Genomic DNA, 55,680 nt, shown 5'->3' with positions numbered 1-55,680 from the left:
TTCTTCCGCGCCCTCCAGTTGTCGGGCCTCCCCTGCCGTCTGGTGCAGGTCCGGCGCGACGGCCGGTTGGCCGGGCTGGCCATCGTCCTGCTTGACCGCCTCTTTCCCGTTCCCCTCATCGGCTGGAAGGCCTTCGCCCCCGCCGGCCTGCTCGCCCTTGACATGGACAGCCGCCGCGAGTTGATGCGCGAGCTGGATCGCCTCCTGCCCCGGCACTGCCTCTATTTCGAGCAGTACGTGGAGGGACGGGAACAGGACGACCTGATGGCCGGCCTCGGCCTGCGCACGGACCGGCACCGCAACTTCCTGGTGGATCTGGAAGCCCCCATGGACATCCTGCGCGGGGCTTACAGCCGCGGCCTCCGGCGCAACATCCGCGCCGGCCGCTCGCACGGCTTCGCCTGGCGGCTGGCCCGCGGGCCGGAGGAGCTGCGCGGTGTCCACGCCCTGCTGCTCGAGACCAGCCGTCGGGTGGCGGCGCCGCCCCTGCCCTGGCCCCTGCTCAAGGCGGTGTATCACGAGCTGGTGCCCGCCGGCATGTGCCGCATCTACCTGGCCGGCCTGCCCGGCGGCCCCCCGGTCAACGCGCGGGTGGAACTCCTCCACGGGGGACGGGCCATCGACTGGTACACGGGAACGGCCGCCGGCTGGGGGGACAGCCAGGTCGGCAGCTGGCTGGTGGACTGCATCCTGGAGGACCTGCGCGAGCGGGGCATCCGCCTCTTCGACTTCGGCGGGGCGGGCCGGGTGGGCGAATCCTACGGGCCGGCCGAGTTCAAGCGCCGCTTCGGCGGGCGCGAGGTCGAGATCAGCCGCCACCTGTGCCTCTACCACCCGCGTCTCACCAAGGTGGCGCGTTTCGCCTGGCGGCTCCACCGTCGCCAGTGAGATCCTGCCCGGGCGCCACTCCGGCCTAGTGGACCGATTCCCGTGATCTGCCGGCTGCTGTTTGCTGCACAATGCATGGGAGACGGAACAATGGAAAGCTCGCAAACCCTACGGGAAGCGCCCAGACCGCCCATCGCCGCGTTGCCGCGCCTTGACGCAGCCCCACTGCGCCGGCGGCGCGGACGCCTTGCGCTGGACGGCCTGTGCCCGTCATCATCCGACATCTCACGAGAATCGGTCCACCAGCTGTCTCAGCGCAGTTCGGGATGCCCCGCGAGTCCGCCCTGCCAAGCGGTCAGGAAGAGGAGGGCGCAGGCGGCCAGACCCAGGATCAGCGCCAGGAGGTGGAGGGCGCGGCCCGGATCCTGCCCCTGGCGCCGCTGGAGCGGTATCTGCAGCAGGGCCAGGGCGGACAGGACGGTGGCGAGCAGGGCGGCCCGCCCGGTCAGTCCATGGGTCTCGGCCAGCGCCTGCGCCTCCCAGCCCGCCTCCCCCGCCGCCGCGCGCAGCCGCTCGAAGGCGGCGCCACCGCTGAGATAGGCGCCGGCCGCCGCCGCGGCGCAGAACAGCCACAACCAGGCTCCGCCGGTCTGCCAGAAGCGCTCGCCCCGCCGGGTGGCCAGGGTCCAGACGCCCAGCGCCAGGGGCAGTCCGATCACGGGCAGGTGGACGAGGACCAGGTGCAGGTGGACGACATCCATCAGTGGTCGCTGGTGCCGATCGCCCGGCGCGGGTCGACGCCCTGCTCCAGTTTTGAGTAATCCAGCTCGCTGCCGCGCATGCTGTGGGGGATGAGGTAGGCGCCGGTCATCACCACGGCGGCCAGCACCACGATGAGGCGGTTGAGGATCTCCCGCGGCCGCGCTCGCAAGCCGATGATGCTGCAGGCCAGGATCCAGGCCAGCCACATGACGAGCATCTTGTTGTCGGTGAGGTCCCGGCCGAGGGGGAAGCCCGTCCAGTAGTGCCCGAAGGCGAACTTCTGCACAAGCGGCCCCAGCACCATGCCGCCCAGGGACATGCCCCCCAGCGCCACCCAGGCCTGCCGCCGCATGCGGCCGGGGTCGGCCAGGGCGGAGAGTCCGGCCCGCATCCCCACCAGCACGGCGAAGAACATGAGCACGACGTGTGGCCACAGGACGTGGCCGGGCACCGGGTCCTTGTAGCGGATGACGATGGCCTCCTCGTGGTCCTCCGGAATGCGGATCAGGCCGTGCGGGGTCGTCAGCTCGATGAAGTACTCCAGCTTGCCGGCGGGGGGCTGCATGGGGAGGAGGGCCACCAGGCGATCGGCCAGCTCCTCCTGCTCGCGGCCGCCCAGCCCGGGCAGGAGGTCCGCCGCCGGGCAGAGATCCACCGGCCGCCAGGGTTCCTCCCGCTTGAAGCGCTTCCAGTAGAGCGTGCCCGAGATTCGCCCGCCGGCCGCCGGCAGCAGCACCCGCGCCTCGCGCGTGGTCTCCTGGCTGCGCACCAGCCGGTAGCGGTGGCTTTCGCCCGCCACCACGATCTCGCCGCGGCGTGGATAGGTGGGGCCGGTGCGGCGCTGGTAGACGATGGCGCTGAACATGATGAGCAGGGCCAGGGCCCAGAGCAGGCCGTTGAAGAAACGGCCCCGAAGGCGGGGCGTGGTGGTGGCGGTCATGGCACTCCCAGGATTTGTGTGACGGCGCAAGTTAGGGGATGGCGTCGCCGGATTGTCGACCAAGCGTCACGGGCGGCGGCGCGTATCCTACCTTGGGGCCAGGCCGGCGATGGCCGGCCGCGCAGACAGAGCGGCGGGGGCATGCGTCAACGATCCCACTCAACGGTCGCGTCATGATGGAGGTCATGCCGGGTGCGGGCGTCCTTCTGCTCTTGTGGCTGGCCGCCCTGCTCGCCGGCTTCGTGGATTCCATCGCCGGCGGCGGCGGCCTGATCACGCTGCCCGCCCTCCTCGCCGCTGGTTTGCCGCCCCACTTCGCCCTGGGCACCAACAAGCTGCAGTCCAGCTTCGGCAGCTTCAGCGCCGCCATCCATTACCGCCACGGCGGCCTCGTGCGCTTTCGCAACCTGCTGCCCGGCGTCGCCTTCACTTTCATTGGAGCCGTCCTGGGCACCACCGCCGTCCAGGCCCTCGATCCGGGTTTCCTGCGCTGGCTCATCCCGCTGCTGCTCGTCCTCATCCTGGGCTGGACCTTCCTCCGGCCCAACCTGGGCGAGGCGGAGGGCCGGCCCCGCCTGCGGCCCCTGCCCTTCTTCATGGCGTCCGGTCTGGGCATCGGTTTCTATGACGGGTTTTTCGGACCCGGGACGGGCACCTTCTGGACCGCGCTGCTGGTGGGCGTGCTGGGCATGAACCTGAAAAGCGCCACGGCCACGACCAAGGTGGTCAACTTCACCTCCAACGTCACGGCGCTGGGCGCTTTCGCCCTGGGCGGCCATGTGCTGCTGGTGCCGGGCCTGGTGATGGGCACCGGTCAGTTCCTGGGCGCCCGCCTGGGCTCCCGCCTGGTCATGCGCCGGCATGTGGGACTGGTGAGGACTGTCTTTCGACTGGTGGTGACGGCCACCCTGCTCAAGCTGGTCTGGGACCTGGTTGGTTGACCAGGGCCGAAATGGCAAACACGACACGGAGGAAACCATGAACGCACAAATCGCCCGACTGCTTACGGTGGCGGTCTGCCTGCTCCTGACGGCGCCGCTGGCGGCCCAGGACGAGGCGCCCCTGGGCGACGCCCGCCTGCGTCCGCTGCTGGCCGAGGCCGGCCTCATCCACGAGCTGGACCCCGACGGGGAGTACCGGCTCCTGCTCGAATTCGAGGATGGCCGCACCCAGCTGGTCTTCATCCGCTCCGGGACAAGCAACCTGGAAGGCCTGGAGGTGAGGGAGATCTATTCGCCGGGCTGCCTGGGCGACACCCTGGCCTCCTCGATGGTCATGACCTTGCTCCTCCACGCCAACCACGACGTGATCATGGGGGCCTGGGAATACCAGGCATCCACCCAGGGCGACGTGGCCCTCTTCTGCGCCAGGATCCCGGCCGATCCGGACGCCGCCGTGCTGCGCCGGCTGGTGGGTCTGGTGGGCCAGGTGGCCGACGACATGGAAGAGTTGCTCACCGGCAAGGACGATCTCTGAGCGGTGGACGCGGCGGGCCAACCGGGCGCCCGTCCATTTGACAGAATGGGCGCGGGTGTTCGGGATCGGGCGGTTGCCAGTCGGATGCTGAACACATGGCGAAGCCCCACCGTGAAGGGGCAAGCTGTTAGAAGGAGTTGAACGCGATTTCGGCGACAGGCACGTGGTTTGCTCCCCTGCCCCTCGGTCCTCCGGGGGCTAGAGGATCGCCTGCAGACACACAGCATCGAACAAATGACCGGCGGCACGAGCGCCGGTCATTTGCATGAGCCCGGGGGCACGCGGCCGTAGTCATCCTCCCGACGCTCGATGTCGTCCTCGCCGAAATAATCCCCGGTCTGCACCTCGATCAGCACCAGATCCACAGCGGCCGGGTTGCGCACCCGGTGCCAGGCGCCCAGGGGAATGTCCAGCGAGTCCCCCGCCGCCACCTGCCGGGCCTGCCCGTCCAGGTCGACCACGCCCTGGCCCGCCGCCACGAACCAGTGCTCGCGCCGCCGGTGGTGGCGCTGGAGGGACAGGCGTTGACCGGGCTGCACGAGGATGCGCTTGACTTTCATGTCAACCGCATCCAGCAGCACCTCGAAATGGCCCCAGGGGCGCTGGCTTGTCTCCGGTCCGCTCGTCATGATCCTCCCCCTTGGTCCAGTCCTGTTGTCACAGCTCGTCTGGTCCGGACCTCCATGGCTCCCCGGCCTGGGTCCCGGCGCGGCAGGAAGGGACGGGCGACCGCCGCCCGGGTGAAGGAAACAAAAGAAGGCGGCCCTCGCGGGCCGCCTTCCAGGTCCCTGCCATCCGTCCGGCGCGGGATCGTGCGTTCCGGACTTCACTTGACGCCACTGGATCGCCTGAAGGCCATCCCCGAGACATCCACTCTGGCGCGCCACGCCTGGGCCGCGTCGGGTGCGGGACAGGCCTGGACGGACCGCCGGGACCAGGTTTGAGCCATGCCATCACCGTCCGCCGAGGCGGGCGATGGATTCTGGAGCTTCGAGTCGCCCGGTGGCGGCATTCCTGGAAATGCAGGTCGGGCAGGTTCAGGGCGACCGGTCTCCAGCAATTAGTGTTCCAGTAGGCAAATGCTTGTTGGCCAAGGGAAAGCTCCTGAAGTGAAGCTGGACTCTTGCCCACCATGTGCAAGATCTGGCACCCGCTGGCGGCGAGGGCGCCTTGCATGGGGCAAGGACCGGCCCTATGTTGGCCGCATGAATTACGACCCTGTCAAGGGCCGGCTGGCGCGTCTCTTCCTGCGCCGGGCCTGGATGAAGCGCCTTCTTTTTTTCCTCTCCCGCCAGTTCTTCCTGCGGGAGCTGGAGGTGCGCCGCGCCCTGCGGACCCTGGCCGGGCAGGGCCTGCGCCCGCGGCGCATCCTGGACGCCGGCACCGGCTTCGGTCAGTACGTGCCCGCCCTGCGCCAGGCCTTTCCCCAGGCGGAGGTGGTGTCCGTCGATCTCAATCCGGCCTGCGTGGAAGCGCTGCGGGACTACTGCCGCGACACCCGCCTGGGCGGCGTACGGGCCGAGGAGGGCGATCTGCTTGCCCTCCGCCTGGAGTCTCCCGTCCAGTTGGTGCTCAACGTGGACGTGGTGGAGCATATCGAGGACGACCGGCGCGTCTTCCGCAATTTCGCCGCCGTATTGGATGAAGGCGGCCTGCTGCTTCTGCACACACCTGCCATGGAGGATGGACTGGACGAGGACGAGGTGCTTCGGCGCACGCCCACGGTCGGGGAGCATGCCCGCATGGGCTACACCAGGGCCATGATGCGGGAGCGGCTGGCCCAGGCCGGGCTGGAGGAGGTCTGGCTGCGCTCCACCTATGGGCGGGCCGGCGGCCTCGCCTGGCTGCTGGGCGTGCGCGCTCCCATGCGTCTGCTGGGTCTTGGCCTCTGGACCCTCCCTTTGGTGCTGCCCTGGGTGCTGCTCGTGCTGCTGCCGGTGCGCCTGCTCAATGAGCTGGACCTGCGCGGGATGCGGCAGGAGGGCGGCTGCCTGCTGGTGCTTGCCCGCAAAGCGGCGGCGCTCGCGTGAAGCCGCTGCGAGCACGCCTGCGGCTGGGCGGAGCCCGGGCTGGCGGCATGATCAAGGGCATCCTGCTGCTGGTGGGCGTGGCCACCGCCATCGTCATCCTCTTCATGGCACGCAGCCTGGTGGAGGACCTGCGGGCGGAGGCGCGGCGCAACCTCACCGTGCGGGTGGAGCACTACGGCCTGTTGGCCACGCATTACCCGGAGGCGGTGCTGGACTTCATCCGCACCATCGATTTCCCACTGGTCTACACGGATGCCCGCGGCAACCCGAAGTTCTGGAAGAACCTGGATTCCGCATTGGACGAGGAGAACGAGGCCAACCGCGAGACGATCCGCCGCCTGGTCCAGCAGATGGACCTGGTCCACGAGCCCATCCCCTTCCAGTACGACACCATCACCGACTATTTCCACTACGGGGACTCCAAGCTGGTCGAGCGCGTCCAGCTCTTTCCGGTCTTCACCCTGGTCGCCTCCCTGCTGGTGGGCTTGCTGGGCTACCTGGGCTTCCACCAGATCCGCCGGGCCGAGGAGAGCGGCGTGTGGGTGGGCATGGCGCGGGAGACGGCCCATCAGCTGGGAACGCCCATCTCCAGCCTGATGGGCTGGATCGAGGTGCTGGAGGCCGATCCGGGGATGGGGGAGGCCCTCGAGCAGATGAAGCTGGACACGGCGCGCCTGGAGAAGATCGCCTCCCGCTTCAACAAGATCGGCTCCGCGGTGGAGCTGGCCGCTGTCGACCTGCCGCGGCTGCTGGAGCGGGTGGTGGACTACTTCGGCAGCCGCCTGCCCCGTGGTGGGCGCGACATCTCCTTCGAGATCGTCGTCGAGCCGGGGCTGCCGCCGGCCCGCCTCAACGCCTTCCTCTTCGAATGGGTGATCGAGAATCTGGTCAAGAACTCCCTGGATTCGCTCAGCCTGGGCGGCGGCCAGATCCGCCTGGAGGCGAGAAGCGCCCGCCAGGGGCAGCGGGTGGTGCTCGACGTCTCCGACACGGGGAAAGGCGTGGATCCCGCCATCAAGGAGGAGATCTTCCGCCCCGGCTTCACGACCAAGAGCCGCGGCTGGGGCCTGGGCCTCTCGCTGGCCCGCCGCATCGTGGAGGAATACCACCGCGGTCGCATCTTTGTCCACGACACCCGGCCGGGACGGGGCATCACCTTCCGCATCATCGTGCCCGCCGCCCGCCGGTCCGCCTGATCCGATGGGAGTGGCCGGCGCCGCGCGGAGACTGAAAGGAGACATCATGCGCTTTGGACATGTGCTGCCCTTCGAGGGAAAGACCCCGCGCCTGGCCGACGACGTGGCGGTCATGCACGGCGCCCTGGTCCTGGGCGACGTGGAGATCGGCGCCGGCAGCAGTGTCTGGTTCAACACGGTGGTGCGGGGCGACGTCAACTACATCCGCATCGGCGAGCGCAGCAATGTGCAGGACGGCTCCGTCCTCCACGTCACCCACGAAACGGCCCCGTTGCGCATCGGGCACGACGTGACGATCGGCCACATGGCCATGCTGCACGGCTGCACGATCGAGGACTGCGTCCTGATCGGCATGCAGGCCACCGTGCTGGACGGCGCCATCGTGGGGACCGAGTCCCTGGTGGCGGCCGGTTCGGTCGTGCTGGAGGGGATGATCATTCCCCCCCGCTCCCTGGTGGCGGGCTGCCCGGCCAAGGTCAAGCGGTCGCTGACGCCCGGGGAGGTGGCCGCCCTGCACCAGAGCGCCGCCCATTACGAGGCCTACGTTGAGCGCTTCCGTGCCAGCAGCTGGAAGTAGGCAAACCCGTCCCCCGCGGTGGCGCCGTGCCCCGGCTGTGGCGGGCTTGCTGCTGCTGGCCTCCCTGCTCGTGCTCGGCGGCTGCTCCGGGTTGCGCGGCCATCCCCGCTTCGGGCCGGAGGGGACGCGGCCGGCGGAGTCGCCCGCCGATTCCGCCCGCCAGGAACGCAAACTCTCCCGGCAGGAAGCGAAGGCCAAGCCGAGGGATGCGCGCAAGGGAGGCGGTCTCCCCTCCTTCCGGCTCCACGCCCAACCCCGCCCGGAGGTGCTGAAGGCGGCCCACAAGTACCTGGGCGTACCCTACCGCTACGGAGGCAACACGCGCCGCGGCATGGATTGCAGCGGCCTCGTCTGGCGGGCCGCCCGCGACGCCTGGGGGCGCGAGCTGCCCCGCTCCTCGGCGGAGATGGCGCGTCTGGGCATGCCCGTCTCGCGCGCCGAGCTGCAGCCGGGGGACCTCGTCTTCTTCCACACTGGCAGCCGGCGCCGCATCTCCCATGTGGGCATCTACGAGGGAGGGGGACTCTTCATCCACAGCAGCACGACCAAGGGGGTGGAGATCGCCGGCCTGGATGAAGGTTACTGGCGGCGTCGCCTGATCAGCGCCCGCCGCGTCAGCCCCGAGACATTGTCCCGTTGAACCAGATAGGGCACTCCACTCGTCGGGATTGCGATATTGCGCCGGGAAGTTGTGAAATGGAAAGAAAGGGTCGCATGACCATCATCAAAAGGATCCTCAAGGTCCTTTCCTCACTGGGTCTGGGCGTGACCCTGCTCTTCCTCATCGCCGTCATCCTGGCCTTCGCCACCAAGCTGGAATCCTCCACCTCCACCCACTTGGTGCAGGCCTACGTCTATCGGACAGGTTGGTTCGACTTCCTGCTGGCCCTCTTCGCCCTCAATCTCAGTCTGGCCACCTGGAAGCTGCGGCCCTGGCGTTTGCGCCACATCGGCGTGATCATGATCCACAGCTCGATCCTCGCCATCCTGCTCGGCGCCTGGATGACCCGCCACTATGGCTTCGAGGGGACCCTGACCATGGACGAGGGGGAGAGCGCGGACTTCATCACCATGCGGGACATGGTGCTCACGGTCTACGATCCCCAGCAGCCGGACCAGGCTCGCCTGATCCACCCCACTTCCCTGAGCAGCAGCCCGCCGCGGGAGTTCATGAACAAGTCCTACGAGGTGCCGGGGGGCGGCACCTTCACGGTGGACCGGTTCTACACCGACGCCCAGCCCCGCATGGAGATCAAGGAGGACGGCCCGGTGGACAACCCGGGCCTGCAGCTCCGCTTCCAGTCGGCCATGTTCCAGGAAGAGCTCTGGCTCTTCCCGCGCCGCCCCGGGGAGAACCGCCGCGACTTCAACGGCCTGCTGCGCTTCGAGGCCTTCGAGTACCCCGACCTCGCCTCCTGGCAGGCCTCGCTGCGCACGGCCAGCACGGGCTCCCTTTCCTTCACCCTGTCCGGCGCCCGGCGCACGGTCCAGTTGCCGTCAGTGGGGGATTCCCTCATCCTGGGGGGCGGGCTCAGCCTCCAGCTGGCCCGTGTCTACCGCAATTTCTCCATGAACGAGCAGGGCGCCCTCCTGGACCTGCCCGGCCCGGCCGCCAATCCGGCCCTCGAGTTCCACCTGCGGCGCGACGGCGCGGGCGACCGCTACCTCTTCTTCCGCAACATGCCGGGCTTCGACGCCCTGCTTGGGGCCACTCCCACCTTGCCCCGGCTGGGCGGGCTGGACTGGGAGCCGGTCTTCTCCGACACCGATCTGGGGGAGAAGCTGGTGCGGCTGGCCTTGACCGGGGACGGCCTCCGCGTCGCCTGGCTGGAGGAAGGTCGGGTGCGGGAACAGCCCGTGGCCGTGGGCGGGGCGCCTCTCGTGCTTCCCTGGATGGGCTTCCAGCTCTCGGTGGACCAGGTGCTGCGCAAGGCCTGGCGTCAGGAGGAGATGGAGAACCTGGGCGTGAAGGGCGAGATGCCCGCCGTCCGGCTGCGCACGGAGAAGGACGGTGTCGTCGAGCAGAGATGGCTGCGCCTGGGTCAGCGCAAGCCCATCCAGGTGGATGGCGCCACCTGGCTGGTCGGGCTCGAGCAGAATCGTGTAGCCCTTGGCTTCAACCTCACCTTGCGTGATTTCGTCGAGGATCGCTACCCCGGCTCCATGATGGCGGCCGGCTACGCCTCCTTCGTCCTGCTGGATGATCCCGAACAGGGCATCCAGGGCCGCGAGATCGAGATCTCCATGAACAACACCCTGGTGCACCGGGGCTACAAGTTCTTCCAATCGAGCTTCCGGCGCAGCCAGCAGCGGGGCGGCGTGGAGACGACCATCCTCTCGGTCAACAACGATCCCGGGCATCTGGTCGTCTACGTCGGTTCGGTCTTTCTGGTCCTGGGCTTGATCGTCGTCTTCTTTCTGAAGCGGAAACTGATCGAGCTGGAGCGGCGCTTCCACAACCCAGGGGCCTGAGGCGGGCCGGGTGGGGAAACCGCGCCCAGTCTGGCCAGCTTCAAATAGGCGATTTTTGCTTTGAGAATTTGTGCAGGAAATCCCTAGTTTGTGACGGCGATCAACAAGGGAGGGCTTATGTCGCACTCTGGCTATTGCATGCGTTGCCGCGCTCATCGTGACATGAAGGATGTGGTCCAATTGGCCATGAAGAACGGCCGCAACGCCGTGAAGGGCAACTGCAGCGCCTGCGGCGCCGGCATGTACAAAATCCTGCCGGCCGAGGAGAAAACGCCCAAGAAGATCTGACCATTCGGGTGTCATCATGACGACCCACGTCGCCGCACCTTTGGACTGCGGCACGAGATAAGTGCGACAAGCCACCCTGAACCCCCAGGGTGGCTTTTTCTTGGCGGCGGATGAATTGGGAGGACTCGCATGAGCGGCTTGCTGGGGATCGATCTGGACCTGATGCTGGCGGACAACCTGCCGGGCGGACGGGGCCTGCAGCGGGAGGAGTTTTCGAAGCTGGCGCCCCGCCTGGAGGACTTCCGCCAGCTCCTGGGACGCATGGTGGACAGCGGCGAGGGCACCTTCGCCAATACCTTCCGACGACCGGAGGCGGCGCAGGGCCGGGCTCTGGCCGAGCGCCTGGCCGGCCGCTTCGAGGATTTCCTGCTCATCGGAATTGGCGGTAGCACCTGGGGCACCATTGCCATCCAGGCCGCTCTCTGTCACGGCTGGTGGAATGATCGACCCGAGCTGCGCGGCGGACGGCCCCGTTTCCATGTCCTGGACAACAGCGACCCCGATACCCTGCGCGAGACCCTGGCCTGCCTGGAACCGGCCAGGACCCTGGTCAACATCGTGAGCAAGTCCGGCACCACGGCGGAGACGGCGGCCAATTTCATGGCGGTCGGCGCCTGGCTGGAGCAGCGGCTGGGCGCCGCCTGGCGCGAGCACCTGGTCGTCACCACCGACGCCGGCCAGGGTCTGCTCCAACGCATCGCCGCCCGGGAGGGGCTGGCCGTGCTCGACATTCCGCCGCGCACGGGCGGACGCTTCTCCCTCCTCACCAATGTCGGCCTCTTTCCCGCCGCCATGCTGGGCCTGGACACGGAGGCCCTCCTCGCCGGCGCCGAGGCCCTCACCCTTGATGTCGTGACGCGGCCCCTGCCGGACAACCGGCTCTTGACCGCCGCCGCCGCCGCCTGGCTCTGGTTCGGCCGCCTGGGCGCCGTGCATGTCATCATGCCCTACTCGCGCCGACTGCGCTACGTGGCCAATTGGTACGTGCAGTTGTGGGGGGAGTCGCTGGGCAAGCGGACGGACCGCCAGGGGCACCTCGTCCATGCCGGCAGCACGCCGCTGGGCGCGCTGGGCGCGGCGGACCAGCACAGCCTCCTCCAGCTTTTCATGGAGGGGCCCGCCGACAAACTGGTGAGCTTCCTGCGCCTGGAGCGGTTCGCCGGCCCCAGCCCCATTCCCGCCGTCTACCCCGGGGACGAGGAGATCGCCTACCTGGGCGGGCACGACCTGGGGGAGCTGATCAACGCGGAGCAGGAAAGCACAGCCGAGGCCCTGCGCGAGGCGGGCCGCGGCAGCCGCACGATCAGCCTGCCCTCGCTGGACGCCTACTGGCTGGGCCAGCTCTTCCAGTTCTTCATGCTGGAGACCTTCGTCAACGGCGAGCTGCTCGACATCAACACCTTCGACCAACCGGGCGTGGAGGCGGGCAAGCTGCTCACCTATGGCCGCATGGGCCGCCCCGGCTTCACGGCCGGCGGTGCCGCGCGCAGCTCACGCCTGGGTTTCCCCGCCGGCTGACGCCGCGGCGGGGGAGTGGAAGGCCAGCACCTCGGCCCAGGCATGCCGGGCATCCGCCTGGCAGTGGCCGTCCAGGCGGAGGGTGGCCGTCCGTGGATCGAGCGCGCACAGCCGGTAGCCTTCCGGCGCCGGCAGAGCTTCGATGCGGGAGATGCCCAGGGGGATGTGCCGCCACAGGGCCTTGACCGCCGCCTCCTTCAGGCAGAAGAGGCGGAGGGCCAGGCCCGGGCCGTCCGCCGCGCGGGCGATCGCCTCTTGCTCCTTCGCCGTGAACCAGCGGCCCAGGAAGGCGGGGTCGCGCGCCAGGACGCCCTCCAGCCGGCTTCGCTCCTCCGTGTCGCACCCGACGCCGATCAAGCGGTCGCGCGGAGGGGGGGGCTCAGGTGTCAAAGGAGCCTCCCGGCCGCAGCCCCTGCTCGCGCAACCATTCCAGCGTGAGACGCAGGCCCTCCTCGAGAGGAACGCGGGCGGTCACGCCCAGCACGCGGCGGGCGGGTTCCGGATCGCAGCAGAGGCGCTCCACCTCGCTGGCCGCCGGACGTTTCCGCTCCGCGCGGCACTCCACCTGCAAAGGCCGTCCCACCAGCTTCTCGGCCAGGCGCACCACGTCCATGATCGACGTCTCCCGGCCACTGCCATAGGTGGTGACACGGCCCAGGGCCGCGGGGCGGAGGCCGGCGGCGAGGAAGGCCTCCACTGTATCGGCCACGTAGTTGAAATCCCGCGTGGAGGCGGTCTCGCCCAGCCGGATGGTGGAACCCGCCAGGGCCTGGCCGAGAATGGCCGGAATGACGGCGCGTCCGCTCTGGCCGGGACCATAGGTGTTGAAGGGACGCAGCACGGCCACGGGCAGCCCGAAGGAGCAGTGGTAGGAGAGGGCCAGCTGGTCGGCGGCGATCTTCGAGGCGGCGTAGGGCGACTGGGCCGCCAGGGGATGGTCCACCGGCATGGGGACGAGGCGGGCGCTGCCGTAGACCTCGCTGGTGGAGGTGATCACCACGCGGCCCGGTCCCGCCTCGCGGGCGGCCTCGAGCAGGGCCAGGGTTCCGCCCGCGTTCACGCGGAAGACCTCGGCCGGACAGGCGTAGGAATGGGGGATGCCCACCAGCGCGGCCAGATGGAAGACGATGTCCGCGCCCTCCATGGCGCGGCGCAGGAGGGCGCGGTCGCTGATGTCGCCGCGGTGGATCTCCGCCTGCTCCAGCAGGTCGGCCGGCAGCTGGCTCGCCACCGGCTGCGAGGTGTAGCGCAGCAGCACGCGCAGACGGGCGCCCTCCTTCACCAGGCGTCGGCAGAGGTGGCGGCCGATGAATCCGCCGGCGCCGGTCACCAACACGGTTCCGCCCTGACAGGTCATCACGGATCCTCCGCTTCCCACATGACGGGCATGGGCGGCGGCGGCGCTCCCGCCTCGTCCCGGCCCACAGCGATCACCCGGTACTGGGCGCGGCCCAGCCGCAGGGCGTGGCGATGGGTCCAGGCGCAGGTCGCGGTGTGGCCCAGCACCTGATGGGGCGTGCGGTCCACCCGCTCGATGCGGTAGTACTCGGCCCCCAGCACGGGATTCCACAGAAGGAGGGCATGACCGCAGAAGGCGTGGATGCGCAGCTCCGGCGCCTGGATCGGGGCGAGCAGATCAACCTCGAGGTCGTCGATGAACCACATGTCCACCGCGTTGGTCCCGCCATAGAGCAGACCCAGATCATGCAGACCCGTGCTGGGGGCGGTCCAGGTGTGCCAGGGCACGGTGAACCACTCCCCTTCCGGACCGAGCCAATCCGGACTGCCCAGATCCGGCTCGGCCAGGACCTGCCACTGCGCGGTGAGGGGATCCCGCCAAGCCAGCGCATGCTGCACCATGGCGCTGCGGTTGCGCTGGTACTGGGCCCAGCGCAGGCGCAACTGGTCGCCCTGCCTCAGGAACAGGCCGCGCAGGTAAAGGATGTCCTGGACGACAAGGCCGCCGGCCGGCATGCTGTGCCCCATGAACGGTTCCGGGCGGCCCAGGCCGCGGTAGAGGCTCCAGTTGCCGGTGGCCGGACCCTCGGCCCCCAGCTGCGCCGTGGCCACGTCCCACTCGTCCCAATCGGCCAGCAGCAGGTCGGCCGTGCTGGAGGCGGCGTTCAAGGTCAGCTGCCGGTTGGCCTCGTTGGCGGCGTTGCTCTGCAGCGTGAGCAGGCTGGTGGAGACGGTGTCCACCTGGGGGGCGTTCCAGGCGAGGCAGAGCAGCAGCGTGTCGGGCGGCATGAGGCTGTCCGGACCCACCAAGCGGCAGGACCAGTCCGGTCCGGCCACACTGGCCTGGTTGACGATGAGCGGACCGGTGCCCTGGTTGATGAGCGGCACCTCCAGCTCCAGGGGGTGTCCCGCCCGGCCGCGACCCAGGTCCAGCTGGGTCCAGGGGAAGTGCAGATGGGCCTGCGTGTTGTCCAGCCACACGTCGGCGCAGTAATGCATGTCGCCGAAGGGCGTGCCCAGCTGATCCCCCCACCACATCACCTGGTTGCTCATGAGGAAGAAGGAGTGTCCGCTGTAGCTGCCCAGGGAGGCCGTGACATAGGCCACCGTGTCCACGGAGGCGGCCGGCTGGAAGGCCAGGCCGAGATAGAACTCCTCGCCCAGGGAGAAGGGGAAGGGTGTGTCCAGCGGCAGGGTGAGGATGGTGTTGCCCACCGTGTCGGCGTCCAGGCTGACCATCTGCTCGAAGGGTCCGGGCAGGCCGCCCACGCGCCGGTGGACGGTCAGGCTGAGGATGCCCACATGGCGGACCGAGCCTGGATAGTTGTTGTAAAGACGAAGTTCGAAGGCGTTCATGTGGCCGGAGGCGCCGGGGGTGACCCGCTGGTAGAGGAGGCCTTGGTTGCCGAAGAGGGGATGGGGCAGCTTGACGAAGTAGGCGGCGTCGGCGTGGTAGCAGAGCAGGGCGTCGTCGCGCTGCCCCGTGCGGTCCGCCAGGTATCCCACGGGAACAGGTTGGCTGGGCGGGGCCGGAACGGGCATGGCGAAAGCGGCTGTGGCCAAGAGGAAGAGCAGCAGCAAGCCGCGATGGACCCCTTGGACCACTCCTGACATCTTGACCGCCATGAGATCCCATATCCTTTTCTGTCGCGCCGCGCCCGTCGGCCGGTCCGTGGCGAGGGCCGGCGTTCCGGCGCCAGTTGAGACCAACGCAAAGATAAGGCCAAGTGTCAATCCGACAATGGCTTTCCCGCAGCCGGCGGGCCAACGCCGCGTTGCTGCCGCTTGACCAAGCACCCCTGCGCCAGCGGGTCAGCGGCTTTGCGATGGCCGGTGTGGTGGCTTCATCACCCGACCTTTCCACGAGATTCTGTCCACTGATTGTCGGGTTTGGACACCTCGTGGTCCTCATCGCCTCAATCGGCCTGGATGCTCCGCAGCTTTCTCGCACATACCACCAGTATGCGCCGCGAAATCTTCGTAAGACCGGTCTCGAGATGTGCGCGAATCCCAGCGAAGGTCCAAGCCTGACAGGCTGCCAGACGCTCTGACAAGAATTCCAGACATGGATCCATGGGGCCGTCGGCGCCTCCGGCGGACGGGCCGTTCACGCATCAGGATCTTGTTCCAGTCAACTGGTTGATAGACATGGGGAATTGCCCGCAGGGGCCTGATGCTTCGCCTGCCGATCTTTCCGACATTGTCCACCGTGTCATCAAGCTGTTCTGGCTTGATTTGTGCTTGCTGGAACGCTTTTGCTCACATGCTCCGCCCCCCATCCCCCCCGCGCCAGGCTGGCGTGGAGACGGCCTGGGCCGGCGGAAGGCGCCAGGGGGATCAAGTCCGGAACGTGTATGACCATCATCGCTTTGCTGCTTTTGTTGATCATCGCATTGGGCATTTTCGAGTATAGGCGGCATCAGCGGCACCTCCGCTCCATTCCCATTCGCATCCACGTCAACGGAACCCGCGGCAAGTCGAGCGTCACGCGGTTGGTCGCCGGCGCCCTGCGGGCGGGGGGCCTGGCCACCATCGCCAAGACCACGGGCAGCGCGCCGCAGGTCATCCTTGAGGACGGCTCCGAGATTCCCATCGTCCGGCCGCGCGGGGCCAACATCATCGAGCAGACCCGCGTCGTCGCCTATGCCGCCCGTCGTGGGCCCCGCGCCCTGGTCATCGAATGCATGGCCGTCCAGCCGGAGTACCAGTGGATCGCCGAGCACCGCATGGTCCGCTCCACCATCGGGGTCATCACCAACGCCCGGCCCGACCACCTGCGGGAGATGGGCCCCACCGTGGAGAACGTGGCGCGCAGCCTCTGCAACACGCTGCCCGTGGGCAAGGTGGCCTTCACCTGCGAGCACAAGCTCTTCGCCCTGATGAAGCGGGAGGCCGCCCAGCGCGGCACCGTCCTCCACGAGGTGGTCGACCACGACGTGAGCGACGAGGACATGCGCCCCTTCAGTTACATCGAGCACAAGGAGAACGTGGCCCTGGCCCTGGCTGTCGCCGCCCAGGTCGGGATCGGGCGGGAGGTGGCGCTGGAGGGCATGTACCGCGCGGCGCCGGACTGCGGCGCCCTCAAGAAGTACTGCCTGGAGCACGAGGGACGCCACGTCACCTTCGTCAACGCGCTGGCCGCCAACGACCCCGAGAGCACGCTGGCCATCTGGCAGCGCGTGACGGGCGTGCAGGACAACCCCGGCGCCACCGTCTTCATCCTCAACACCCGCAAGGACCGCTTCGAGCGCAGCGAGCAGCTGGTGGAGATGGTGCACCAGGACACGGCCTGGGAGCGCCTCATCCTCATCGGCGAGGTGACGGACAAGCTGCTGGGCGTCTGCTACCGCATGGGCCTGCCCCAGGAGAAGGTGGTCAATCTGGGGACGGTCCATCCGGAGCTGACCTTCAACACCGTGATCAACCTGCCCTTCCCCGTCATGACGGTGATGGGGATCGGCAACGTCCACGGCGGCGGTCATGAGGTGGCCCATTACTTCCGCGACAGGAGTGCGGCATGATCGAAATCAGCGTCGGCCTGGGAGTGATCCTCAGCATGATCTTCCAGGAGGTGATCGGCGTCTCGGCCGGCGGCATCGTCGTGCCCGGCTACGTGGCCCTGCAGATGCACGATCCCCTGCGCCTGTTGGGCACCTTCCTTGTCAGCTTCGCCACCTTCGGCATCATCCGGGGCCTCTCCCTGGTGATGTTCATCTACGGCCGGCGCCGCCTCGTCCTCTCCATCCTCATCGGTTTCGTGCTGGGCTACTTCTCCCGGCAGTCCACCTTCTACGACCTTTTTGGCGTGGATTTGCAGATGCAGGCGGTGGGCTTCATCATCCCCGGCCTCATCTCCAACTGGATGGACAAGCAGGGCGTGGTCAAGACCCTGCTCTGCCTGCTGCTGGTGGCCTCCTGCGTGCGGCTGCTGCTCATGCTCGTGACGGGGGGGGAAATCTTCCATGTTTAAGCCCAGTCTCAAGTCGATCTGGACCCTGGTCGTCCTGGCCTTGATGGCCTACGGGCTCTACAACTGGGCCGAGCGCAGCCGTGTCCCCGTCAAGCGGCCCCATCACGAGGAGAAACTGGCCGCCGCCCGCCTGATGGAGAGCTGGATTGGCATCCTGCGGGACGCCAAGGCCCCCGCCGCCGCCTTCGTGGACGAGGTCAACGACCCGGACCGCACGCTGCTCATCGGCCAGAAGCACACGCCCATCACCTCCACGGACGGCAACCACCAGGCCAAATTGGCCACCACCAATCCCAACACCGCCGCCATGATGGTCCAGATCTTCAAGGAGGCGGGCCTCGAGCGCGGCGACAAGGTGGCCCTGGGGGTGACCGGCTCCTTCCCCGGGCTCAACCTGGCCGCCTATGCCGCCTGCCGCGTGTTGGAGCTGGAACCGGTCATCATCACCAGCGTCTCCAGCTCCTGGTACGGCGCCAATGACCCCGACTTCACCTGGCTGGACATGGAGAAGGTGCTGGTCGACAACGGACAAATCACCTTCCGCAGCGTGGCCGCCTCCATCGGCGGCGCCGACGACCGCGGCCGCAGCCTTTCGCCCGAGGGGCGCGCCCTGGTGCGGGCCGCCATCGAGCGCAACGGCGTGGGCTATCTCAATCCGGAATCGCTTGAGCAGGCGGTGGACGGACGCATCCGGGTCTACCGGGAGGCGGTGCGGGAGTCCCTGCGCGGCTACCGGGCCTACATCAACATCGGCGGCGGCGTGGTCAGCCTGGGCCACCCGGACAACGCGCACGTCATCCCGCTGGGTTACACGCGACATCTGCAGGACGACAGTTATCCGGCCAAGGGCGTGGTGCACCACTTCTCGGACAACGGCGTCTCGATCATCAACTTCAAGTACGTGCCGTCGAAGTTCGCCGCCATGCTGAAGAAGCACGGCATTCCCTGGCGGCCCGGGCACGTGCCCCTTCCCGGCGAGGGCAGCATGTTCGCCGAGGAGCGCTATGACCTGCGCGTGGTGGGTCTGGCCGTGGCGATCATGGCGGTGATGGTGCTCCTGGTGATCCGCTTCGATCTGCGCATGCAGCGTCTGGGGGAGATGCCGGCCGGACCCGACGAACACATCTGATGACCAGGGCCGCCCCGGCCGATGAAGACGGGCCGGCCATGAAGGACATGTCCGGACCAGGCGTGGGGCGGGCGCGAGCACGAAGGAGGAGACATGATCAACCGATCGGGTGCCGGAGCGGGACGGCGGCTGGCCGCCCGCCTGCCCTGGGCGCTGCTGGCGCTGCTGCTGGTGGCGGGGATGGCCGGCGCGGCCTGGGTCAACGTCCGCACCGTGAAGGGCGCCAAGCGCGCCATGGTGGATGTGGACGGCAAGGCGCGGGTCTACTGGCAACTGGACAAGGGCGGCGCGATGAAGGCCTCCGTCAACGGGCCGGCCGTGCTCCGCGTGGTGGCACGCGCCCCCTGGCGCAGCAAGCTCAAAGGCAAGGAGAACCTGATCTCCTGGAATCTGGACGGCCAACCGGGCGGCACCCTGCGCCTGCCCATGGTCCGCTCCCGCACGGTCCACCTGCAACCGCCCAAGGAGGCGCCCGAGTTCGCCACCCCCGCCAAGTGGCCGCGTCTTTCCGCCTCGATCACCGAGGAGATCCGCATCCCCTACGGCACGCACGACATCAGTTTCCAGACGGAGGGCCTGCTCTCGGAGAACGTGTTCCTCCGGTTGCAATCCAAGGCCCTGCAGCCCATGCCCAAGGGCGGCACGGTGGACCTGCTGCCCCGGGGCGGCGGTGCCACGCGCAACATCGCCGTCCAGGACAAGCGCGCCACCTACCAGGTGCTGGCCTCCGGCTCCGAGTTGCAGCTGGATGTGACGGGTCCCACCGTCGTCAAGGTGATCAGCCGGCTGGACTGGAACACCACGATGACGGGCCAGCAGAAATACCAGCTCAAAGTTCATGAGGACGGCCTCCTGAAGAACACCTGGGTCCTGCGCGGACGGCGCAGCACCGCGGCCACCTACGTGGGCAAGGACAACACCATGCCGGCCCGCGGCGAGGTCATCTACATCGAGGTGCCGGCCGGCCGCCACCAGTATGCCGTGAAGTTCCAGGACAGCGGGCGCGAGGTGAACCTGCGCTTCCTCATGCCCCGCGAAGCCCTGCGCCACAGCGGGAGCTGAGGTGCGGCGCGTCCTGCATCTCATCGCCCTGCTGGCGATCGCCCTGCCGGCGATGGCCGCCTGGCATGCGCCGGATTGGACGATCAGCCTTGAGGAGCGCCTGGTCGCCGACGACAACATCCTGCGCCTGTCGGACAGCGACCGCAGCCGGTTGAAACGGGACCCCTCCTTCCAGCCGGATGTGGAGGGGGCGGGCGCCCTGCGGGTCGACCACCGCCTGGGCCTCGCTCTCCAGTGGCGCCTGCGCTCCCGCCAGGGGCCCTTCGCCGCCCTGCAGAGATGGGCGGGCGGCCGCCCCGGCCAGGGTCGTCTCAGCCTGAGCTGGGACGGCAAGTGGACACAGTACGAGGGCAGCCCGGCCAACACCTACGCCAGCCACCGGCTGAGCGGCGCCTGGCAGCCCCGCCCTGGCTGGGGCACGGAGCTGAACTGGCGCACCCTGGACAACTACTACATCCGCCGCTTCCTGGACCGCGACACAGGCGCCGAACGGGGCGCCACCTTCGACAGCGACCAGATCGAGCTGGTGCTCAAGGCCCGCGGCCCGGATCGTGGACCCTGGCTGCGCCAGCCGGGCCTCTCGCTCAGCGCGGCCTGGGACCGGGAGTCCTACAATCCCTGGTTCACCGAGTATGACGGGGAGGCGTGGTCCCTGGGTCTGGACCTCGGCTGGCGCATGCCGGCCGGCCTCAGCGCCGGGCTGGGTTGGCGCTTCAGCGACACCCACAATGTGGGCTACACGGGGAGCCAGGGCGTGGGCACGGTGAATCTGGGCGTGGACAGCGAAGGCGGCGACGGCAGCCACCAGGAGGACCAGTACAGCCTCTCATTGGGCTGGAGCGGCCGCTGGGGAACGCGGGCGGCCGGCCTGGACGCCGGGCTGACCCTGCGCGACCGCTGGTACCAGAGCCGCCTGGGCGAGCTGCAGGATCCCTTCCACTACGGCCGCCACGACCGCCGCATCCTGCTCAGCCTGCGCGGACGCCTCGCCCTTGGCGCCTCCCTCACCCTCATCCCGGTGGTGGAGCGCGAGTGGCGGGACAGCGAGGCGGCCTGGGGCGGCATCTCCCGCGTCAAGGATTTCGAGGTGCTGCGTGCCGGCCTGGGACTGCGCTGGCGCCTGGAATCCGACTGAGCCGGCCAGGTCCGACAGGCTGACAGTCTCCAGCCTCAGGCCGTCGGCGCCCCGGGCCTGTGCGTCCGCCGCCGATCCGGTCCGACCGCCCAGGCGATGAAGAGCCCGGCCAGGCCCCAGCCGGCCAGCAGGTCGGCCAAGTTGGTCAGGGTCCAGGCCGGACCGGCGTGCCACCAGTTCCAGTAGGGCAGTTGGTTGACCACCCCGCCCGCCGCCACGGCCAGCATGAGACCGCCCCAGCGTCGCCAGTAGCTCCCGCCCCGCAACTGCCAGGCCAGCAGCGTCAGCAGGATGGCGCCCGCCACATGGATGAGCAGGGTGTTGAGGAAAAAGGCGGGATGGGCCAGGTTCTGGCCCTGGGCCCGCACGGCGAGAAAGGAGACCGGTCCCTGGGCCGCGGCCGCCACCTGGCGGTCCAGGTGGGCGACCAACGAATCAAGCTCGAGCCCGGCGGGTGGATGGTGCGGGTTGGGCAGCAGGTAGACCCCGGAGCGCGGGGCCTGGACCCGCAGGAAGTCCGCCGCCGCCGCCTCGTCGGCCAGGGGGAGGACGGTGGGACGGTGCCAGGCGAGGATGGACCAGGAGAAGGCGGTCCAGAGGAAGGCGAGCAGGCCGCCGATGAAGCCGCCGCGGAAGAGGGCCCTCAACAACATCGTCCGACCTCGCCACGACTCTGATCCACCATGCTCTCCGCCCTTCCCCGTCGACCCGCCGCCCAGGGAGGTCCGGCCCTCAGGACGAGGGCAGCTCGCGATCCGCCGGCCCGGCGTATTCACCGCCCAGGGGGCCCAGCCTGCGCATGGGCTTCTGGGTCGTCCATTCCTCGAAGACATGGGCGACCAGGCCGGGGGTGCGGGCGATGATGAAGAAGCCCTTGCCCAGGCGCCAGTCGAAGCCCATCTCCGAGATGACGGCGGCGATGGCGCCGTCCACGTTGAGGGGCAGCTTCTTGTCCGTGCCGCGCTCCAGCTCCTCCATCAAGGCCGTCGCCAGGCGGATGTGCGGACCGGTGAAACCGCACTGGTCGGCCAGCTCCAGCAGGGCGCTGGAACGCGGGTCGCGGGCGTGGATGCGATGCCCGAAGCCGGGGAGGCGCCGGCCCGCCGCTTTGAAGCGCGCCGCCAGCGTCGGAGCGTCCTCCCCCGCCGCCACCGCCTCCTGGAGGATGCGCGCGCATTGTTCGATGGCGCCCCCGTGGCTGTCCCCGATGGTGAGGATGCCCGCCGCCACGGCGGCGTTGAGGCTGTTGCCGCCGCTCAGCACCGTGCGCGCCGCCAGGTTGGAGGGGGGCGTGATGCCGTGGTCGATGGAGGAGACGAGCAGGCCCTCCATCATGCGGGCCTCCGCCGCCGTGGGCAGCTCCCCCTTCAGGATGAGGAAGACGGTCTGCGCGAAGCTGAGCCGCGCGATCAGGTCGGTGATGGCGTAGCCGCGCACGCGCAGTTCACCGGCGGCCGTCTTGGTGATGGCGGTGGTCCAGGTCGCTTCGCTCATGCCCTCGCTCCTTCAACGTGTCCCAGGCACGGATTCGCATGGATGGACGCGGGGCACGCGGGCGACGGACCAGCCCAAAGCGTTCCAGGTCCCGCACCCATCACCGGGCTCGGGGCCGCCGCCGGCCCTGCCCCGTCCTCCCCATGACCGCCCGAAGTCGACCAGGGGGTCTCAGCCGCCCACCCTGGCCAGGGCGAGGGAGAGGTCCTCGATGAGATCCTCCACGTCCTCCACGCCCACCGACAGGCGCAGCAGGGCGTCGGTCAGGCCGTAGGCCTCGCGCTGCACCCGGGGGACGGAGGCATGGGTCATGCCGGCCGGGTGGTTGACCAGGCTCTCGACGCCGCCCAGGGACTCCGCCAGCTTGAAGAGACGCAGGTGGCGGGCCACCGCGCGGGCGGTCTCGTAGTCCTTCAACTCAAAGGAAAGCATGCCGCCGAAGCCGCGCATCTGGTGGTGGGCCAGATCGTACTGCGGGTGGCTCTCCAGGCCGGGGTAATGGACGGCGCGCACGGCCGGGTTCTCGTCCAGGAAATGCGCGACGCGCAGGGCGTTCTCGAAATGCCGCTCCATGCGCAGGCCCAGGGTCTTGGTCGAGCGCAGCATGAGGAAGCAATCGAAGGGCCCGGGCACGGCCCCCGCGCTCTTCTGCACGAAGGCCAGGGCCTCCTGCAGGTCGTCGCGGCTGTGGAGCAGGGCGCCCATCAGGATGTCGCTGTGTCCGCCCAGGTACTTGGTGCAGGAGTGCAGGACGATGTCGGCGCCCAGCTCAAGGGGCGTCTGGAAGTAGGGTGAGAGGAAGGTGTTGTCCACCACCAGCAGGATCTTGCGTTCCTGACAGAGGCCGGCCAGGGCGCGGATGTCGCTCAGGCGCATCATGGGGTTGGTGGGCGTCTCGACGAAGAGGAGGCGCGTCGCCGGTCGCAGCGCGCCCCGCACCTGGTCCAGGTCCGCCGTATCCACGAAGTCCGAGTGCAGGCCCCAGGGCGCCATCACCTTGGTCAGGAAGCGCCAGGTCCCGCCATAGACGCCGGCCGAGCAAACCAGATGGTCGCCCTGCTTCAGCAGGTGCATGAGGCCCTGCAGCGCGGCCAGGCCGGAGGAGAAGACATGGCCGTGGCGCGCCCCTTCAAGCGAGGCCAGGTTGGCCTCGAGGGCGGCCCGGGTGGGGTTGCCGGCCCGCGTGTAGTCATAGCCGCGGGTGAGGCCGATGTCCTCCTGCACGAAGGTCGTGCTCTGCACGATGGGCATGCCGATGGCGCCGCTGGCGGCGTCCACCTGCTCGCCGGCATGAATGGCGCGGGTGTTGAAGCGCATGGGGGGGACCTCGCTTGTCTGTGGGCTGAGGCGCCGGTCAGCGGCCTGACTGGCCCCTGGCCCGGCCCAGGGCCTGGCCGGACGATTCCGGACGGAGGGTCAGCCCTTCCAGCCGCCGGATCACGTCGGCAAAGGTAACGAAGGGGAGATGGCTTCTCCCTTCGCCCTCCATCTGTGTGGCCAGGGAGGAGCGGGCGAAGACGAGGTCCGCCTCGCGCGCTGGACAGAAGTCCGTGCTGCCGTCGCCGATATAGATGACCGGCCGCCGGGCCGCGGCGGCCTCGCGCAGGTGCCAGGTCTTGCAGTGGTTGCACAACCCGCGCAGGCGGGGCGTGGCGGGAGGCAGGGCCAGCCAGCGGCCCGACTCCAGGCGCAGGTCGTTGGCGTGGATGGCGTGCAGTTCCCGGCGCAAGGGTCCCAGGGCGTGCTCGATGATGGGCAGGAGGCCGCCGCTGAGCACGGTGGGCTGCAGGCCGTGGCGCCCCGCCCAGGCCAGGAAATCCGCGAAGCCGGGACGCAGCCGGCTGGCTCCGTCCAGCCAGGCCAGCGCCTCGTCCAGCCCGACCTCGAGCAGGTCCAGCTCGGCCTGCAGTTTCACCCGCTCGGGCAGGCTGTCGTCGAATTCGATCGCCCGCCAGTCCCGGCCGTCGGGCAGCCGCCGGCCGAAGCGATCCAGCAGGAGGACCAGGGTGTCGTCCACCGTGATGGTGCCATCGAAGTCCAGGAAGACGATCGGATTCCCGGCGCGATCACGCGTGATCGTTCCATCGAAGTCCAGGAGGACGATCGGGCCGCCGTCGTCGTCGGGAGGCGCCGGCCTCATCTGCCCGGCAGGCCCAGGGCGCGCTCATACTCGCCGGACGATGAAGCCAGCAGCGCCATGGCCTGCCGGTAGGCCTCGTCGTGGCGCAGGGCCTCCCGGGCGCGGGCCGTCTGGCCCTCGCGCTGGCTGACCAGCTCCAGATCCAGCATGCGGGAGATGGCCTCCCCATGGGCCTTGAACTGCTGGGCCAGGTTATCCGCCATCACGGCGCGCAAGGCGGCCAGCGCCCGGCGGCCCGCCTCACCTGCCTCATCCTCCGCCAGGATCTTGTCCAGTTCATCCAGCTGGACCGTGCCCCGCGGCTGGAACTGGAACTCCTGCTCGTCGAGATAGGCCTGGAAATCGTCCAGGAGGCGGTCATCGCTGGTGGGCGGGAAGGCGTAACCGGCGGCGGTGCGATCTGCGACATAGTTGACAAAATGGGCGCCCCGCCACAACTCCAGCACGACCCAGGGCTGGCGCTCCGCCTGGACCTCCACGTCCGGGCTGACGCCGCGCCCGCCGATCACCTGGCGGCCGCCCAGCGTCTGGAAGAGGGTGTCGGCCAGGGTGGAGTCGGCCAGGTGGTCCAGCACCTCGTTGTCCTCGAAGTAGTCGATGCGCTGGATGAGGCGGCCGGAGGGCAGGTAATAGCGGGCGGTGGTCAACTTGACCTTGGCCTCGTCGTCCAGGTCCAGCACGCTTTGCACGAGGCCCTTGCCGAAGCTCTGCTCTCCCACGATGACGGCGCGGTCGTGGTCCTGCAGGCTGCCGGCCACGATCTCGCTGGCGCTGGCGCTGCCGCCGTCGATGAGCACGGCCATCTCGCCGCGGAAGACCGGCGCCCGCGTGCTCTGGATTTCCTTGATCACTTCGCGGTTGCGCCCACGGGTGACGACAATGGTCTGGCCCTGCTCAAGGAAGAGCTCGGCAACGGCCGCCGCCTCGCGCAGGAGGCCGCCCGGGTTGCCGCGCAGATCCAGCACCAGGCGGCGCATGCCCTGGGCCTTGAGCTGCTCGAGGGCGGCCGCCAGATCCTCCCCCGCCTGGCCGGAGAAACGCGCCAGCCGGATGTAGCCCGTGCCGGTGGCGGGGTCCGTCATCTCGGCGAACTTGACGTCCTGGATGGCGATCAACTGCCGGGTCAGGGTGTAGTCCTGCACCTCCTTGGCGCCGGCGCGGCGGATGCCGAGGGTGACGCTGGTGCCGACCTCGCCCTTGATGAGGCGGACGGCGTCGGACAGGGCCTTGCCCGTGACCGGCGCGCCGTCCACCGTGACGATCTCGTCGCCCGGCAGGAGGCCGGCCTTCCAGGCGGGCGAGCCCTCGAAGGGGCTGATCACGGTGACGCGCTTGTCGGAGCCGCGCAGGCCCACCTCCATCCCGATGCCGCCGTATTGGCCGCGCGACATGTCGTCCAGATCCTGCGCCGCTTCCTCCAGATAGTAGTCCGAGTAGGGGTCCAGCTCGTCCATCAGGCCGCGGATGGCGGCCGTCATCGCCGCCTCCGGGTTGATCTGGTCCACGTAGCGGAAGGCCAGGTTGCGGTAGACCTCGCCAAAGCGGACCAGGTTGTCGTGGACCTGGCGCATGTAGGTGTCCCGGTCCGGCGCCCGGTTCGCGGCCGGAAGTGGCAAGGTGGCCAGGGCGACCAGCAGGACGAGGATGAGGGTGGGCCGGCGTGTCATGGGAGATCCTTTCTGCCTGTGATCAGGCGGGCGAGGTCGGGCTCGATGCGGGCGAAGACGACGGGGGGAGCGCCGGCGGCGTCCACGCGCCGCACCCGGTCGGGTTCCAGGCCGGCGATGGCGGCGTAGCCCTCCGCCACCCGGGTGAAGAACTCCATGCCGGAGCGTTCCAGGCGGTCCTCGCCGGAACAACGGGCGAGGGCCGTCCGCACGGGCAGGTCCAGCCACCAGGTGCGCCGGGGCCAGGCCAGGCGCCGCACCTGGGCGTTGAGGTCCTCCACCAGATCCAGCGGAAGGCCGCGTCCGTGGCCCTGGTAGGCCGTCGTGCTGTCGGCGAAGCGGTCCAGGAGGACGATGCGACCGGCCGCCAGGTCGGGCAGGACTCGTTCGCGCAGCAGCTGGACGCGCGCCGCCGTGTAGAGGAGCAGCTCTGTCTCGCCGGCCATGGCCGTGTGGGCGGTGTCGAGCAGGATGGCGCGGATGGCTTCCGAGACGGTGGAGCCGCCCGGTTCGCGGTAGACGGCCGGATCCTCGCCACGGGCGCGCAGCCAGTCCGCCGCCAGGCGCAGCTGCGTGCTCTTGCCGCAGCCGTCCAGGCCCTCGAAACTGAGCAGGAGACCCTTCATCGGGGACCCTCTCCGCTTGGCATGGATTGGGCCAGGCGGCGCCACCAGGCGTAGAGCATGGCGCCCATGATGAACATGCCCAGGGTGAGCAACTGGCTGGTGGTGACATCCCAGCCGCCCAGGCGGCCGATGATCATGGCCGCCTCGTGGTCGCGCATGAACTCCACCGTGAAACGCAAGGGGGAGTAGAGCAGCAGGAAGAGGGCGAAGATCCGGCCCGGGAAGGACCGGCGCCGGGCCGCCAGCAGCAGGATCGTCATCAGGGCCAGGTTGCCCACGATGAGATAGAGCTGGGTGGGATGCACCGCTCCCAGGCTGTGCAGGGGGCTGTGCGACGGATAGGTGATGGCCCAGGCGCACTCGCAGGCCTTGCCGTAGCAGCAGCCGTTGAGCAGGCAGCCCACCCGGCCCAGGGCCATGCCCAGGGCCAGGCTGGGGGAGAGCAGGTCGACGACCTCCAGCACATGCTGGCCCCGTCTGCGGGAGTACCAGACGGTGGCGGGGATGGCGGCCAGCACGCCGCCCAGCAGGACCAGTCCGGCGATGCCGAAGTTGCCGTCCTGCTGGAAGGGGTTGATCACGGCCAGCCAGTCGCCCCTGAACTCGTCCAGGTGGGTGGCCACGTAAAGGAGGCGGGCGCCGGCCAGCGACGCGAGCAGGATGACGGCCGACAGGTCCTGGATGAAGGTCTTCTCGATGCCCCGCGCGCGGCCCCGCCGGATGGCCAGGGTGATGCCGGCCAGGAAGGCCACCATCATCATGAAGCCGTAGGTGGAAAGCCGGAAGTGGCCGATCTGGAACAGGGTGGGATACATCAGAGCTCGTCCTCGCTGCTTGCGCCGTCCTGCCGACGCCGCCGGCTCTCGGCCCGGGTCCCCTCCAGCACGAGCACGAACTCGCCCCGGATGCCCGCCGCCGCGAAATGCTCCTGGAGTTCGCGCACCGTTCCGCGCAGGAACTCCTCGTGCAACTTGCTGATCTCCCGCGCCACGCAGAGGCGCCGCGCCGGGATCCGCTCCGCCAGGGCCTCCAGCGTGTCCGCCAAGCGGTGCGGCGCCTCGAGGAAGACCGTCGTCTCGGCGGCCTCGACCAACTCCCCGTAGGCGGTCTGCCGCCCCTTCTTGCGCGGCAGGAAGCCGATGTAGCGGAAGCGGTCGGTGGGCAGGCCGCTTGCCGCCAGGGCGGGCAGGATGCTGCTTGCCCCCGGCAGCGCGCTCACCGCGCAGCCGGCCTCCAGCGCCGCGTTGACCAGGCGGTAGGCCGGGTCCGAGATGCCCGGCATGCCGGCGTCGCTGATGAGGGCCACCGTCTCGCCCGCGCGCAAACGGGCCACCAGCCGTCCACGTTCCCGCTCCGTGGAGAAATCATGGTAGCTGCTCATGGGCGTGGCGACGCCGAAGTGATCCAGCAGGCGGCGCGAGCTGCGCGTGTCCTCCGCCGCGATGTGGTCGGCCGCGCGTAGCACCTCCACCGCCCGCAGCGTCATGTCGCCCAGGTTGCCGATGGGCGTGGGCACAAGGACCAGCCGTCCGGCGCGGCCCGCCGGGGCGCTCACCGCAGGCTGTCCCGCTGGTAGAGCCAATCCGCGCCGATGGCGCGCAGCCCCACCTTGGCGATGACGGGCGGCATGCGCTTGAAATGGTTGCGGGCCACGCGGTCCAGGATGCCGTCCACGTCCTTCCCGGCGAAGCCCTCTGCCAGCAGCGAGGCCCGGTCGCGGCGCTGGTCCACGGCGCGCACCAGGATGCGGTCGATCAGCTCGTAGCTCCAGCCCAGGTCGCCCTCGTCTGTCTGCCCCTCCTCGAGGTCGGCGCTGGGGGCCTTGTCGATGATGGCCGCGGGCAGGCCCAGGTGCCGGGCCAGGGCGAAGACCTGCTGCTTGTAGAGGTCGCCGATGGGATTGACGGCGCTGGCCAGGTCGCCATGCCAGGTGCCGTAGCCCAGCAGCAGCTCGCTCTTGTTGGAGGTGCCCAGGGGGAGGGCCTGCCAGGCCATGGCCGCGTCGAACAGGCAGACCATGCGGCAGCGGGCCATCACGTTGCCCAGCCGGCGGGCGTCGGGCGGGTCGATGGGTGCTCCCGCCCCGGCCAGGGCCGTGCTGAAGGCGTCGACCATGGGCGAGATGTCGATCCGGCGGACTGGCATGCCCAGCTGCTCGGCCAGCTGGCGGGCATCGTCGACGGAGGCGGGCTGGGAGGTGCGCCAGGGGAGGATCAAGCCCAGCACCTGCTCCGCGCCCAGGGCCTCCACGGCCAGGGCGGCGACCAGGGCCGAGTCGATCCCGCCGGAGAGGCCCAGCACGGCGCGGCGGAAGCCGGCGCCGGTGACGGATTCGCGCAGAAAGCGCACCAGATGGCCGTGCACGGCCGGCAGATCCAGGGACAAGTGTTCCATGGCGGAATGTGATAAAAGGAGGGGCGCCTGCCCGCGCCCCTCCCCGCTTCTTGTCAGACTCATGGGCGTGTGGGTCCGCCCAGGACCCACGCGCTGCTGGACCCGCTCAGCCCGCCAGCGCCCCGTCCAGGATCTCCAGGCAGCGGTCGATCTCGTCGGCCGTCACCGCCAGGTGCGGCCGGATGCGGATGCTGCATTCGCCGCAAGGCAGGACCAGCATGCCGCGCTCGTAGCAGCGTTTCTTGATGGCCGGGCGCTGGGCGAGATCCACGTCCAGGGCGCACATGAGGCCTTTGCCACGCGTGTCGCGGACCTGGTCGTGGCGGGCCTCCATCTCATGCAGGCCGGCCAGCAGGCGATCGCCCATGATGCGGGCGTTCTCCACCAGGTTCTCGTCGCGCATGATCTCCAGGATGCGGCGGAAGCGGATCATGTCCACCAGGTTGCCGCCCCAGGTGCTGTTGATGCGGGAGGGCTCGCGGAAGACATTGCGCTCCACCTCGTCCACCCGTGGCCCGGCCAGGATGCCGCAGACCTGCGCCTTCTTGCCGAAAGCGATGACGTCGGGCTTGATGCCGTGGTGCTGGTGGGCCCAGAAGGCGCCCGTCATCCCCATGCCGCTCTGCACCTCGTCGATGATGAAGAAGATCTCCAGCTCGTCGCAGAGCCGGCGCAGAGCCTGGAAGAATTCCGTGCGGAAATGCCGGTCCCCGCCCTCGCCCATGATCCCTTCGATGATGAGGCCGGCGATCTCGTGGGGTCGCTGCGCCGCCGCGGCGCGGATCTGATCCAGGGTGGCCTGCTCGGCGGCCGCCACCCGGGCCGTCTCGGCGGCGTCCACGGGGAAATGCAGGTAGGGCGGATCCACCCGTGGCCAGTCGAAGCGGGGAAAGTACATGTATTTGCGCGGATCGTGGGTGTTGGTCATGGAGAGCGTGTAGCCGGAGCGGCCATGGAAGGCGTGCTTGAAATGAAGGATGGCCAGGCGGTTCTCGTCGATGGTGCGGCCGGCCGCCAAGTTCTTGCGGTGCTTCCAGTCGAAGGCGGTCTTGAGGGCGTTCTCCACCGCCAGGGTGCCGCCCTCGATGAAGAAGAGGAAGGGCAGGTAGGAGGGGATGCCCACTTCGCCGAAGACCTGGACCGTCTCCGCCATCTCGCGGGTGTAGAAATCGCTGTTGGTGACCTTGTTGATGGCCGCCCGGCCGATTTCCGCCATGAAGCCCGGCTCCATCATGGCGGGATGGTTGATTCCCACCGCATTGGAGGCGAAGAAACTGGTCATGTCGAGGATCTCACGGCCGCTGCGCGCGTCATGGATCCAACTGCCGTGGCTGCGCTCGAGGTCGACGACCAGCTCCAGGGCGTCCACCAGCATGTGCCGGCCGATGACGGCATGCACGTTGTTCGGGGTGATGCGGCTCATGTTCTCCTCCTTCCATCTATCTTGAATCCCAAATGGTAAGCCCGTCATGGGGTTAACAGCCAGAGTAGCGTTTCGCCCCCGTCGGGACAAGCCGCCTTGGCTTTGTTATCCTCATAAGGGCGGAAGAGAACCGATTGAGGAACAACACTGGTGAAACATTCACAATCATCATTCATAAATACTGAGGTGGCACACTTGATCCATGCGCAACTAGATGGAAAGTTGAATCATATTCCACACACTGCAACGTTGTCGTCCCGCCGATGATAGACCTCATTTTTCTGGGCACCAGCTCGGCCACGCCCACGCCCCGGCGCAATGTCAGCTCCCTGGTCGTCATGATGGAGAAGGAGAGCCTGCTCTTCGACGCGGGTGAGGGCACGCAGCGGCAAATCCAGGTGAGCGGCTTCCGCCGCGGCCGCATCGACCGCATTTTCATCACCCACCTCCACGGGGACCATTTCTACGGCCTGATCGGCCTGCTCACCAGCTTCCAGCTCAACCGGCGCCAGGAGCCCCTGCATCTGGCCGGACCGCCCGGGCTGGTCCGCTACATCGACTTCATGAAGCGCCTGTCCCAGACTGATTTCTCCTATGATTTGCGGATCGAGGAGTGGGGCGGCCTGCGCGAGCCGACGACGGTGCTGGAGACCGGCGACTACCGCCTCGTGGCCGCGCCCCTCAAGCACCGGCTCTACACCCTGGGCTACCGCATCGAGGAGAAGCCGCGCCCCGGCCGCTTCGACGCCGACCTGGCCGACCGCCTGGGCGTGCCCTTCGGCCCGGAGCGGGGCCGCCTCACCCGCGGCGAGGATCTGGTGCTGGCGGACGGCCGGGTGATCCGGAGCGCGGAGGTGGTGGGTCCGCCCCGTTCCGGCCTCAGCCTCGCCTTATGTTCGGACACGGCGCCTTGCCCGCACGCTGTTGCGTTGGCCCGCGACGTGGATCTGCTCATCCACGAGGCAACTTTCCTGCCCGACGACGCCGACCATGCCCGTCGCACCCAGCACTCCACCACCGACGACGCCGCCGGGGTGGCGCGCAAAGCGGCCGCCCGCCATCTGGCCCTCACCCATTTCAGCACGCGCTACATGGGAGACCTGCGCCCCCTCATCCAGGCCGCCGAGGCGGCCTGGCCGGCCGTCATCTGCGCCCGGGACTTCATGCATCTGCAACTGCGGGTGGGCGAGGTCCCGGTGGTGGGGGATTCCCGCAACATGGTCGCGGCCACCGCGCCGGAAGCTCCTGTCCGCGATGGAGTTTAAACGCATCCGCGGGGGGCGGCTGGCGGAGTGGAGTATATTGCCGACTGACTTCCGGAAGTCGCATCCTTTTATCATGAACGGTCGTTCAAGTGTGGATAAAATGTGCGTTGCGGAAATGTCAAGGGCCCAGGGTGCTTTTCATGAGAATTGTGTTTGACTGTAATTGTTGACACAGAACGAGATCGCTGCCTTGTCCGCACCTTTCGGCCTGTGTGGACAAGATGACGGCGGGAGCTTGGCGATTTGTGCATAAGTGAGGCGGACAGCGTGATGGAAAGCCTCCTCATCTGCTATCTGGTTGACGGACAGGGCATGGAACTCCTCCTGCGTCGCCTGCGACCCAGCCGCCCCGGTCAGGCCTGGGGCGCGTTGGCGGAGCGGCCAGGGGCCGGGGCCGCCCCTGTCGAACTCTGCCTCTTCGGATTGCCTGCCCAGCACCCGGCCTTCCGTCAGTCGGGGCCGGGCCTGCGCCTCGTCCAGGTGCCAGGGCCCCTGAAGGATTTCGCGTCATGGCTGAAGCGGGATGCCCGGCGCCGCGGCGAAGCCTGCCGCTATTGCCTGGTGTCGGCCGATCCCGAGCTGCGCCGCCAGGCCCGCGAACTGGGCATGGCCGAGCTGGATCCGGACCTCCTGCCCCGCCGCCTGGGCCTGGTTGACGCAACCGCCGGCCATGGCGTGATCAAGGCTCCTCCCCGGACATTCCGTGAACCGCGCGTGGTGAAGGGAGGCAAGGAGATGGGGCCGGAGGAGCTGGCCTGGTGGGCACGCCAGCTGGAGCTGCCGTCCGATGAGGCGGAGGACGGCCTGGACACTGCCGCAGCCGCTTCGAGGGAGGATGCCGGCTCGCCGGGAGCGCCGTCCGATGAGGAACACGAGCGCTTCGCCCGCCTGATGGGGGCCCGGCCCGGCGATCCCCGCATCCTGGACCACGTGGATGAGGATTGGCTGAACCGCCAGTTCCCGGATGCCGGAGCCGCCCCGGCGGGTCGCCGCAAGGGGAGAAGCTCCGGCGCTAAGGATCAGGGCCCTTCTTGACGATCATGACGGCATGTCGGCACTCGGGAAACTAGCAGCCTGTCGGGCTTGGGCCTTGGATGGGATTCGCGCCCCAATCGAGGCCGGTTTTTCGGAATTTTCGCAGGGCATACTGGTGGTCTGTTCAAGAAAATTGCGGAAAATCCGGACCGATTGGGGCGATGTAGACCGCCAAGTGGCCAAGTCCGACAGGCTGCTTGGCACTGGATGTACCGGCAAGAGTGAGGGTGCAGGAGGCTTGGCGTGAACCTGATCATCGGTCTGGTGGTGGTTTTCGGTTGCGTCGTCACGGGCTTCGTGCTCGAGGGCGGCCACATCGGCGTGCTCTGGCAGCCGGTGGAGCTGCTCATCCTGGGCGGCGCCGCGTTCGGCGCCATGATCATCGCCAACCCCTTCTCCGTCCTGAAGAGGGTGCTCAGCTCCATACCCTCCCTGCTCAAGGGAGACCTCCACGGCAAGGACGACTACCTCCAGCTCTTCGCCATGATGGGCGACGTCTTCAACAAGATCCGCCGCCAGGGCCTCGTGGCCATCGAGCAGGACATCGGCAATCCCGAGAGCAGCGAGATCTTCTCCAAGTATCCCAAGCTGCTCCAGAACCACCACACCATCGAGTTCATCCAGGACTACCTGCGCCTGGTCGTGAGCGGCAGCATGAACACCTTCCAACTGGAAAACCTGATGGACGTGGAGCTGAGCACGCACCATCACGAGGCCGAGCAGCCGGCCCAGGCGGTGAGCCGCGTGGCCGACGCCCTCCCCGGTTTCGGCATCGTGGCCGCCGTGCTGGGCATCGTCATCACCATGGGCTCCCTGGGCGGCGAGGCCGAGGAGATCGGGCACAAGGTGGCCGTCGCCCTCATCGGCACCTTCATGGGCATCCTCTTCGCCTATGGCGTGTTCGGACCGCTCAGCAACTCCCTGGAGCGGCGGGCCCGGGAGGAGGCGGACTGGTACACGGCGATCAAGACCTGCTTCATGGCCAGCCTCCAGGGCTACGCGCCGCAGATCGCCCTGGAGTTCGGGCGCAAGACCGTGCCCCCGGCCGTCCGCCCCAGCTTCGAGGAGTTGAGCGCCTTCCTGCGCGGCAGCAAGAAGGAATAGGCCATGGCGGACCAGAAACAGGCCGAACAGCCCATCATCATCAAGCGCATCGTCGCCGGTCACGGACATCACGGCGGCTCCTGGAAAGTGGCCTTCGCCGACTTCGCCACCGCCATGATGGCCTTCTTCCTCCTGCTCTGGATCCTCAACCAGGCCACGGACCAGGAGAAGGCGGCCATTTCGGGCTACTTCAACAACCCCTATGCCGTCGACCTGGGAGGCTCCCAGGGCGTCACCGGCACCGAGCCGGGCATCGGCGAGGGGGGGACGGACGAGGAAGGGCTGGGCGGCATGCGGGACCAACAGCGGCTGGAACAGCTGGAGGCGCAGATCAAGGACGCCATCAACACCAGCGAGGCCATGAAACAGTTCAGGGATCGCATCGACGTGGCGATGACCCCCGAGGGAGTGCGCATCCAGGTGATGGACAAGGAGGCGCGCTTCATGTTCGCCCTGGGCAGCTCCACCCTGGAGCCGGGCGCCCAGGAGCTGCTGCGGGAGTTGGCCACGGTCATCTCCACCGTGCCCAACCGCATCAGCATCAGCGGCCACACGGACGCCCTGCCCTATGGCTCACCCACTTACACCAACTGGGAGCTGTCCACCGACCGCGCCAACACGGCGCGGCGGGAGATGCTGCGCGGCGGCCTGGACCCCCGCAAGATCGGGCGTGTGGTGGGTCTCGCCTCCACCGCCCTGCTGCTGCCGGACCGGCCCGAGGATCCCATGAACCGCCGCATCACCATTCTTGTCATGAACCGCCGCACGGAGGAGTCCATCCGCAAGGAGGGCGGGCAGCTGATGGCCGTCGACGAGTGAGGCCGCTCCCCGCCGGCGCCGCATTGCACTCCTAGGCCACCCGCCCTATCTTGGCTGCGCCGGAGCCGTGTCATGACGTGGGCCGGTCGGGGGTGTAGCTCAGTGGCAGAGCAGCGCCCTTTTAAGGCGTAGGTCGATGGTTCGATCCCATCCACCCTCATGGACGGCTCTTGTGGGCTTGAAGTCCATGGTTGTCAACCCCGTTGCGGCCCCGAGAGGCCGCTTTCCCCGTCATGAAAAGGGAAGGAGGGACTGGTGAGCGACGCTCCCGCCCGCCCGCGCAAGCCGGACTGGCTGCGCGTGCGCCTGCCCTCCGGCGAGGGGGTGGCCCGGCTCAACCACCTGCTGCGCGAGAAACAGCTGGTCACGGTCTGCGAGGAGGCCCGTTGTCCCAACATGCACGAGTGCTGGAACCAGGGCACGGCCACCTTCATGATCCTGGGCGACACCTGCACCCGCAGCTGCGGCTTCTGCAACGTGAAGACAGGCCGGCCCGGCACGGTGGACTGGGACGAGGCCGGGCGCGTGGCCGAGGCCGCCGCCCAGATGCAGCTCAAGCATGTGGTGATCACCAGCGTCGACCGCGACGAGCTGCCCGACAAGGGGGCCGGCCTCTTTGCCCTCACCATCCGCCAGGTGCGGCGGCGCCTGCCCCAAGCCACCATCGAGGTGCTCATCCCCGACTTCAAGGGCGACGCCGCCTGTCTGCGCCTGGTGCTGGCGGAGCAGCCCGACGTGCTCAACCACAACGTCGAGACGGTCGCCCGCCTCTACCGCCGGGTGCGCCCCCAGGCCGACTACGCCCAGAGCCTGGAGCTGATCCGCCGCGCGGCGGCGGCCGGCTTCCACACCAAGAGCGGCTTCATGGTGGGCCTGGGCGAGACGGACGACGAGGTGCTGGATCTCATCCGCGACTTGAAGGCCCATGACACGCGTTTCATCACCATCGGCCAGTACCTGCAGCCGACCAAGCGGCATCTGGAGGTGGAGCGCTACGTCCATCCGGACCAGTTCCTGGAGTATGGACGCTTCGCCAAGTCCATCGGCGTGGAGATGATCCAGGCCGGCCCGCTGGTGCGCTCCTCCTACCATGCCGGCGAGGAGCTGGAGGGCGACGGCGCGGTGGCCGTGCGCACGGGGCGCGCCTTCGGTTGACCGCCACCGCCCCGCCCGCCAGGAAGTCTGTTTCGTCATACCATTGCCGGAGGGAATGTGGACCTGCAGGACCGCCTCTGCCGCGAAGGGGACACCCTCTTCCGCCTGCGCAGCTACGTGCCGCTACTGCTCCTCGCCCTCATGATCCTCGCCCTCTGGCTGGCGCCCGGTCCGCGGCCCCTCCCCGCCGCCTGGATCTGGGCCTGCCTGGCCGTCTCGCTGGTTGGCCAGCTCATCCGCGCCGATGTGGTGGGGCACACCCCGGACGGCACCAGCGGCCGCAACACCAGTGTCCAGGTGGCCAAGCGCCTCAACACGGTGGGCTGGTACTCCGTCGTGCGCCATCCGCTCTACGTGGGCAACGGGCTGATGTGGCTGGGCCTCGCCCTGCTCCCCGCCAATTGGTGGCTGGCCCTCCTCATGATGGGCGGCTTCGGCCTCATCTACGAGCGCATCATGCTGTGCGAGGAGCGCTTCATCCAGGGCCAGTACGGCGAGGAGTTCCGGCGCTGGGCGGAGGAGACGCCGGCTTTCCTGCCCCGCTTCAGCCGCTGGCGGCCCTGGGACCTGGCTTTCTCCTGGCGGAACGTGGCGCGGCGGGAGTTCTCCGGCTTCTTCGCCCTCATCGGCCTCTTCGTGCTGCTCCTGGTGCTGCGGGAGGTCTTCGCCGGGCGGCCGGTGGAGCTCAGCCGCGGGCAGAACCTGGCCCTGCTGGCCGGCCTTGCCGCTTACGCCACGCTCTTCGTGCTGCGGCGCTGGACGCGCCTCTTGCACGAAGAGCCGCGCTGACTCACCAGCCCCGCGCCTCGCGCAACCAGGCGACCAGTTTCTCCACGGCCCGTCCGCGGTGGCTGAGGGCGTTCTTCTCCGCCAGGCTCAGCTCGGCGAAAGTGCGGCCCAGCTCGGGCACGAGGAAGACCGGGTCGTAGCCGAAGCCGCCCTCGCCGCGCGGCGCATCGAGGATCAGCCCGTGGCAGGCGCCGCGGAGCAGGGTCTCGCCCCCGTCGGGTTCCACCACGGCCAGCACCGTCTCGAAGCGCGCCTGGCGCCGGTCGGACGGCACCGGCCCGATCTGCCGGCACAGGCGGCGGACATTGTCGGCGTAGCTGCAGCCCGGTCCCGCCCAGCGCGCGCTGTGGACGCCGGGCGCCCCGTCCAGGGCGTCCACCAGCAGGCCCGTGTCGTCGGCGACGCAGAGCCCGCCGCAGTGCGCGTGCAGCGCCCGCGCCTTGATGAGGGCGTTCTCGGCCAGAGTCGCGCCGTCCTCGACGGGCTCCGCCAGCTCCGGGAAGTCGCGCAGCGATTTCAGCTCAACAGGGCCGAAGGCGGCCTCGAGGGCGTGGTGCAGCTCCTCGAGCTTGTGAAGGTTGCCGGTGGCGACGAGGAGGCGGATTTCGCGCGCCCTCATGGCCGGATCCCGTCATCCGGCGATCGCGTCGGCGGAGCCTGCTCCGTTCCGGTCAGCCAATAGTGGCAGGGACGCAGGCGGCGCAGGCTCTGGCCCGGGGCGTGGCGCGCCAGGTAGCGGTCCATCAGCTCGAACTGGGATTCCGGACCGATTAGGAAGAACTGGGTGCCCGGCGCGGGAGTCCAGGCGGGATCGCCCAACCCGGGAAAGACCAGGGCATGCACGGGCAGCTTGCGCGCTTCCAGCTGGTCGGCCAGGGTCGGATCCGCCAGCAGGTCCAGCAGGCCCTGGCGGAAGGCCCGCTGCTCCTCCAGGCGGCTTGGTCCGGCCGCGTGCGGTACGGCGCCCCGGCTGGGATCATGTGCGACCTGAAGCTCCAGGGCGCGCTGCCCGGTGCGCTCCGCATAGGACAGGGCCGCCCGGGATCCACCGAAGGAGGCGACCAGGGCGGTCGCGGCCCGGGCCCGGTCGACGGGCGGGGCCTTGTGCACGCAGTCCTCGACGAAGCCCAGGGTCTGGGCGGCGTCCGGGCAGCGTTCGGCGTAGTAGCGCAGGAGGCCCGTGCGCTCCCGGGGGCGGATGCCATTGGAATAGGCCAGGCCGGCGGCCCAGGTCTGCATGAAGAGGCCCTGGTCGCCGCCGCCGCCCAGCAGGTTGCCTGCCAGATAGTCGACCAGGCCCGCGCGCTCCCAGGCATGTTGGTGGGTGAGCGGCGCGCTGATGATGACCACGCCGCTGGAGGAGCCGGGGTGGACCAGGCCCAGGCAGGGATGGTCGGACGGTCCGTCCCGTTTGATCCCGGCCTTTGCCCGGTCAAGGGGCAGTTGGGGGAAGAGGCCGCCCAGCGCGGCGGCCGGCGGCATCAGGTCCGTCCAGGCCGGGCGGCCGCCCGTGAACCAGGCGCGGACCGGGGCGTGCCGCAGGAGGTCGGAGCGCAGCTGCCGCAGTCCATCCAGCCGCTGATCGGCGGTCGCGGACAGGCCGGTCGTCATGGCCCGGCAGACGACGGGCCAGAGGGGACCGTCCTCGGGCAGCTCGGCGGCCATGGCGGCCAGGTCGCCCAGGGCGAGGTCCAATGTCTGGCAGTCCCTGGCGCCCAGGGTGATGGCGGCGCCGGCATCGTTCCCACCGCCCAGGGTCGGGTGTCCGCCCCAGACCGCGGGCCGGTCCGACGCCGGCACATCCAGCAGACGGGCCAGGGCGGCGCGGCAGGAATCGGCGGCGGCGGGGGCGGTCCAGGAATCCGGCCACCGGGCCACGGCCTCCAACGCGGCGATGACCGCCGGGGAGCCGTCCTCCAGCAGCCAGGCGCAGCGCAGCAGGTCGAACTCCTGCGTGAGAAAGCAGCCCGCCCGCAGCAGGCCCGGGTTGTGGCGCTGGCGCCAGGCCGCCGCTGGCGCCTCCACCCAGCTCTCCTCGGAGCCCTGGCGCGTCTCGCGGATGTTGGCCAGCTCGCGACGCACGATCTCCCGCAGGCGCGGCCGGTTGGCCTCGGACCAATCCGCCTCCTCGAGGAAGCGCTGCAGCCACTGCGCGCCCTTGGCGCATTCCTGCGGCGTGGCGCCGGCGCAGCCCAGCACCAGCTCGCCGCGGCCCGCCTCCAGGTCGGCGTCCAGCCAGGCCCCCGCCCAGGAGACCTCCCGGCGCAGGGCGTCCTCCACCTGTCGGAAGTCCAGTTTGCCTTTGGCCCCATCCACGCCGGCCTGAGTCAGCAGGGCCGGCAGGGCCGCCACCCAGGGATTGTCCGCCCCGATCCCGACCAGGTCCGCCGCCAGGCTGAAACGCGCGCCCTGCATGCCCTCAAAGACACCGTGGCAGAGCGGGATGCCGCCCGCCAGGCGCAGCGTGTCCACGACGATCTCCGGGTCGTTGTCCAGGGGCAGGCGCTCCGGCAGCGCCGGCGTGGGCAGGCCGGCGCGCTCGGCCTCCAACTGGGCCGTCATCTTGTCATAGTCGGCCTGGAAGCGGCGCAAAGCCTCCTGGCGGCCGCGTGTGCCGTAGGCGCGCTCCAGGGAGTCGGCAAAAGCCTCCAGGCGGGCGGCGCGCGAAGACTCCTTCTCCGCCAGCAGCGCCGGATTGCTGCGCGTCCCCACCAGGTGCGGCTCCGCGGCGAGCAGGCCCATCCGCTCCAACCAGGGGGCGAAGGGATTGCCTGGATCCTTCAGCCGCCGCTCCACCTCGGCCAGGTCGCCCTCCTCGTCAAGGCGCAGGTGGAAACCGCCCCGCTCGCGCAACTCGCGCAGGTGGTCGGCCCAGAACGAGCCGGTGCCACGCTGGCCGAAGCCGGGGGGGTGGTCCAGCAGGCTGCGCCCCTGGCGGCGGCGGCTGGTCAGCTGGGCCAGGGCCCGTTCCTTCAGCGCCGCCAGAGCCGGATCACCCTCCCGCCAGCCGGCGATGCGCTCCAGGCTGGTCCGCACGCGCCCGCGCAGCGTGGCCAAGCCTTCCGCCGTGACGCGCGCAGGCGGCACACTGCCCAGGGCCAGCCAGACGGGCTGGCCCGGCTCGCGGCTGATCCAGCCGCTGATCCAGGCGGCGCCCAGCGGATCCGGGCTTGCCACTGGATCAAGCAGATCGCGGTGCAGTTCGGAGCCGTCGCCCTGCGCCACCACCGTGAGCAGGATCTGGGCGGCCAGGACATCCGGTCGATCCAGCTTCCGCGCCGGCGTCCAGGCGGCGAGGACCAGGGCCGGCTCGTCGGCGCGGGCGCCGGGCACCTCCACCACCTCCGTCAGTGGCGGGACGGCCACCGGCGGCGTCGGCAGCATGGCGCGGCCGCGTGGTGGGAGGCCCGGGGCCTGCGGCTCCAGGCGTCCCAGCATGGCGTCCAGGCGGGCCAGCAGATCGTCGCCCACCTCGCCGGGAGGCAGCACCAGCACCAGGCCCATGTTGCCCAGGAAGTGCGAGTCCCGGTGGAAGGCGCGGATGTGGGAGGGCTCCAGCCGCCGGATGGCCTCCGGGATGCCGCCCTGGTTGACGGCCAGCGGGTGGTCGGCGCCGTAGCAGTGGGTCATGAGGCGGTGCTGGGCGCGACTCCAGGGGTGGTCCCAGCTCGACAGCATCTCGGTGTAGACCGTCCCCTTCTCGTCCGCTTCGAGGATGGCACCGCGTGCCTTGGGTCCCACGTGGCAGACCTCGCGGCGGATCTCCTCGTCGCTAAAGTCCGGGTGCAGCAAGGCGTCGAGCCGGTCCTCCAACTCCACCAGGAAGTCGGCCGGGCTGAGAGCCGTGCTGAAGTGGTAGCAGGTTTCGAGCTGACCCGTGAAGGCGCTGGATGAACTCAGGCGGAATTCCTCGGCCTTGGCCACGGCCAGACCACGCCGCCCCTTGCCCAGCAGCAGATGTTCCAGGGTGTGCGGCTCGCCGCGGTCGGTCGTCACCGGGGTGGAGATCCAGACGAAGGCCTGGGGGGCGGTCTCCATGGGCAGCAGGTCGAGGAGCAGGCCCGAGCCGTGCTCCAGGCAGGCTCCGGCCGGCCGATCGCGGCTGTCCAGGTAGAGATGGAGGCAACGGAATCCGTCCGAGCGGGGCTCCGCGCCCAGCTGGTCCAGCCAGGAGACGCTGGTGGAAGCGGCGGCCGGAACGACTGTGGCCGGCAAGAGCAGCGCGGCGACGGCAAGGGAACAGCGGCAATGATCCATGAATCCTCCCGGATGTGGCGACAAAGTAAGGAGGTGGGCTCAGGCGGCCCGGCGCCGGCCGCCTGGATGCGTCCCGGGCGACACGGACCCGGGGGGAGGTCCGCCGGCGACCGGACGGATCGCCGCCGCCGCTCGTCCCCTATATTGGACCATGCTTCGCCTCATCCGCCAGTTCATTCCCTACCTGCGCGGGGTGCGCCTGCACCTGGCCCTGGGTCTGCTCATGATGGTGGTCGCCAGTCTCCTGGCCGGCGTCAACATCAGCCTCATCTACCCCTTTTTCGAAGGCGTGTTCGGCGGCGCCGCCACGGACCCGCCGACAGAGCGCCTGATGGACCTGGCGCCTTCCATCAAGCTCTTGGGGCGTGATCTGTGGCAGGCCGGGCAGGCCGACTCCGGGCTGCGTGATCTGGCCGGACGGGCGCTGGACGACTTCATGGCCCGCCACGCCCGCCACACCGTGCTCTTGCTGCTTTGCGGCACCGTCCTGGCGCTGGCCGTCCTCAAGTTCATCGCGCTCTACCTCTACCGCGTCTTCTTCGTGCAGGTGGAGCAGACCATGATCCGCCGCCTGCGCGACCACCTCTTCACCCACTTGCAGGGCCTCTCCCTCGACGTGGTGCAGCGCTTCCGCCAGGGGGAATTGATCAGCCGCCTCATCAACGACGTGATGGTGGTGCGCAGCCTGACCATCACCAAGGTGGCGGACCTGCTCTCCAACCTGCTGCAATGTCTGGTCTACCTCGGCCTGGCCCTCTTCGTGGAGTGGCGGCTCACCCTGGTCTCCGTCCTGGTCCTTGCTCCGGCCGTGGCGGGCTTCCAGGCCATCGGCCGCAAGCTGCGCACCTACAGCCGCCGGGCCCAGGAGCACATGTCCCGCGTGTCGGAGAGCCTGTCCGAGAACCTGCAGGGCTTCCGCGTGGTGCAGGCCTTCTTCGCCCGGGAGCGGGAGATCCAGCGCTTCCAGCTGGCCACGGCCAGCTACTTCCGCCGCACGCGCAAGCTGGAGTGGGTAGCCGGCCTCTCCACGCCCTTCGGCGAGTTCGCCTCCGTTGTCGTCGCGGTTTTCATGTTGTGGTACGGTGGCCTGCAGGCCCTGTCGGGGGACGGCCTGTCAGGCTCGGCCTTCCTCACCTTTCTGGCCGCGCTTCTGGCCATGCTGCATCCGCTCAAGATCGTCGCCCGGACCTGGAACGACCTCCAGCGCGGCACGGGCGCGGGCGACCGCATCATGGAGGTCTTCGACCTGCGCTCAAGCCTGGCCACCGTGCCAAACCCGGCCCCGGTCGCGGGCCTGCGCGAGGGGATCGAGCTGCGCGGCGTCTCCCTCCTCTATGGCGAGAAAGCGGCCTTGCAGGAGGTCGGCCTGACCCTGCGGCGGGGGGAGCTGGTGGCCCTGGTGGGCGCCTCCGGCTCCGGCAAGACGACCCTGGCCAACTTGGTGCTGCGGCTGGTGGACCCCACGACGGGGGGCATCTATCTGGACGGGCGCGACATCCGAGAGCTGGAGCTGGGCTCCTATCGCCGTCTTTTCGGCGTGGTGGGGCAGGACACCTGGCTCTTCCAGCTCAGCGTGGCCGAGAACGTCTGCTACCCGGAGGCCTGCCCCGACCCGGCCGTGGTGGCACGGGCCCTTGCCCTGGCCAATGCCGAGGGTTTCGTGCGGGAGATGGGCGGTCTCGACGCCCTGGTCCAGGAAGGCGGCAGCAACCTGTCCGGCGGACAGCGGCAGCGCCTGGCCATCGCCCGCGCCGTGTCGCGCCGGCCGGAGGTGCTCGTCTTCGACGAGGCGACCAGCGCCCTGGACTCGGAGAGCGAGCAGCTGGTGCAGTCGGCCCTCGAACGCTCCATCAGCAACCGCACGGCCCTGGTCATCGCCCACCGTCTCTCGACCATCATCCGGGCCGACCGCATCGTCTGCCTGAAGGACGGTCGCATCGAAGGCATCGGGCGGCACGAGGAGCTGCTGCGGACCAGCGAGGAATACCGCAAGCTCTACGAACTCCAGTTCAGCGCGCAGGAGGAGTCGTGATTGTCCAGGCCCCTGTCTCCGTCGGCGAACTGCTTGACAAGATGTCCATCCTGCGCATCAAGCTGCGCGAGTTCGGCGACGAGGTCAAACGGCGCAATGTGCGGCGGGAGCTGGACGAACTGGAAAAGGTGGCCGCCACGGCCGGCCTGCGGCATCCGGAGCTGGAGGGTGGGCTGGACGAGGTCAACGGCGAGCTGTGGCGGATCGAGGACGAGCTGCGCGTGCTGGAGGGCCGCCGGGATTTCGGGCCGCGCTTCGTGGAGCTGGCCCGCGCCGTCTATGTCACCAATGACCGGCGGGCCGCCCTCAAGCGCCGCTTGAACGAGCACTTCGGCTCCACGCTGGTGGAGGAGAAGCAGTACGTGGACTATTCCCGAAGCGGGGAGGACGGCGACGCGTGATCCGCGTGTTGGTCATCCAACTGCGACGCCTGGGCGACATCCTGATGACGACCCCGCTGCTGAGACACCTGCGGCGCGCCCTGCCCCAGGCCCGGATCGAGCTGCTCTGCGAGGAGAACGGACGGCCGCTGCTCGAACACAATCCCCACCTCGACGGGATCCTCACCCTGCCGCCCGCCGCCGGTCTGGTTGATCTGCTGGACACGGCCCGGCTGCTGCGCCAATGCCGCTATGACTGGGTGATCGACAGTCAGGCGCTGCCCAAGACGGCCTTCCTGTCGGTGGCGACGGGGGCGCCGGTGCGGCTGGGTTTCGGTGGCCGCTGGTGGAGGGTGCCCGCCTACACCGTGCGCTACACAAGGCGCCGGGCGGATTACAGCGCTCTGGACAAGCTCCGGCTGCTGGCCCGCCTCCTGGACGCCGCGCACGCGCCGGATGAGCGGGATCTGGATCTGGATTTCCCCGTGGGCCCGGAGGATCGCCGCGCCGCCGAGCTATTTTGCCGCCTCTGGTTCCCCTGCGCGCCCTCCCTTCCGCCGGCCCGCCCGGGGGGGCCGGCCCGCTGGCCGGTGGCGGCCCTCTTCGGTGTCAGCCGCCAGCCCTACAAGGTGTGGCCGGCGGAGCATCTGGCCGAGATCGGCCGGCGCCTGGAGCGTCGCGGCCTGCGTCCCTTCCTGGTCCATGGTCCAGGCGAGGAGGAGGCGGCGCGGGAGCTGGCCCGGCGGCTGGGCCCCGCGGCCATCCACGACTACCCCCTCCCGGGCTTCGCCGCGCTGAAGGAGATCCTGGCCCGCTGCGCCCTCTTCGTCGGCAACGACGGCGGCCCCAAGCACCTGGCGGCCCTTTCCGGCATCCCCTCGGTGGCGGTCTTCGGCCAGGTGCACCCGGAGTCCTGGACCCGACCCCATGACCCCACCCAGCGCTGGGTGGCCACCGCCTCGACCAGCCGCACCCTTCCCACCCTTGGCCCCTGCGAGGAGGTGGAGCGCCTGGATCTTGTGCCGGTGGGCGCCGTCTGGCGGGTCGTGGAGCGGTTGCTGAGCGATTGCGCACCCCTCTTCCAGAGCGAGCGGGGAAGGGGCCGGTGAGGCTGCTCTACGTCAACAGCACCCGGCGCTGGGGCGGAGTCAAGAGCTGGAGCCTGCGCAGCGCCCGTCAGTTGGCCGCCCGCGGCCACGAGGTGGTGGTCGCCGGCCGGCGCGGCGACCCCTTCCTGGACGCCTGCCGCGAGGCCGACCTGGAGGTCTGGCCGCTTTCCTTCGGCCCGTCCTGGTCGCCCCGCCTCATCCTGCGCTTCGTCCGTCTCATCCGGCGGCGCTCCATCCAACTGACCGTCTGCAACACGGGACGTGACCTGTCCACGGCCGGCGCCGCCTCCCGCCTGTGCGGCGTTCCCGTGGTGCACCGGGTCGGGTCGGGCACGGACTTCCGCGACACGCTGGCCCGCCGCTGGACGCACCAGGCCATCGTCAGCCGAGTCCTGGCGCCCGCCGCCACCATGGCCAGGGAGCTGACGGAGCGCTTCGCCTGGATCCAGCCCGGCCAGGTCTGCGTCTCGTGGAACGCGGTCGAGAGCCCTCTGCGGAACAGACTCCCCGGTCAACCAGGCCGCCTGGTCTGCCTGGGGAGGCTGGCCACCGGCAAGGGCCTGGAAAGCCTGCTGAGCGCCGTGGCCATCCTGCACGGGCAAGGGCAGGAGCTCCAGCTGGACCTCGTGGGCGAAGGACCCATCGAGGCGGAGCTGCGCCGGCGGGCGATTGAGCTGGGAATAGGGGACCGCGTGCGCTTCACCGGCTTCATCCGTCCGGTGTCCCATGTCCTGGCCCTGGCCTCCATTGGAATCCTTGCCTCGCGCAGCGAGGGCTTTCCCAACGTCCTGCTCGATTACTGGTCCGCCGGCCTGGCGGTGGTCTCCAGTGATCTGCCGGGCGTGCGCGAGGCGATGGGTGAAAGCGGCGCGGCCCGGCTTGTTCCCGTGGATGACGTCGAGGCCCTGGCCCGGGTCCTGGGCCACCTGCTGCGTGATGATGGCGAGCGCAAAGGCCTGTCGGCCGCCGGCCTGGACCAGGTGCGCCTTCATTTCAACGTGGAGCGGGAGGTCGGGCGTCTGGAGCGGATTTTCGCCGCGCTGATCAGCCCTCCGTCCCAACCGATGGAATGAGGCGGACGGAGCGTTGCCGCCCCGTCCGCCGGCAGGATCAGTCGCTGGGCCGGAAGAAATCGAACATGTCCTTCAGCGCCCCGGCCGCCGAGGCGATGGCGATGATGCGCCAGTTGTACGTCCGCTGCAGGGCGGTCAGGTCGGCGTAGACTCCCCAGGCGCAGTTCTCACCGGTCTCCAGGGCGAAATCGTGCCACCAAGCCACCGTGGCCGCCATGCAGGTGGCCGCCCAATACTCGCGCAGCTCGGCATCCTCCTTGGAAGCCGCGTAGTTCTGCCAGTCCGCCACCTCCCGGGGCGAGATGCCGTTCCCCAGATCCATCAGCAGTTGCTCAAGCACTAGGTCATCGGCGAAGGGCCCAGGCCGGGGCCGCTCGTGCCAGTCCGCCAACACATCCTCGTGTTTGGGCAGGAGATCGGAATCGAAGCTGCCATCAATCAGTTCGCTGAAGAGAATCTCCGCCTGGACGCGGCTGCGCTTGTCCAGCAAGCCGGTCAAGCCCAGCCCTTCGGCCTCCCTTTCCATGGCATCCACCATTTCCCTCGGGTTGAGGGGCGCCGTGCGCCAAGCGGTCATGCAGGCGTTGTGCCACTGGGCGAAGGCGGGAACTTGGCTGCGGCGCAGATCGAAGTCCGGACCGCCCCAGGCCAGGCAGGGATCCAGGGGCCTGCAGGGGAAGGGACGACACCAGTCACGGCAGAAGATGGGGAAGATCACGCAGAAGAGGCTGCGATCCACCGCCTCGTCCGACCCGAAGCCGATGGGGTCGGCCTGGTTCGCACCAAACTGGGCTGATCCATCCTGGGCCAGGGAAAGGCGCGCATCGCTGCTCAGGGGGTCCTTCTGGCAACCTGTAGACAGAAAAAGAATAAGACTGCAGAGGAAGATCATGCCAATGGGCATGACACGGTGATCATTCGGACGGGACTGCATGGGGAAACCTCCGGGTTGGACAGCCGGATCCCTTCCGCGGAAGCGGTCCGGCTGCTTGTCACTGGACAGGTAAGTGCCGCAGGGCGGCATGTCGGAGGTTGGTGAGGCGGAAGCAACGACCCCGATTCCATCGAAGTCAGGGCGTTTTATACCTTCGGATCGTGGCGAGGTTCCATCGGATCGCAAATTTGTGAGGCCCCGCAGTGGTTCAGAATATCAGTGGTATCCGGCATTCCGCTCGATCGGCCCATCGACTGCTGTTGGCCGGATTGTGCCTCGGCCTCCTCTTCTCCTGCGGCACGCGCGAGACCCAGATCATCCTATTGCACACCAATGATATACATGCCTGGTTCGCCCCACGCTCCTTGGTGCAGGCGGACGGCGCCGTGGTGGAGCTGGGCGGGGCGCCGGTCCTGGCCGGCTTGGTGCGGAAATATCGTCAAGAGAATGATGGGCGCACGATCTATCTGGATGGTGGCGACGTCTTCACCGGCACACCCATCTCCAGCCTGACGCAGGGTTTGGCCTGCATCGAAGTCTTGAACCTGCTGGCCCCCGATGCCATGGTCCTGGGAAACCATGAGTTCGATCACGGCATGGAGGCCCAGCGCCTGGCGCTGGATCGCGCCTCCTTCCCTGTATTGCAGGCCAACGTCATGATGGTGGGACGGCTTCAGCCCTACCTGCCGGCTGACTTGATCATCAACCGCAACGGCTTGCAGGTGGCGATCCTGGGACTCAACTCGGATCATCTCCACCAGCTCTGCCAACCGCGACATGTGGTGGGCGTCAAGGTGGATTCCTCCCACGCCGTGGCGCGTCGCTGGTTGAGCAAGATGGCGGCTGTCGACCTGCGGATCTGCTTGTCACACCGCGGTTTCGAAGAGGACAGCCTGCTGGCCCTGGCCGTGCCCGGCTTTGATCTCATCGTGGGCGCCCACAGCCACACCGTGTTGGAGAAACCGGTCCGGGTGGGCGACAGCTGGATCGTCCAGGCGGGCGATCAGGGCCGCTTCCTGGGCGTGGACACCCTTGATGTGGTCAAGGGCAAAGGGATCGTGCGCATCCGCGGCGGTTTGCTTTCCGTGCTGGCCGGCACCGCCGAGCCGGCCTCGGATGTGGCTGAGCTGGTGGCCGCCCAGGAGCGTGAGGTCAATGCCCAGTTGGGCGAAGTGGTGGCCGATCTGGACGGAGCCTGGCGGCGCAACAGCCGCGGCGAGTCGAACCTGGGGAACTGGCTTTGCGCCGCCATCCGGCAGGGGACCAAGGCCGACATCGGGCTGTGGAACAGTGGCGGCATCCGCAAGGATCTGCCGGCCGGCCCCGTCTCCCGGCGCGACCTCTGGGAGATCGCGCCCTTTGGCAACGAGATCCTCGTCGTCCCCCTGAGCGGAGAGCGGATCCGGAGCATCTTCCTTGATCAAGTCGAACGGGGCGGCCAGCATCTCCACTTCGACGGCCTGCGAGTCTCCGCTGATGGGCAGGGGCGCCCGGATGGCTTCCTGGCGGGCGGCCGCCCCCTGGAGGACCAGCGCCGCTACCGGGTGGCGCTGAGCGACTACGTGTGGGACCAGCTGCGCCAACCGGCCGACTCCCTCCTCGCCGTCACGCGCACGGGTCAGCTGGACCGCGACCTGCTGACGGCCCGGGCCCGGAACGAGCGGGTGATCACGCCCGTGTTGGATGGCCGCTGGGGACCCGGCGAGGCCCGTGCCCAGCGCTGATGACAGGCCGGTCCGGATCAACCTGGCGCCCGGACCATCCCAGCTGCTGCCGCTGGTCCCGGCGGCGGCGGCCCGCTTCCTCTCATCCGGCCTGGCCGGGCTGAACCACCGCTCCCCCGAGTTCACGGGCCTGATGAGGGAGCTGGACGCCCGATTGCGTCGCTGCCTGGCCTTGCCCGACGAATTCCGGCTCTACTATGTCTCGTCCGCCACCTATGCCATGGAACTGGTCCTGCGCAACCTGGTGCGCCGCCGCTGCGCCGCCCTGGTCGCCGGAGCCTTCGGCGAGCGTTTCGCCCAGGTGGCGGCCCTGATCGGGCGTGAGGCGGCCCTGACACGGCTGGAAACAGGCAGCAGCCTGGAGGGATGGCGGGCGGCCGGACCCGGGCGCCGGGTGGACCACCTGTTTGGGAGCACGGCCTGGCGCGAGGCGGAAGCCTGGCTGCTCTGCCACAACGAGACGGCGGCCGGCACCGCCCTTCCGCTGGATCTGCTGCCCGCGGCCGACTCCCTGCGCCTGGTGGACTGCGTCTCAAGCGCGGGGGCCCAGCGGCTTCCCTGGGCCAAGGCCGACCTTTGGTTCTTCAGCGTGCAGAAGGCCTTCGGCTGTCCGCCCGGCCTGGCCGTCATCGCCGCGGGTCCGCGGGCCCTGGAGCGCGCCCGGGAGCTGGAGGCGGAGGGCCGGGACACGGGCGCCTGGTTCTCCTTCTCACGCCTGGAGGACAACGCCCGCCGCCACCAGACGCCCTGCACGCCCAACTCGCTGGGTCTGGCCCTCCTCTCCGCGGCGGCCGAGCGGTTGGCGGAGGAGGGGGCGGCGCCGGTGGAGGAGCGCTGCCGCGCCATGCGCGACCGGTGCGTGGCCTGGCTGGATCGTCATCCCGTCCTCCGCCCGGCCGTGCCCCATCCCGTCGACCGCTCCCTGACCGTGACGGCCGTGGCCCGGCGTGACGGCGGGTCCCTGGCCGGCCTGGAACAGGCCCTGCGGCGCGAGGGGATCGTGGTGGGCGGCGGCTATGGCGACTGGCGCGGCACCAGCCTGCGCCTGGCCCATTTCCCCGCCCATGCCATGGCGGACCTGGAGGAGACCCTCGCGACGATGGACCGCTTGCTTGATGGAGGCATGGCATGACACCCCTGACGAGAGAGGCGGCCCGGGCCGCCCTTGGCCTGGCGCGTCGCAGCATCGAGCAGGCGCTGGAGGGCCGCATGGTCGCCGATCAGCCCGTCCCCGGACTGGAGCAGCGGGCCGGGGCCTTTGTCAGCCTGCACAAGGCGGGCCACCTGCGCGGCTGCATCGGACAGCTGGAGGCGGACCAGCCCTTGTGGCGCCTGCTGCCGTCGTTGGCCCGCTCCGCCGCCTGCGAGGATCCCCGCTTCCCCGCCCTCAAGCCAGCGGAGTGGCCCCAGTGCGCCGTCGAGATCAGCCTCCTGGGCCCGGCCCGCGCGGTGGCCGGGCCGGACGAGATCCAGGTCGGGCGGCACGGGATCGTGCTCGAGCAGGGGGGCCGGCGGGCCGTCTACCTGCCGCAGGTGGCCACCGGGCAGGGCTGGACCCGCGAGGAGACCCTGGCCCATCTCTCCGTCAAGGCCGGCCTGCCGCCCGACGCCTGGCGCGGGGAGGGCTGCCGTTTGCTTGTCTTCGAGGCCCAGGTGTTGCGCGAGGACGAGCAGGCCTGAGCCGCCGCCGATCCGCGGGAGCCGGGCTTTGCTACCTTGGCCGCCGGATTCGCTGTGACACAGGCTGCCCAAGCGGGAGACAACCCATGGCCCGGCCTTCCGACGAGATGCTGCTGCAACAGGCCTGGGTGGCCCGCGAGCAGGCCTGCTGCCCCTACAGCGGGTTCGCCGTGGGAGCGGCGCTGGAGTGCGCGGACGGCGCCGTCTACACGGGCTGCAACGTGGAGTCCAGCTCCTACGGCTTGACCTGCTGCGCGGAGCGGATCGCCCTCTTCACGGCGCTGGCGGCCGGGGCGCGCTCTTTCCGCCGCATCGCCATCGTGGCGGAGGCGCCCCGCGTCTGTCCGCCCTGCGGGGCCTGCCGCCAGGTGCTGGCCGACTACGCCCCCGGCCTGCTTGTGCTCATGGCCAACCGCACGGATCACCTCACGCTGGGGCTGGACGAACTCTACCCCCACAGCTTCGACCAGCACTTCCTGGCCCAGCCATGAAGCGTCGTCCCATCCTCATCGGCATCGCCGGAGGCACGGGCTCCGGCAAGACGCTGGTCGCCCGCACCCTGGTGGAGCGGATCGGCAGCGAGCGCGTCGCCATCCTGGAGCAGGACAGCTACTACAACGACAACTGGGACCTGCCGCTCGAGGAGCGGACCCGCATCAATTACGACCATCCCGACGCCTTCGACCACGCCCTCCTGGGGGACCACGTGCGCCGGCTGCTGCGTGGCGAGGGGATCGACATGCCCGTCTACGACTACGCCCAGCACGCCCGCAGCCGGGACCGGGTCGTCCACATGGAGAACCATCTCTGCGTGATCCTCGAGGGCATCCTCGTCCTCCATGATCCGCTCCTGCGCCGCAAGATGGACATCCGCGTCTTCGTGGACGCCGACGCCGACGTGCGCTTCATCCGCCGCCTGCGCCGCGACGTGAAGGAGCGCGGCCGCTCCCTGGACGGTGTCATCGAGCAGTACGAGACGGTGGTGGCGCCCATGCACCTGCAGTTTGTGGAGCCCACCAAGCGCTTCGCCGACATCATCATCCCCCAGGGGGGGCAGAACCTGGTGGCGATCGATCTGCTGCAGACGAAGATCGCCAGCCTGCTGCGCGAGTGAGGCCGCCATGCAGTTCATGAGACCGGGCTGCGGTTGGATCGAGGTCATCTGCGGCAGCATGTACAGCGGCAAGACGGAGGAGTTGATCCGCCGCCTGCGGCTGGCCCGCATCGCCCGCAAGGGCGTGCAGATCTTCAAGCCGGCGCTGGACACGCGCTACAGCCGGATCGACATCGTCAGCCACAACGAGCAGAGCCTCGCCAGCCTGGCGGTGGCGCGCGCCCGCCAGATCAGCGAGCTGGCCGGCAACGCCGAGGTGGTGGGGGTGGACGAGGCCCAGTTCTTCGACGCCGAGCTGGTCCCCGTCTGCGAGGAACTGGCCCGCGCCGGACGGCGCGTGGTGGTGGCCGGGCTGGACAAGGACTGGCGGGGCGAGCCCTTCGGCCCCATGCCGCGGCTGATGGCCGTGGCCGAGTTCGTCACCAAGCAGCACGCCATCTGCGTCGTGTGCGGCAACCCGGCCAACTTCTCCCAGCGCAAGACCCTGAGCCGGGAGCAGGTGCTGCTGGGCGCCGCCGACCTCTACGAGGCGCGCTGCCGGCAGTGTTTCCAGGTTCCTGACGAGGAGCAGCTGCGCCTTTTCGACCTGGAGCCGGAGCAGGAGAAGGACCGCCAGCGGGAGGCCTGATCGTGGAACGTCTGATGAGCCTGGTCGGCATGGTGGCGCTGCTCGGCATCGCCTGGCTGATGTCCAGCCGGCGACGCGCCGTGCGCCTCAAGCCGGTCCTCAGCGGCATGGCCCTGCAGCTGGTCCTGGGCGGCCTGCTCCTCTGGTGGGAGCCCGGACGCGCCGCCTTCCGCTGGTTCTCCGACGGCGTCGCCTCCTTCCTTGCCCTTTCGGACAAGGGGGCCGCCTTCCTCTTCGGCAACCTGGCCGATCCCCGCCATTTCTTCCCGGAGGGCGGCTTCTGGCCGGGCTTCGGCTTCCAGTTCGCCTTCAAGGTGCTGCCAACCATCATCTTCTTCTCCGCTTTCATGTCCATCCTCTACCACCTGGGCGTGATGCAGATCGTGATCAAGGGCCTGGCCCGCGTCATGCAGCGCGTGATGGGGACGAGCGGATCGGAGACGCTGAGCTGCACGGCCAACATCTTTGTCGGGCAGACGGAGGCGCCGCTGCTGATCAAGCCCTTCCTCGCCGGGATGACGCGCTCGGAGCTGCTCACCGTGATGGTGGGCGGCTTCGCCACCATCGCCGGCGGCGTGCTGGCGGGCTACATCGCCATGGGCGTGAACGCCGGACATCTGGTGGTGGCCTCCGTCCTCAGCGCCCCCGCCGCCCTGGTCGTGGGCAAGATCCTCGAGCCCGAGACGGAGCTGTCGCAGACGATGGGCAAGGCCGAACTGCCCCGCATCGACACCGGGGACAATGTGGTGGACGCCGCGGCGCGCGGCACCACGGACGGACTCAAGCTGGCCGCCAACGTGGCCGCCATGCTCATCGCCTTCATCTCGCTCATCGCGCTGGCGGACTGGATCCTGGGCGCGCTGGACGGTTGGATCGACGGCCGCCTCCTGGGCGGGGCGGCGCTGCCCTCGGGCGAGTACGCCGGCTTCCTGCCCGGCAGCCTGCGCACCTTCTTTGGCACCCTGCTCGCCCCCCTCGCTTTTCTCATGGGCGTGCCCTGGCAGGACGCCGCCCAAGTGGGCAACCTGCTGGGCATCAAGCTCTCGGTCAACGAGTTCGTCGGCTTCGCCGCCCTGGCCGAGCTGATCCATGACGGGGTGATCGGTCCGCGGGCCGAGGTGATCGCCACCTACGCCATGTGCGGCTTCGCCAACTTCAGCTCCATCGGGATCCAGATCGGCGGCATCAGCGCCCTGGCTCCCGAGCGGCGCGGGGACCTGGCGCGGCTGGGCCTGCGCGCCATGTTCGGGGGGGCCATCGCCAGCTGGCTGACCGCCTGCGTGGCCGGCCTGATGCTGGGATGAGGGGAAAGGACGCCCGGCCATGAACGAGGAGATCCGCCGCGCTGCCGCCTTCGTGCGGGAGAACCTGGGCGAGCTGCCACCCCGCGCCGTGGTGCTGGGCAGCGGCCTGGGCGTCCTGGTGGACCATCTGGAGGACGTGCGGGAGCTGGAGACGGCCGCCATCCCCCATTTCCCGCCCTCGACCGTGCCGGGGCACGCCGGCCGCCTGGCCGCCGGACGCCTGGAAGGCACGCCCGTGCTGGCCTTGAAGGGCCGGGTCCACGCCTACGAGGGCTACCGCCAGGATCAAGTCGTCTTCCCCGTGCGCCTGCTGGCGGAGCTGGGCGTGCGGCGCCTGATCACCACCAACGCCGTGGGCGGCATCGACCGCCGCCTCGCGCCCGGCGACCTTGTCCTGCTCGAGGACCAGATCAACCTCATGTTCCGCAACCCCTTGCGTGGCGTCAACGACCTGGCGGCCGGACCCCGCTTTCCCGACATGAGCGCCCCCTACGACCGCGAGCTGTTGGCCACGGCCCGGGAGACGGCGCGCGAGCTGGGCATCTCCCTCCCCACGGGCGTGATGGCCGGCTTGCTGGGGCCCAGTTACGAGACTCCCGCCGAGATCCGGATGCTGGCCCGCCTGGGCGCCGACGTGGTGGGCATGAGCACGATTCCGGAGACCATCGCCGCCCGCCACCTGGGCCTGGCGGTGATCGCCATCAGCTGTGTGACCAATTTCGCGGCGGGCCTGGGGCAGCGTCCCCTCGACCACGCCGAGGTCACCGAGGTGGCCGAGCTGGCCCGCGGACGCTTCTCCCGCCTGCTCGCCGCCCTGCTGGCCAGGATCTGACCATGCGCCAATGGTGGTGGGTCCTGCTGGCGCTCGCTCTCCAGGCCCGCTCCCAGGGCGTCGGCGAGGTGGCGGCGCGGCCGGGTGATTGGGCGGAGTGGCGGGTGCGCCACGTGCGCTGCCTGGGCCTGCAACACACCGACAGCACCGTCATCCTGCGGGAGCTGGAGTTGAAAGCCGGCTTCGGCTACAGCGACGAGCTGCTGGCCGACGATGCCCGCGCCGTCAAGAACACCAACCTCTTCGCCCGCCTGGTCGTCTCGGTCAATCCGGACAGCGCGGAGGAGGCGGTGGACATCGTGTTCGCCGTCAACGAGCGGCCCCGCTGGCTGGCCTACCCCATCCTCTCGCCCACGGACGGCCTGGGCTGGACCTGGGGCGGCGGCCTGATGAACCGCAACCTGGGCGGCATGGGACGGCGCCTGGACCTGGCGGTCGAGGCGGGCCGGCGCTTCTCCTACAGCGTCTACCTCCAGGACCCCTGGTTCATGGGCCGCCGGCCGGCGGTCTCGCTCTACCACAACCGGAGACAGGCCCGGTCGGCGGCGGGCGACTACGACTGGGTCGGCAGCGAGCTGAGGGTGGGCTGGCAGCAGCGTCTGGACCGCCACACCCGGCTGGGCCTCCATCCTTTCCGGCAGGAGGTCGTGGTGCACGACCGCCGCGCGGGGAGGGAGCAGGTCACGGTCAATCCGCGGGGCGTCGACGCCTATGGCGGCCTCAGTCTCAGCCTGGACCGCAACACGACGGATTTCCACGTCAGCCCCGGCCGTGGCGGACATGCCTGGGCCATGGCCACGGGCCTCGGCCTGGGAGGGGACAATCAGCCACAGGGCCAGCTGGTCCAGGTCTCGGCCAGCCGCTTCGCGCCCCTGGGACCTCGCCTCACGGTGGGCCTCAACCTGAGCGCCGGCCTGGCGCAGGGACGCCTCGCCGAGTACATGAAGCACTATCTTGGCGGGCGCGGCCGGGTGCGCAGCGGCGCCGGCGGCCAGTGGCCGGGCTGGAGCCTGTGCCACGGCAGCTTCGAACTGCGCGCCCCGCTGCTGCCCAGGCAGGTCTACTTCCAGCACATCGACTTCGGGCTGGGTTGGGTGGCCTTCCTGGACGGCGGCCTGGTCTGGGAGGAGCAATTCCACGGCCGCCGGCTGGCCGCGGGCGGCGCCGGCCTGGGACTGCGCCTCTTCGCCCCCTTCGTCGAGGTCGGGCGCATCGACGCGGGTTGGTCGCCCACGCACGGCTTCAACGTCCACATCGCGCAAGGACATGCCTTTTGAACACTGCCCGGCATCTCAGGCGATCCTGGCTCTTGCCACTGCTTGTTCTCTGGTTGCTGGCGAGCGGCCCGGGCGGGGCGCCCGCCGCCGACCCACCCGCCGCGGCGCCGGGCAAGGCCATCGCCGCCAAGGGGGACAGCGCGACCCCCGCCGGGCCGGAGTTCATTCCCCTGGCGCGCCGCCCCCTCCCCACCGGCCTCTTCGTCTCGGCCCTTGTGGCGGCGCCGGGCCGCCTGTGGGCCGTGGGGGATTCCGGACTGATCGCCTGGAGCGCGGACGACTCCCTCTTTCGCCGCCTGGAGGCCCCCGACGCCCTCCCCCTGCACTGTGCCGCCCTGGTCGAGGGGCGTCTGGCCTGCGCCGGGGACAGCGGCCGCGTCTACCTGGTCGCCGAGGGCCGCGCCCGCCGGGCCGCCCTGCCCGACCGGCGCACGGTGCGCGACCTCTCCTTCCTGGGCGCCACCGGCCTCCTGGGCGGCGACGCCGGACTGCTGGCCCGCAGCATGGACGGCGGCCGCAGCTGGGACACCCTGGCCGCGCCCCTGCCCATGCGCTTCAACAGAGTCATCGTGCACGGGCAGGGC

54 protein-coding genes and 1 tRNA gene (1 of these 55 only partly in view) are annotated in these 55,680 nt (G+C 69.4%); 36 read left to right on the top strand and 19 right to left on the bottom strand.

Annotation, left to right across the window (positions count from 1 at the left end):
• Positions 1-888, top strand: partial view of a GNAT family N-acetyltransferase gene (locus Q8O14_01255; protein MDP2359368.1) — the 3' portion only. Its footprint begins 108 nt before the window's first position; only the last 888 of its 996 coding nucleotides appear in the window; the start codon falls outside the window, past its left edge; its stop codon occupies positions 886-888.
• A gap of 251 nt (positions 889-1,139) precedes the next feature.
• Here the strand turns inward: Q8O14_01255 and Q8O14_01250 are convergent, their stop codons facing one another.
• Entirely contained in the window at positions 1,140-1,589 is a 450-nt protein-coding gene (locus Q8O14_01250) for a hypothetical protein (GenBank protein MDP2359367.1), read from the bottom strand.
• A complete protein-coding gene (locus Q8O14_01245) occupies positions 1,589-2,530 on the bottom strand; it encodes a hypothetical protein (protein MDP2359366.1) in 942 nt (313 codons plus the stop codon). The genes Q8O14_01250 and Q8O14_01245 overlap by 1 nt, the downstream gene beginning before the upstream one ends.
• A gap of 176 nt (positions 2,531-2,706) precedes the next feature.
• On the opposite strand from Q8O14_01245, the gene Q8O14_01240 reads away from it, so the two are divergent.
• Entirely contained in the window at positions 2,707-3,471 is a 765-nt protein-coding gene (locus Q8O14_01240; GenBank protein ID MDP2359365.1) for a TSUP family transporter, read from the top strand.
• 37 nt (positions 3,472-3,508) lie between these two features.
• The gene (locus Q8O14_01235; protein MDP2359364.1) at positions 3,509-4,006 is read left to right on the top strand and encodes a hypothetical protein; all 498 of its coding nucleotides are present in this window, start codon (positions 3,509-3,511) and stop codon (positions 4,004-4,006) included.
• 257 nt (positions 4,007-4,263) lie between these two features.
• Here the strand turns inward: Q8O14_01235 and Q8O14_01230 are convergent, their stop codons facing one another.
• The gene (locus Q8O14_01230; GenBank protein MDP2359363.1) at positions 4,264-4,635 is read right to left on the bottom strand and encodes a phosphomannose isomerase type II C-terminal cupin domain; all 372 of its coding nucleotides are present in this window, start codon (positions 4,633-4,635) and stop codon (positions 4,264-4,266) included.
• Between the two features lie 576 nt (positions 4,636-5,211).
• On the opposite strand from Q8O14_01230, the gene Q8O14_01225 reads away from it, so the two are divergent.
• From Q8O14_01225 to Q8O14_01195, 7 genes are all read left to right on the top strand, one after another.
• Positions 5,212-6,036, top strand: coding sequence for a class I SAM-dependent methyltransferase (locus tag Q8O14_01225; GenBank protein MDP2359362.1), 825 nt, complete (start codon positions 5,212-5,214; stop codon positions 6,034-6,036).
• On the top strand, positions 6,033-7,232 hold the full coding sequence (locus tag Q8O14_01220; GenBank protein MDP2359361.1) for a HAMP domain-containing sensor histidine kinase: 1,200 nt from the start codon (positions 6,033-6,035) through the stop codon (positions 7,230-7,232). Before Q8O14_01225 ends, Q8O14_01220 begins: the two co-directional genes overlap by 4 nt.
• Before the next feature lie 46 nt (positions 7,233-7,278).
• Positions 7,279-7,809: a gamma carbonic anhydrase family protein gene (locus Q8O14_01215; protein ID MDP2359360.1), complete on the top strand. Its 531-nt coding sequence runs from the start codon at positions 7,279-7,281 to the stop codon at positions 7,807-7,809.
• A 46-nt stretch (positions 7,810-7,855) separates the two neighbouring features.
• A complete protein-coding gene (locus Q8O14_01210; GenBank protein MDP2359359.1) occupies positions 7,856-8,449 on the top strand; it encodes an NlpC/P60 family protein in 594 nt (197 codons plus the stop codon).
• Between the two features lie 74 nt (positions 8,450-8,523).
• The gene (locus Q8O14_01205; GenBank protein ID MDP2359358.1) at positions 8,524-10,281 is read left to right on the top strand and encodes a hypothetical protein; all 1,758 of its coding nucleotides are present in this window, start codon (positions 8,524-8,526) and stop codon (positions 10,279-10,281) included.
• A 138-nt stretch (positions 10,282-10,419) separates the two neighbouring features.
• The gene (locus Q8O14_01200) at positions 10,420-10,569 is read left to right on the top strand and encodes a DUF5679 domain-containing protein (protein ID MDP2359357.1); all 150 of its coding nucleotides are present in this window, start codon (positions 10,420-10,422) and stop codon (positions 10,567-10,569) included.
• Between the two features lie 129 nt (positions 10,570-10,698).
• On the top strand, positions 10,699-12,087 hold the full coding sequence (locus tag Q8O14_01195; protein MDP2359356.1) for a glucose-6-phosphate isomerase: 1,389 nt from the start codon (positions 10,699-10,701) through the stop codon (positions 12,085-12,087).
• Here the strand turns inward: Q8O14_01195 and Q8O14_01190 are convergent.
• From Q8O14_01190 to Q8O14_01180, 3 genes are read right to left on the bottom strand one after another with little or no spacing between them, the layout of a single operon-like run.
• Complete coding sequence (locus Q8O14_01190; GenBank protein MDP2359355.1) at positions 12,061-12,477, bottom strand: 4'-phosphopantetheinyl transferase superfamily protein; 417 nt, start codon at positions 12,475-12,477, stop codon at positions 12,061-12,063. The two genes, Q8O14_01195 and Q8O14_01190, sit on opposite strands and share 27 nt — an antisense overlap.
• Entirely contained in the window at positions 12,467-13,444 is a 978-nt protein-coding gene (locus tag Q8O14_01185) for an SDR family NAD(P)-dependent oxidoreductase (protein MDP2359354.1), read from the bottom strand. Before Q8O14_01185 ends, Q8O14_01190 begins: the two co-directional genes overlap by 11 nt.
• Positions 13,444-15,159 (bottom strand): hypothetical protein, encoded by a 1,716-nt coding sequence (locus Q8O14_01180; GenBank protein ID MDP2359353.1) that lies wholly within the window; start codon positions 15,157-15,159, stop codon positions 13,444-13,446. The genes Q8O14_01185 and Q8O14_01180 overlap by 1 nt, the downstream gene beginning before the upstream one ends.
• A gap of 740 nt (positions 15,160-15,899) precedes the next feature.
• Between Q8O14_01180 and pgsB the strand changes: the two genes are divergently transcribed.
• From pgsB to Q8O14_01155, 5 genes are all read left to right on the top strand, one after another.
• On the top strand, positions 15,900-17,066 hold the full coding sequence (gene pgsB, locus Q8O14_01175) for a poly-gamma-glutamate synthase PgsB (protein ID MDP2359352.1): 1,167 nt from the start codon (positions 15,900-15,902) through the stop codon (positions 17,064-17,066).
• Positions 17,063-17,515 (top strand): poly-gamma-glutamate biosynthesis protein PgsC, encoded by a 453-nt coding sequence (gene pgsC, locus Q8O14_01170; protein ID MDP2359351.1) that lies wholly within the window; start codon positions 17,063-17,065, stop codon positions 17,513-17,515. The genes pgsB and pgsC overlap by 4 nt, the downstream gene beginning before the upstream one ends.
• Positions 17,508-18,644, top strand: coding sequence for a poly-gamma-glutamate system protein (pgsW, locus tag Q8O14_01165; protein MDP2359350.1), 1,137 nt, complete (start codon positions 17,508-17,510; stop codon positions 18,642-18,644). Before pgsC ends, pgsW begins: the two co-directional genes overlap by 8 nt.
• 93 nt (positions 18,645-18,737) lie before the next feature.
• A complete protein-coding gene (locus Q8O14_01160; GenBank protein ID MDP2359349.1) occupies positions 18,738-19,706 on the top strand; it encodes a hypothetical protein in 969 nt (322 codons plus the stop codon).
• A gap of 1 nt (position 19,707) precedes the next feature.
• Positions 19,708-20,841 carry a hypothetical protein gene (locus Q8O14_01155; protein MDP2359348.1) on the top strand — a complete coding sequence of 378 codons (1,134 nt, stop codon included), beginning with the start codon at positions 19,708-19,710 and terminating at the stop codon, positions 20,839-20,841.
• Between the two features lie 35 nt (positions 20,842-20,876).
• Here the strand turns inward: Q8O14_01155 and Q8O14_01150 are convergent, their stop codons facing one another.
• The 10 genes from Q8O14_01150 to lat all read right to left on the bottom strand — a co-directional run bounded on the left by Q8O14_01150 (position 20,877) and on the right by lat (position 30,585).
• Positions 20,877-21,494, bottom strand: a complete 618-nt coding sequence (locus Q8O14_01150; protein ID MDP2359347.1) for a hypothetical protein — start codon at positions 21,492-21,494, stop codon at positions 20,877-20,879.
• Between the two features lie 79 nt (positions 21,495-21,573).
• Positions 21,574-22,335, bottom strand: a complete 762-nt coding sequence (locus tag Q8O14_01145; protein ID MDP2359346.1) for a citryl-CoA lyase — start codon at positions 22,333-22,335, stop codon at positions 21,574-21,576.
• Positions 22,336-22,506: 171 nt separating this feature from the next.
• Complete coding sequence (locus Q8O14_01140) at positions 22,507-23,652, bottom strand: PLP-dependent aspartate aminotransferase family protein (protein ID MDP2359345.1); 1,146 nt, start codon at positions 23,650-23,652, stop codon at positions 22,507-22,509.
• A 37-nt stretch (positions 23,653-23,689) separates the two neighbouring features.
• The gene (locus Q8O14_01135; GenBank protein ID MDP2359344.1) at positions 23,690-24,475 is read right to left on the bottom strand and encodes an HAD-IB family phosphatase; all 786 of its coding nucleotides are present in this window, start codon (positions 24,473-24,475) and stop codon (positions 23,690-23,692) included.
• Positions 24,472-26,142, bottom strand: a complete 1,671-nt coding sequence (locus Q8O14_01130; GenBank protein ID MDP2359343.1) for a S41 family peptidase — start codon at positions 26,140-26,142, stop codon at positions 24,472-24,474. The genes Q8O14_01135 and Q8O14_01130 overlap by 4 nt, the downstream gene beginning before the upstream one ends.
• A complete protein-coding gene (gene tmk / locus Q8O14_01125; GenBank protein ID MDP2359342.1) occupies positions 26,139-26,768 on the bottom strand; it encodes a dTMP kinase in 630 nt (209 codons plus the stop codon). The genes Q8O14_01130 and tmk overlap by 4 nt, the downstream gene beginning before the upstream one ends.
• Complete coding sequence (lgt, locus tag Q8O14_01120; GenBank protein ID MDP2359341.1) at positions 26,765-27,583, bottom strand: prolipoprotein diacylglyceryl transferase; 819 nt, start codon at positions 27,581-27,583, stop codon at positions 26,765-26,767. Before lgt ends, tmk begins: the two co-directional genes overlap by 4 nt.
• The gene (gene rsmI, locus Q8O14_01115) at positions 27,583-28,323 is read right to left on the bottom strand and encodes a 16S rRNA (cytidine(1402)-2'-O)-methyltransferase (GenBank protein MDP2359340.1); all 741 of its coding nucleotides are present in this window, start codon (positions 28,321-28,323) and stop codon (positions 27,583-27,585) included. The genes lgt and rsmI overlap by 1 nt, the downstream gene beginning before the upstream one ends.
• A complete protein-coding gene (locus tag Q8O14_01110; GenBank protein ID MDP2359339.1) occupies positions 28,320-29,225 on the bottom strand; it encodes an NAD+ synthase in 906 nt (301 codons plus the stop codon). The genes rsmI and Q8O14_01110 overlap by 4 nt, the downstream gene beginning before the upstream one ends.
• A 43-nt stretch (positions 29,226-29,268) precedes the next feature.
• Positions 29,269-30,585, bottom strand: coding sequence for an L-lysine 6-transaminase (gene lat, locus Q8O14_01105; protein MDP2359338.1), 1,317 nt, complete (start codon positions 30,583-30,585; stop codon positions 29,269-29,271).
• 263 nt (positions 30,586-30,848) lie between these two features.
• Between lat and Q8O14_01100 the strand changes: the two genes are divergently transcribed.
• From Q8O14_01100 to Q8O14_01070, 7 genes are all read left to right on the top strand, one after another.
• Positions 30,849-31,850, top strand: a complete 1,002-nt coding sequence (locus tag Q8O14_01100) for a ribonuclease Z (GenBank protein ID MDP2359337.1) — start codon at positions 30,849-30,851, stop codon at positions 31,848-31,850.
• A gap of 267 nt (positions 31,851-32,117) precedes the next feature.
• Positions 32,118-32,885: a hypothetical protein gene (locus tag Q8O14_01095; protein MDP2359336.1), complete on the top strand. Its 768-nt coding sequence runs from the start codon at positions 32,118-32,120 to the stop codon at positions 32,883-32,885.
• Positions 32,886-33,128: 243 nt separating this feature from the next.
• On the top strand, positions 33,129-33,989 hold the full coding sequence (gene motA, locus Q8O14_01090) for a flagellar motor stator protein MotA (GenBank protein ID MDP2359335.1): 861 nt from the start codon (positions 33,129-33,131) through the stop codon (positions 33,987-33,989).
• Positions 33,990-33,992: 3 nt separating this feature from the next.
• Positions 33,993-34,808, top strand: coding sequence for a flagellar motor protein MotB (locus Q8O14_01085; protein MDP2359334.1), 816 nt, complete (start codon positions 33,993-33,995; stop codon positions 34,806-34,808).
• A gap of 88 nt (positions 34,809-34,896) precedes the next feature.
• Positions 34,897-34,968: transfer RNA gene (locus Q8O14_01080), tRNA-Lys, on the top strand.
• A 95-nt stretch (positions 34,969-35,063) separates the two neighbouring features.
• Positions 35,064-35,963, top strand: coding sequence for a lipoyl synthase (lipA, locus tag Q8O14_01075; GenBank protein ID MDP2359333.1), 900 nt, complete (start codon positions 35,064-35,066; stop codon positions 35,961-35,963).
• A 57-nt stretch (positions 35,964-36,020) separates the two neighbouring features.
• Complete coding sequence (locus Q8O14_01070; protein ID MDP2359332.1) at positions 36,021-36,752, top strand: isoprenylcysteine carboxylmethyltransferase family protein; 732 nt, start codon at positions 36,021-36,023, stop codon at positions 36,750-36,752.
• A gap of 1 nt (position 36,753) precedes the next feature.
• Here the strand turns inward: Q8O14_01070 and rdgB are convergent, their stop codons facing one another.
• Positions 36,754-37,371 carry an RdgB/HAM1 family non-canonical purine NTP pyrophosphatase gene (gene rdgB, locus Q8O14_01065; GenBank protein MDP2359331.1) on the bottom strand — a complete coding sequence of 206 codons (618 nt, stop codon included), beginning with the start codon at positions 37,369-37,371 and terminating at the stop codon, positions 36,754-36,756.
• Positions 37,368-41,009, bottom strand: coding sequence for a hypothetical protein (locus tag Q8O14_01060; protein MDP2359330.1), 3,642 nt, complete (start codon positions 41,007-41,009; stop codon positions 37,368-37,370). The genes rdgB and Q8O14_01060 overlap by 4 nt, the downstream gene beginning before the upstream one ends.
• Positions 41,010-41,160: 151 nt before the next feature.
• On the opposite strand from Q8O14_01060, the gene Q8O14_01055 reads away from it, so the two are divergent.
• Genes Q8O14_01055 through Q8O14_01040 form a run of 4 tightly spaced genes read left to right on the top strand, consistent with a single transcriptional unit; the run spans position 41,161 to position 45,603 of the window.
• Positions 41,161-43,041 carry an ABC transporter ATP-binding protein gene (locus tag Q8O14_01055; GenBank protein MDP2359329.1) on the top strand — a complete coding sequence of 627 codons (1,881 nt, stop codon included), beginning with the start codon at positions 41,161-41,163 and terminating at the stop codon, positions 43,039-43,041.
• A gap of 41 nt (positions 43,042-43,082) precedes the next feature.
• On the top strand, positions 43,083-43,442 hold the full coding sequence (locus tag Q8O14_01050; GenBank protein ID MDP2359328.1) for a hypothetical protein: 360 nt from the start codon (positions 43,083-43,085) through the stop codon (positions 43,440-43,442).
• Positions 43,439-44,530 (top strand): glycosyltransferase family 9 protein, encoded by a 1,092-nt coding sequence (locus Q8O14_01045; GenBank protein ID MDP2359327.1) that lies wholly within the window; start codon positions 43,439-43,441, stop codon positions 44,528-44,530. The genes Q8O14_01050 and Q8O14_01045 overlap by 4 nt, the downstream gene beginning before the upstream one ends.
• Entirely contained in the window at positions 44,527-45,603 is a 1,077-nt protein-coding gene (locus Q8O14_01040) for a glycosyltransferase family 4 protein (protein ID MDP2359326.1), read from the top strand. Before Q8O14_01045 ends, Q8O14_01040 begins: the two co-directional genes overlap by 4 nt.
• Positions 45,604-45,640: 37 nt before the next feature.
• Here Q8O14_01040 and Q8O14_01035 read toward each other — a convergent pair whose 3' ends face one another.
• Complete coding sequence (locus tag Q8O14_01035; protein ID MDP2359325.1) at positions 45,641-46,537, bottom strand: hypothetical protein; 897 nt, start codon at positions 46,535-46,537, stop codon at positions 45,641-45,643.
• 260 nt (positions 46,538-46,797) lie between these two features.
• On the opposite strand from Q8O14_01035, the gene Q8O14_01030 reads away from it, so the two are divergent.
• The 10 genes from Q8O14_01030 to Q8O14_00985 form a co-directional block, all read left to right on the top strand.
• Positions 46,798-48,261: a bifunctional UDP-sugar hydrolase/5'-nucleotidase gene (locus Q8O14_01030; protein MDP2359324.1), complete on the top strand. Its 1,464-nt coding sequence runs from the start codon at positions 46,798-46,800 to the stop codon at positions 48,259-48,261.
• Positions 48,248-49,393: an aminotransferase class V-fold PLP-dependent enzyme gene (locus tag Q8O14_01025; protein MDP2359323.1), complete on the top strand. Its 1,146-nt coding sequence runs from the start codon at positions 48,248-48,250 to the stop codon at positions 49,391-49,393. The genes Q8O14_01030 and Q8O14_01025 overlap by 14 nt, the downstream gene beginning before the upstream one ends.
• Positions 49,390-49,941: an AmmeMemoRadiSam system protein A gene (gene amrA / locus Q8O14_01020; GenBank protein MDP2359322.1), complete on the top strand. Its 552-nt coding sequence runs from the start codon at positions 49,390-49,392 to the stop codon at positions 49,939-49,941. Before Q8O14_01025 ends, amrA begins: the two co-directional genes overlap by 4 nt.
• A gap of 86 nt (positions 49,942-50,027) precedes the next feature.
• Positions 50,028-50,432 (top strand): cytidine deaminase, encoded by a 405-nt coding sequence (locus tag Q8O14_01015; protein ID MDP2359321.1) that lies wholly within the window; start codon positions 50,028-50,030, stop codon positions 50,430-50,432.
• Positions 50,429-51,055 carry a uridine kinase gene (udk, locus tag Q8O14_01010; protein MDP2359320.1) on the top strand — a complete coding sequence of 209 codons (627 nt, stop codon included), beginning with the start codon at positions 50,429-50,431 and terminating at the stop codon, positions 51,053-51,055. Before Q8O14_01015 ends, udk begins: the two co-directional genes overlap by 4 nt.
• Before the next feature lie 7 nt (positions 51,056-51,062).
• Positions 51,063-51,683, top strand: a complete 621-nt coding sequence (locus tag Q8O14_01005; GenBank protein MDP2359319.1) for a thymidine kinase — start codon at positions 51,063-51,065, stop codon at positions 51,681-51,683.
• A 2-nt stretch (positions 51,684-51,685) separates the two neighbouring features.
• Entirely contained in the window at positions 51,686-52,987 is a 1,302-nt protein-coding gene (locus Q8O14_01000) for a nucleoside transporter C-terminal domain-containing protein (GenBank protein ID MDP2359318.1), read from the top strand.
• 19 nt (positions 52,988-53,006) lie between these two features.
• A complete protein-coding gene (locus Q8O14_00995; protein MDP2359317.1) occupies positions 53,007-53,819 on the top strand; it encodes a purine-nucleoside phosphorylase in 813 nt (270 codons plus the stop codon).
• A 2-nt stretch (positions 53,820-53,821) separates the two neighbouring features.
• Entirely contained in the window at positions 53,822-55,096 is a 1,275-nt protein-coding gene (locus Q8O14_00990; GenBank protein ID MDP2359316.1) for a BamA/TamA family outer membrane protein, read from the top strand.
• Positions 55,097-55,128: 32 nt separating this feature from the next.
• Positions 55,129-55,680: hypothetical protein (locus Q8O14_00985; protein ID MDP2359315.1), on the top strand; the 552-nt coding region annotated here is incomplete at its 3' end.

It is taken from the genome of bacterium, assembly GCA_030685015.1.
In the GTDB taxonomy this organism is placed as follows: domain Bacteria; phylum CAIWAD01; class CAIWAD01; order CAIWAD01; family CAIWAD01; genus CAIWAD01.
The sequence above is the reverse complement of the archived record's forward strand: the minus strand, read 5'-3'. Positions and strand labels throughout refer to the sequence as shown.

Excerpts from the sequence above, each read along its gene's own strand:
- Q8O14_01250 (MDP2359367.1), bottom strand. The coding sequence starts at position 1,589 with ATGGATGTCGTCCACCTGCACCTGGTCCTCGTCCACCTGCCCGTGATC.
- Q8O14_01245 (MDP2359366.1), bottom strand. The coding sequence starts at position 2,530 with ATGACCGCCACCACCACGCCCCGCCTTCGGGGCCGTTTCTTCAACGGC.
- Q8O14_01240 (MDP2359365.1), top strand. The coding sequence starts at position 2,707 with ATGGAGGTCATGCCGGGTGCGGGCGTCCTTCTGCTCTTGTGGCTGGCC.
- Q8O14_01235 (MDP2359364.1), top strand. The coding sequence starts at position 3,509 with ATGAACGCACAAATCGCCCGACTGCTTACGGTGGCGGTCTGCCTGCTC.
- Q8O14_01230 (MDP2359363.1), bottom strand. The coding sequence starts at position 4,635 with ATGACGAGCGGACCGGAGACAAGCCAGCGCCCCTGGGGCCATTTCGAG.
- Q8O14_01225 (MDP2359362.1), top strand. The coding sequence starts at position 5,212 with ATGAATTACGACCCTGTCAAGGGCCGGCTGGCGCGTCTCTTCCTGCGC.
- Q8O14_01215 (MDP2359360.1), top strand. The coding sequence starts at position 7,279 with ATGCGCTTTGGACATGTGCTGCCCTTCGAGGGAAAGACCCCGCGCCTG.
- Q8O14_01205 (MDP2359358.1), top strand. The coding sequence starts at position 8,524 with ATGACCATCATCAAAAGGATCCTCAAGGTCCTTTCCTCACTGGGTCTG.
- Q8O14_01200 (MDP2359357.1), top strand. The coding sequence starts at position 10,420 with ATGCGTTGCCGCGCTCATCGTGACATGAAGGATGTGGTCCAATTGGCC.
- Q8O14_01195 (MDP2359356.1), top strand. The coding sequence starts at position 10,699 with ATGAGCGGCTTGCTGGGGATCGATCTGGACCTGATGCTGGCGGACAAC.
- Q8O14_01185 (MDP2359354.1), bottom strand. The coding sequence starts at position 13,444 with ATGACCTGTCAGGGCGGAACCGTGTTGGTGACCGGCGCCGGCGGATTC.
- Q8O14_01180 (MDP2359353.1), bottom strand. The coding sequence starts at position 15,159 with ATGTCAGGAGTGGTCCAAGGGGTCCATCGCGGCTTGCTGCTGCTCTTC.
- pgsB (MDP2359352.1), top strand. The coding sequence starts at position 15,900 with ATGACCATCATCGCTTTGCTGCTTTTGTTGATCATCGCATTGGGCATT.
- pgsC (MDP2359351.1), top strand. The coding sequence starts at position 17,063 with ATGATCGAAATCAGCGTCGGCCTGGGAGTGATCCTCAGCATGATCTTC.
- pgsW (MDP2359350.1), top strand. The coding sequence starts at position 17,508 with ATGTTTAAGCCCAGTCTCAAGTCGATCTGGACCCTGGTCGTCCTGGCC.
- Q8O14_01160 (MDP2359349.1), top strand. The coding sequence starts at position 18,738 with ATGATCAACCGATCGGGTGCCGGAGCGGGACGGCGGCTGGCCGCCCGC.
- Q8O14_01150 (MDP2359347.1), bottom strand. The coding sequence starts at position 21,494 with ATGTTGTTGAGGGCCCTCTTCCGCGGCGGCTTCATCGGCGGCCTGCTC.
- Q8O14_01145 (MDP2359346.1), bottom strand. The coding sequence starts at position 22,335 with ATGAGCGAAGCGACCTGGACCACCGCCATCACCAAGACGGCCGCCGGT.
- Q8O14_01140 (MDP2359345.1), bottom strand. The coding sequence starts at position 23,652 with ATGCGCTTCAACACCCGCGCCATTCATGCCGGCGAGCAGGTGGACGCC.
- Q8O14_01135 (MDP2359344.1), bottom strand. The coding sequence starts at position 24,475 with ATGAGGCCGGCGCCTCCCGACGACGACGGCGGCCCGATCGTCCTCCTG.
- Q8O14_01130 (MDP2359343.1), bottom strand. The coding sequence starts at position 26,142 with ATGACACGCCGGCCCACCCTCATCCTCGTCCTGCTGGTCGCCCTGGCC.
- tmk (MDP2359342.1), bottom strand. The coding sequence starts at position 26,768 with ATGAAGGGTCTCCTGCTCAGTTTCGAGGGCCTGGACGGCTGCGGCAAG.
- lgt (MDP2359341.1), bottom strand. The coding sequence starts at position 27,583 with ATGTATCCCACCCTGTTCCAGATCGGCCACTTCCGGCTTTCCACCTAC.
- Q8O14_01110 (MDP2359339.1), bottom strand. The coding sequence starts at position 29,225 with ATGAGTCTGACAAGAAGCGGGGAGGGGCGCGGGCAGGCGCCCCTCCTT.
- lat (MDP2359338.1), bottom strand. The coding sequence starts at position 30,585 with ATGAGCCGCATCACCCCGAACAACGTGCATGCCGTCATCGGCCGGCAC.
- Q8O14_01100 (MDP2359337.1), top strand. The coding sequence starts at position 30,849 with ATGATAGACCTCATTTTTCTGGGCACCAGCTCGGCCACGCCCACGCCC.
- Q8O14_01085 (MDP2359334.1), top strand. The coding sequence starts at position 33,993 with ATGGCGGACCAGAAACAGGCCGAACAGCCCATCATCATCAAGCGCATC.
- rdgB (MDP2359331.1), bottom strand. The coding sequence starts at position 37,371 with ATGAGGGCGCGCGAAATCCGCCTCCTCGTCGCCACCGGCAACCTTCAC.
- Q8O14_01060 (MDP2359330.1), bottom strand. The coding sequence starts at position 41,009 with ATGGATCATTGCCGCTGTTCCCTTGCCGTCGCCGCGCTGCTCTTGCCG.
- Q8O14_01055 (MDP2359329.1), top strand. The coding sequence starts at position 41,161 with ATGCTTCGCCTCATCCGCCAGTTCATTCCCTACCTGCGCGGGGTGCGC.
- Q8O14_01050 (MDP2359328.1), top strand. The coding sequence starts at position 43,083 with ATGTCCATCCTGCGCATCAAGCTGCGCGAGTTCGGCGACGAGGTCAAA.
- Q8O14_01035 (MDP2359325.1), bottom strand. The coding sequence starts at position 46,537 with ATGCAGTCCCGTCCGAATGATCACCGTGTCATGCCCATTGGCATGATC.
- amrA (MDP2359322.1), top strand. The coding sequence starts at position 49,390 with ATGACACCCCTGACGAGAGAGGCGGCCCGGGCCGCCCTTGGCCTGGCG.
- Q8O14_01015 (MDP2359321.1), top strand. The coding sequence starts at position 50,028 with ATGGCCCGGCCTTCCGACGAGATGCTGCTGCAACAGGCCTGGGTGGCC.
- udk (MDP2359320.1), top strand. The coding sequence starts at position 50,429 with ATGAAGCGTCGTCCCATCCTCATCGGCATCGCCGGAGGCACGGGCTCC.
- Q8O14_01005 (MDP2359319.1), top strand. The coding sequence starts at position 51,063 with ATGCAGTTCATGAGACCGGGCTGCGGTTGGATCGAGGTCATCTGCGGC.
- Q8O14_00995 (MDP2359317.1), top strand. The coding sequence starts at position 53,007 with ATGAACGAGGAGATCCGCCGCGCTGCCGCCTTCGTGCGGGAGAACCTG.
- Q8O14_00990 (MDP2359316.1), top strand. The coding sequence starts at position 53,822 with ATGCGCCAATGGTGGTGGGTCCTGCTGGCGCTCGCTCTCCAGGCCCGC.